This window comes from Tropicimonas sp. IMCC6043 (assembly GCF_004146235.1).
In the GTDB taxonomy this organism is placed as follows: Bacteria; Pseudomonadota; Alphaproteobacteria; order Rhodobacterales; family Rhodobacteraceae; genus Tropicimonas.
Genome location: NZ_SELO01000016.1, coordinates 53,685 through 101,329, shown reverse-complemented (window position 1 = coordinate 101,329; position 47,645 = coordinate 53,685). Strand labels below are relative to the sequence as shown.

54 protein-coding genes and 1 tRNA gene (1 of these 55 only partly in view) are annotated in these 47,645 nt (G+C 60.7%); 35 read left to right on the top strand and 20 right to left on the bottom strand.

Annotated elements, in window-relative coordinates:
- The 4 genes from EU800_RS27245 to EU800_RS15270 all read right to left on the bottom strand — a co-directional run.
- Positions 1 to 335, bottom strand: a 335-nt coding sequence (locus EU800_RS27245) for a hypothetical protein (protein ID WP_207209918.1), incomplete at its 3' end; no start/stop codon positions are given.
- 1,009 nt (positions 336 to 1,344) lie between these two features.
- Complete coding sequence (locus tag EU800_RS15280; RefSeq protein ID WP_129633898.1) at positions 1,345 to 1,581, bottom strand: thioredoxin family protein; 237 nt, start codon at positions 1,579 to 1,581, stop codon at positions 1,345 to 1,347.
- 11 nt (positions 1,582 to 1,592) lie between these two features.
- On the bottom strand, positions 1,593 to 2,657 hold the full coding sequence (locus EU800_RS15275; RefSeq protein WP_129633896.1) for a permease: 1,065 nt from the start codon (positions 2,655 to 2,657) through the stop codon (positions 1,593 to 1,595).
- Entirely contained in the window at positions 2,654 to 2,944 is a 291-nt protein-coding gene (locus tag EU800_RS15270) for a metalloregulator ArsR/SmtB family transcription factor (RefSeq protein WP_129633908.1), read from the bottom strand. Before EU800_RS15270 ends, EU800_RS15275 begins: the two co-directional genes overlap by 4 nt.
- A gap of 602 nt (positions 2,945 to 3,546) precedes the next feature.
- On the opposite strand from EU800_RS15270, the gene EU800_RS15265 reads away from it, so the two are divergent.
- The 21 genes from EU800_RS15265 (at position 3,547) to EU800_RS15170 (ending at position 20,523) form a co-directional block, all read left to right on the top strand.
- Complete coding sequence (locus EU800_RS15265; protein WP_207209917.1) at positions 3,547 to 6,126, top strand: molybdopterin-dependent oxidoreductase; 2,580 nt, start codon at positions 3,547 to 3,549, stop codon at positions 6,124 to 6,126.
- Positions 6,127 to 6,136: 10 nt separating this feature from the next.
- Positions 6,137 to 6,826, top strand: a complete 690-nt coding sequence (locus EU800_RS15260) for a 4Fe-4S dicluster domain-containing protein (RefSeq protein WP_129633894.1) — start codon at positions 6,137 to 6,139, stop codon at positions 6,824 to 6,826.
- A gap of 128 nt (positions 6,827 to 6,954) precedes the next feature.
- On the top strand, positions 6,955 to 7,221 hold the full coding sequence (locus EU800_RS15255; protein WP_207209916.1) for a hypothetical protein: 267 nt from the start codon (positions 6,955 to 6,957) through the stop codon (positions 7,219 to 7,221).
- Entirely contained in the window at positions 7,218 to 7,853 is a 636-nt protein-coding gene (locus EU800_RS15250) for a molecular chaperone (protein WP_129633891.1), read from the top strand. The genes EU800_RS15255 and EU800_RS15250 overlap by 4 nt, the downstream gene beginning before the upstream one ends.
- Positions 7,843 to 8,913 carry a cytochrome c3 family protein gene (locus EU800_RS15245; protein ID WP_165354686.1) on the top strand — a complete coding sequence of 357 codons (1,071 nt, stop codon included), beginning with the start codon at positions 7,843 to 7,845 and terminating at the stop codon, positions 8,911 to 8,913. Before EU800_RS15250 ends, EU800_RS15245 begins: the two co-directional genes overlap by 11 nt.
- Positions 8,910 to 9,527: a cytochrome b/b6 domain-containing protein gene (locus tag EU800_RS15240; protein WP_129633887.1), complete on the top strand. Its 618-nt coding sequence runs from the start codon at positions 8,910 to 8,912 to the stop codon at positions 9,525 to 9,527. Before EU800_RS15245 ends, EU800_RS15240 begins: the two co-directional genes overlap by 4 nt.
- A 740-nt stretch (positions 9,528 to 10,267) precedes the next feature.
- Positions 10,268 to 10,666 carry a cell wall hydrolase gene (locus tag EU800_RS15235; RefSeq protein ID WP_242500587.1) on the top strand — a complete coding sequence of 133 codons (399 nt, stop codon included), beginning with the start codon at positions 10,268 to 10,270 and terminating at the stop codon, positions 10,664 to 10,666.
- A 423-nt stretch (positions 10,667 to 11,089) separates the two neighbouring features.
- Positions 11,090 to 12,262 carry a site-specific integrase gene (locus EU800_RS15230; protein ID WP_129633885.1) on the top strand — a complete coding sequence of 391 codons (1,173 nt, stop codon included), beginning with the start codon at positions 11,090 to 11,092 and terminating at the stop codon, positions 12,260 to 12,262.
- An 866-nt stretch (positions 12,263 to 13,128) separates the two neighbouring features.
- Positions 13,129 to 13,323, top strand: a complete 195-nt coding sequence (locus EU800_RS15225; RefSeq protein WP_129633883.1) for a helix-turn-helix domain-containing protein — start codon at positions 13,129 to 13,131, stop codon at positions 13,321 to 13,323.
- A gap of 105 nt (positions 13,324 to 13,428) precedes the next feature.
- On the top strand, positions 13,429 to 13,785 hold the full coding sequence (locus EU800_RS15220; protein WP_129633881.1) for a hypothetical protein: 357 nt from the start codon (positions 13,429 to 13,431) through the stop codon (positions 13,783 to 13,785).
- The gene (locus EU800_RS28970; RefSeq protein WP_256369771.1) at positions 13,785 to 13,907 is read left to right on the top strand and encodes a hypothetical protein; all 123 of its coding nucleotides are present in this window, start codon (positions 13,785 to 13,787) and stop codon (positions 13,905 to 13,907) included. Before EU800_RS15220 ends, EU800_RS28970 begins: the two co-directional genes overlap by 1 nt.
- Positions 13,904 to 14,488: a hypothetical protein gene (locus tag EU800_RS15215; RefSeq protein WP_129633879.1), complete on the top strand. Its 585-nt coding sequence runs from the start codon at positions 13,904 to 13,906 to the stop codon at positions 14,486 to 14,488. The genes EU800_RS28970 and EU800_RS15215 overlap by 4 nt, the downstream gene beginning before the upstream one ends.
- The gene (locus tag EU800_RS15210) at positions 14,485 to 14,724 is read left to right on the top strand and encodes a hypothetical protein (protein ID WP_129633877.1); all 240 of its coding nucleotides are present in this window, start codon (positions 14,485 to 14,487) and stop codon (positions 14,722 to 14,724) included. Before EU800_RS15215 ends, EU800_RS15210 begins: the two co-directional genes overlap by 4 nt.
- Positions 14,725 to 14,810: 86 nt before the next feature.
- Entirely contained in the window at positions 14,811 to 15,908 is a 1,098-nt protein-coding gene (locus EU800_RS15205) for an AAA family ATPase (RefSeq protein ID WP_129633875.1), read from the top strand.
- Positions 15,909 to 16,188: 280 nt separating this feature from the next.
- Positions 16,189 to 16,620, top strand: a complete 432-nt coding sequence (locus EU800_RS15200) for a DUF5681 domain-containing protein (RefSeq protein WP_129633873.1) — start codon at positions 16,189 to 16,191, stop codon at positions 16,618 to 16,620.
- Entirely contained in the window at positions 16,617 to 16,910 is a 294-nt protein-coding gene (locus EU800_RS15195) for a hypothetical protein (RefSeq protein WP_129633871.1), read from the top strand. The genes EU800_RS15200 and EU800_RS15195 overlap by 4 nt, the downstream gene beginning before the upstream one ends.
- Entirely contained in the window at positions 16,907 to 17,071 is a 165-nt protein-coding gene (locus EU800_RS26895; protein WP_165354685.1) for a hypothetical protein, read from the top strand. The genes EU800_RS15195 and EU800_RS26895 overlap by 4 nt, the downstream gene beginning before the upstream one ends.
- 10 nt (positions 17,072 to 17,081) lie before the next feature.
- Positions 17,082 to 17,486 carry a hypothetical protein gene (locus EU800_RS15190; RefSeq protein WP_129633869.1) on the top strand — a complete coding sequence of 135 codons (405 nt, stop codon included), beginning with the start codon at positions 17,082 to 17,084 and terminating at the stop codon, positions 17,484 to 17,486.
- A 335-nt stretch (positions 17,487 to 17,821) separates the two neighbouring features.
- Positions 17,822 to 18,412, top strand: a complete 591-nt coding sequence (locus tag EU800_RS15185; protein ID WP_129633867.1) for a rhodanese-like domain-containing protein — start codon at positions 17,822 to 17,824, stop codon at positions 18,410 to 18,412.
- Positions 18,413 to 19,347: 935 nt separating this feature from the next.
- Positions 19,348 to 19,815 carry an EF-hand domain-containing protein gene (locus tag EU800_RS15175; protein ID WP_129633863.1) on the top strand — a complete coding sequence of 156 codons (468 nt, stop codon included), beginning with the start codon at positions 19,348 to 19,350 and terminating at the stop codon, positions 19,813 to 19,815.
- A gap of 96 nt (positions 19,816 to 19,911) precedes the next feature.
- Positions 19,912 to 20,523: a TIGR02466 family protein gene (locus EU800_RS15170; RefSeq protein ID WP_129633861.1), complete on the top strand. Its 612-nt coding sequence runs from the start codon at positions 19,912 to 19,914 to the stop codon at positions 20,521 to 20,523.
- 210 nt (positions 20,524 to 20,733) lie between these two features.
- On the opposite strand, the gene EU800_RS15165 is transcribed toward EU800_RS15170, so the two are convergent.
- The gene (locus EU800_RS15165; RefSeq protein ID WP_207209915.1) at positions 20,734 to 21,441 is read right to left on the bottom strand and encodes an isoprenylcysteine carboxylmethyltransferase family protein; all 708 of its coding nucleotides are present in this window, start codon (positions 21,439 to 21,441) and stop codon (positions 20,734 to 20,736) included.
- A 630-nt stretch (positions 21,442 to 22,071) separates the two neighbouring features.
- Here EU800_RS15165 and EU800_RS15160 point away from each other — a divergent pair.
- Together EU800_RS15160 and EU800_RS15155 are read left to right on the top strand one after the other, a co-directional pair.
- Positions 22,072 to 23,112, top strand: coding sequence for a GlxA family transcriptional regulator (locus EU800_RS15160; protein WP_129633859.1), 1,041 nt, complete (start codon positions 22,072 to 22,074; stop codon positions 23,110 to 23,112).
- A gap of 302 nt (positions 23,113 to 23,414) precedes the next feature.
- The gene (locus EU800_RS15155) at positions 23,415 to 24,104 is read left to right on the top strand and encodes a DUF6639 family protein (RefSeq protein WP_129633857.1); all 690 of its coding nucleotides are present in this window, start codon (positions 23,415 to 23,417) and stop codon (positions 24,102 to 24,104) included.
- Between the two features lie 124 nt (positions 24,105 to 24,228).
- On the opposite strand, the gene EU800_RS15150 is transcribed toward EU800_RS15155, so the two are convergent.
- On the bottom strand, positions 24,229 to 24,885 hold the full coding sequence (locus tag EU800_RS15150) for a thermonuclease family protein (RefSeq protein ID WP_129633856.1): 657 nt from the start codon (positions 24,883 to 24,885) through the stop codon (positions 24,229 to 24,231).
- Positions 24,886 to 25,040: 155 nt separating this feature from the next.
- Between EU800_RS15150 and EU800_RS15145 the strand changes: the two genes are divergently transcribed.
- Together EU800_RS15145 and EU800_RS15140 are read left to right on the top strand one after the other, a co-directional pair.
- Complete coding sequence (locus EU800_RS15145) at positions 25,041 to 25,667, top strand: YitT family protein (RefSeq protein ID WP_129633854.1); 627 nt, start codon at positions 25,041 to 25,043, stop codon at positions 25,665 to 25,667.
- A 132-nt stretch (positions 25,668 to 25,799) separates the two neighbouring features.
- On the top strand, positions 25,800 to 26,516 hold the full coding sequence (locus EU800_RS15140) for a hypothetical protein (RefSeq protein ID WP_129633852.1): 717 nt from the start codon (positions 25,800 to 25,802) through the stop codon (positions 26,514 to 26,516).
- A 327-nt stretch (positions 26,517 to 26,843) separates the two neighbouring features.
- Here EU800_RS15140 and EU800_RS15135 read toward each other — a convergent pair whose 3' ends face one another.
- Together EU800_RS15135 and EU800_RS15130 are read right to left on the bottom strand one after the other, a co-directional pair.
- A complete protein-coding gene (locus EU800_RS15135; RefSeq protein ID WP_129633850.1) occupies positions 26,844 to 27,056 on the bottom strand; it encodes a hypothetical protein in 213 nt (70 codons plus the stop codon).
- Positions 27,057 to 27,350: 294 nt separating this feature from the next.
- Complete coding sequence (locus EU800_RS15130) at positions 27,351 to 27,764, bottom strand: DUF805 domain-containing protein (RefSeq protein WP_129633848.1); 414 nt, start codon at positions 27,762 to 27,764, stop codon at positions 27,351 to 27,353.
- Positions 27,765 to 28,096: 332 nt separating this feature from the next.
- On the opposite strand from EU800_RS15130, the gene EU800_RS15125 reads away from it, so the two are divergent.
- The gene (locus EU800_RS15125) at positions 28,097 to 28,504 is read left to right on the top strand and encodes a VOC family protein (protein ID WP_129633845.1); all 408 of its coding nucleotides are present in this window, start codon (positions 28,097 to 28,099) and stop codon (positions 28,502 to 28,504) included.
- A gap of 279 nt (positions 28,505 to 28,783) precedes the next feature.
- On the opposite strand, the gene EU800_RS27240 is transcribed toward EU800_RS15125, so the two are convergent.
- The gene (locus tag EU800_RS27240) at positions 28,784 to 29,224 is read right to left on the bottom strand and encodes a hypothetical protein (protein ID WP_207209914.1); all 441 of its coding nucleotides are present in this window, start codon (positions 29,222 to 29,224) and stop codon (positions 28,784 to 28,786) included.
- 319 nt (positions 29,225 to 29,543) lie between these two features.
- Here EU800_RS27240 and EU800_RS15115 point away from each other — a divergent pair, with 319 nt between their 5' ends.
- Positions 29,544 to 30,452 carry a glycerophosphodiester phosphodiesterase family protein gene (locus EU800_RS15115; protein ID WP_129633841.1) on the top strand — a complete coding sequence of 303 codons (909 nt, stop codon included), beginning with the start codon at positions 29,544 to 29,546 and terminating at the stop codon, positions 30,450 to 30,452.
- A gap of 563 nt (positions 30,453 to 31,015) precedes the next feature.
- Complete coding sequence (locus tag EU800_RS15110) at positions 31,016 to 32,470, top strand: serine protease (RefSeq protein ID WP_165354683.1); 1,455 nt, start codon at positions 31,016 to 31,018, stop codon at positions 32,468 to 32,470.
- Positions 32,471 to 32,676: 206 nt separating this feature from the next.
- Here the strand turns inward: EU800_RS15110 and EU800_RS15105 are convergent.
- Positions 32,677 to 32,752, bottom strand: a tRNA-Ala gene (locus tag EU800_RS15105).
- Between the two features lie 69 nt (positions 32,753 to 32,821).
- A complete protein-coding gene (locus EU800_RS15100; protein WP_129633837.1) occupies positions 32,822 to 33,145 on the bottom strand; it encodes a TIGR02300 family protein in 324 nt (107 codons plus the stop codon).
- Positions 33,146 to 33,242: 97 nt separating this feature from the next.
- Here EU800_RS15100 and EU800_RS15095 point away from each other — a divergent pair, with 97 nt between their 5' ends.
- Together EU800_RS15095 and EU800_RS15090 are read left to right on the top strand one after the other, a co-directional pair.
- Positions 33,243 to 33,962: a M48 family metallopeptidase gene (locus EU800_RS15095; RefSeq protein WP_129633835.1), complete on the top strand. Its 720-nt coding sequence runs from the start codon at positions 33,243 to 33,245 to the stop codon at positions 33,960 to 33,962.
- Positions 33,963 to 33,974: 12 nt separating this feature from the next.
- A complete protein-coding gene (locus tag EU800_RS15090; RefSeq protein WP_129633833.1) occupies positions 33,975 to 34,643 on the top strand; it encodes a GntR family transcriptional regulator in 669 nt (222 codons plus the stop codon).
- On the opposite strand, the gene EU800_RS15085 is transcribed toward EU800_RS15090, so the two are convergent.
- From EU800_RS15085 to EU800_RS15070, 4 genes are all read right to left on the bottom strand, one after another.
- Entirely contained in the window at positions 34,612 to 35,226 is a 615-nt protein-coding gene (locus tag EU800_RS15085; protein ID WP_129633831.1) for a thymidine kinase, read from the bottom strand. The genes EU800_RS15090 and EU800_RS15085 overlap by 32 nt on opposite strands.
- Before the next feature lie 53 nt (positions 35,227 to 35,279).
- Entirely contained in the window at positions 35,280 to 35,984 is a 705-nt protein-coding gene (gene deoD, locus EU800_RS15080; RefSeq protein WP_129633829.1) for a purine-nucleoside phosphorylase, read from the bottom strand.
- Positions 35,985 to 36,057: 73 nt separating this feature from the next.
- On the bottom strand, positions 36,058 to 36,378 hold the full coding sequence (locus EU800_RS15075) for an H-NS family nucleoid-associated regulatory protein (protein ID WP_129633827.1): 321 nt from the start codon (positions 36,376 to 36,378) through the stop codon (positions 36,058 to 36,060).
- 116 nt (positions 36,379 to 36,494) lie between these two features.
- Entirely contained in the window at positions 36,495 to 38,462 is a 1,968-nt protein-coding gene (locus tag EU800_RS15070; RefSeq protein WP_129633825.1) for a protein meaA, read from the bottom strand.
- 293 nt (positions 38,463 to 38,755) lie between these two features.
- Between EU800_RS15070 and ccrA the strand changes: the two genes are divergently transcribed.
- The 5 genes from ccrA (at position 38,756) to EU800_RS15045 (ending at position 43,655) form a co-directional block, all read left to right on the top strand.
- Entirely contained in the window at positions 38,756 to 40,039 is a 1,284-nt protein-coding gene (ccrA, locus tag EU800_RS15065; RefSeq protein ID WP_129633823.1) for a crotonyl-CoA carboxylase/reductase, read from the top strand.
- 351 nt (positions 40,040 to 40,390) lie between these two features.
- The gene (locus tag EU800_RS15060; protein WP_129633821.1) at positions 40,391 to 40,600 is read left to right on the top strand and encodes a hypothetical protein; all 210 of its coding nucleotides are present in this window, start codon (positions 40,391 to 40,393) and stop codon (positions 40,598 to 40,600) included.
- Positions 40,572 to 41,285: a LuxR family transcriptional regulator gene (locus EU800_RS15055; RefSeq protein WP_129633819.1), complete on the top strand. Its 714-nt coding sequence runs from the start codon at positions 40,572 to 40,574 to the stop codon at positions 41,283 to 41,285. Before EU800_RS15060 ends, EU800_RS15055 begins: the two co-directional genes overlap by 29 nt.
- Positions 41,286 to 41,402: 117 nt before the next feature.
- Positions 41,403 to 42,041 carry an acyl-homoserine-lactone synthase gene (locus tag EU800_RS15050; RefSeq protein WP_129633817.1) on the top strand — a complete coding sequence of 213 codons (639 nt, stop codon included), beginning with the start codon at positions 41,403 to 41,405 and terminating at the stop codon, positions 42,039 to 42,041.
- 87 nt (positions 42,042 to 42,128) lie between these two features.
- On the top strand, positions 42,129 to 43,655 hold the full coding sequence (locus EU800_RS15045; protein ID WP_129633815.1) for an ATP-dependent RecD-like DNA helicase: 1,527 nt from the start codon (positions 42,129 to 42,131) through the stop codon (positions 43,653 to 43,655).
- Positions 43,656 to 43,670: 15 nt separating this feature from the next.
- Here EU800_RS15045 and EU800_RS15040 read toward each other — a convergent pair whose 3' ends face one another.
- The 5 genes from EU800_RS15040 to lgt form a co-directional block, all read right to left on the bottom strand.
- Positions 43,671 to 44,474 (bottom strand): Hint domain-containing protein, encoded by an 804-nt coding sequence (locus EU800_RS15040; RefSeq protein WP_165354682.1) that lies wholly within the window; start codon positions 44,472 to 44,474, stop codon positions 43,671 to 43,673.
- Between the two features lie 255 nt (positions 44,475 to 44,729).
- Positions 44,730 to 44,879, bottom strand: a complete 150-nt coding sequence (locus EU800_RS26890; RefSeq protein ID WP_165354681.1) for a hypothetical protein — start codon at positions 44,877 to 44,879, stop codon at positions 44,730 to 44,732.
- A gap of 117 nt (positions 44,880 to 44,996) precedes the next feature.
- A complete protein-coding gene (gene pgeF, locus EU800_RS15035) occupies positions 44,997 to 45,749 on the bottom strand; it encodes a peptidoglycan editing factor PgeF (protein WP_129633811.1) in 753 nt (250 codons plus the stop codon).
- Positions 45,746 to 46,819 (bottom strand): class I SAM-dependent methyltransferase, encoded by a 1,074-nt coding sequence (locus tag EU800_RS15030; RefSeq protein ID WP_129633809.1) that lies wholly within the window; start codon positions 46,817 to 46,819, stop codon positions 45,746 to 45,748. The genes pgeF and EU800_RS15030 overlap by 4 nt, the downstream gene beginning before the upstream one ends.
- On the bottom strand, positions 46,816 to 47,645 hold the 3' portion of the coding sequence (gene lgt, locus EU800_RS15025; RefSeq protein WP_129633807.1) for a prolipoprotein diacylglyceryl transferase. Its footprint extends 97 nt past the window's final position; 830 of the gene's 927 nt are visible here — the last part of the coding sequence; its start codon lies beyond the right edge, outside the window; it ends in the stop codon at positions 46,816 to 46,818. The genes EU800_RS15030 and lgt overlap by 4 nt, the downstream gene beginning before the upstream one ends.

Here is a 47,645-nt window from a genome sequence, read left to right as displayed (position 1 = left end):
TCGCTGTATTGCTGCTCGGATGGCGTGCGTGGTCGTGGCGCTGCCGTGACGTACCTGTCCCATAGGGCTTCCTTCCATTCCAGCGAATGGATCGCACCATCAAACCGTGGGATCAAACACCTAGGCTTCGGATTCTGAGCATATGAACCGAGTTTAATTCGAAAAACTTTGCAAACTCCGAGTGGACTTCGCATCTCTGGAAAGATCGCTGATTTTTTGAACTGGGCTTTGTTCGCTTGGTGGTTCTTGAAGCCGACATCGTCGTTGGTGCCGTGGATGTGGGGGCGCCAAAAAACATTGGTTGGGCAGTGCTCGACGGCGAGAATGTCGAGCATGGTTCGAATCTTGGTTGCTTCGCTGCATGCTTTGCGGAGCACTCGCAGGAGCGTCCCTCTGCGCTAGGTTTCGAGGCGCCCTTGTTCATCCCGCATGGGAGACCGGCCAACAAACTGACCGGTCAACGCAGTGGCGAAAACGGACGGCCGTGGTCGGCCGGAGCCGGGGCGACGGTTACTACTATTGGCCTCGCTGTAGTCAATTATGTGCTGGCAAAGTTAAGAGCGCTTCAGTCAGAACGGCGGGCGGTACTCGACTGGAAGCACTGGCCAAACGGTGCCGATGTTCTCCTGTTCGAGGCCTTCGTCAGTGGCGACAATCATGCCTGACCTGGTGAACATTGGAAGGATGCCATAAGCGCCGCCGCGGGTTTCAGGGCGGTGGTGCGTGATTTGAACGCGGCGAACGCAGTCGTTGAGACCAAAGTGTTCTCTTTAGTTGGGAGTTGCATGCTTCGAACCGGTTGGAGCGACGATCCCGGAGTGTTGCATCAACCCTGTGTGGTTATCCGCCCTTGATTGCGATTCGAAAGCCCGCGAGCGCACAAGCCTCGTCTCGGTTTCTTTCTGCCCACTCCAATTTGGCACGTCCGGCAACAGCAGGAGGCGAGAAACAGACCAAGTTGGCGGCAGCGTTGATGGCGCGTCTTCCGTGACGACGTCCGATGAAGAGCTTCGATTGAATGAGATACTACCGACATTGGAGCGCGTAGGGCGATATCCGGTGCAGGAACTTACCCGACCTTTGCCTCGGAACTCTCAACCGTCGTGAACGGCCCAAAGCGGCCACCTGCAATTTCGTCAGCACCTTTCCCCAATGCGCCGCAACCAGCCATTTATCCACTACGCAGCAATCACGCCAAGTCGATACCACGGATGCGGTCGATACTTGCAGTGTTACCTCCGCGGCGGGTTTGACCAGCGACCACGCGCACAGATTGTGAACGAGACACCGGGCTTTCGTAAAAATCCTGTGCTGAGATCTAGCGGAGACAAGCCTTGGCGGAAATCAAGCCAAGATCCAGCTTTCGAGCCTTAATCTATCCGGTAGCCCGCCGGCGTGCACCAACTTGCCGTCAACCGCGATGCCGGGTGTCGAAATGACGCCCGCGATGGCGATCGCCTTGGCATCCGTGACCTTTTCGACATCGACCTCGACGCCGAGCCGCGCTGCCGCATCCTTCACCATCTGCTCGGTTGCTTCGCACCGCTTGCAGCCCGGGCCGTAAACCTTGACGTGTTTCATCGCGTAGCCTTTCAGAAGATCGCGTTGAACAGGAACCCGACCGACAGGATGCCGCTGGCAACCACGCCGATGAAGACGGCGATCAGGCGAAGAGTTAGGACCTGCCGGAGGATAATCATTTCCGGCAGGCTCAGGGCGATGACGGACATCATGAACGCCAGGACCGTCCCGAGGGCCGCCCCCTTACCCAGCAGCGCCTCGACGATAGGAATGACGCCCGCGGCATTTGTGTACATCGGGATTCCGACAACGACCGCCGCCGGAACGCTCCACCAGGCATCCGCCCCCATGATCCTTGCCATCAGGTCCTCGGGCACGTAGCCGTGGATCAACGCGCCGACGCCTATCCCGAGGATGATCCAGATCCAGACCTTGGCCAGGATCTCGCGGACCGCGTCGATTCCGAGCCGGTACCTCGCGGCCATCGAAAGGCGCTCCCCCTCGATGACCAAGGGAGCATCCGTGCCACCGTGTATGTCCTGGACCCAGTCCTGCAACCAGCCCTCAAGGCGCAGCTTGCCGATGACGAAACCCGCGACGATTGCAATGGCGAGACCGAAGCCGAGGTAGGTGATCGCCACCTTCCAGCCCACGAGGCCGAAGAGCAGCACAAGGGCAACCTCGTTGACCATCGGCGCCGAGATCAGGAATGAAAATGTCACACCGAGCGGAATGCCGGCTGAGACGAAGCCGATGAAGAGCGGCACCGCCGAACAGGAACAGAACGGTGTCAGGACCCCGAGGCCAGCCGCCATCACGTTGCCGGCCCCTTCGCGCTTTCCCGAGAGGAAGGCGCGGGTCTTCTCGGGGCTAAAGAAACTGCGCACCACGCCCATCGCGAAGACGATCAACGCGAGCAGCATCATCACTTTGGGCACGTCGTAAAGGAAGAAGGCGATGGCGCTTGCGGCATGGCTGCCCGGCTGAACGGGAAACAGCGACGCCATCCACTCCGAGGCCGGCAACAACTGCCGATAAACCAGCCACCACGTGACCGCCGCCGCAACCACACCGACATGCCCCCCCCAGGCCGGGATTTCGTACCGGGAATTTGGCGTATGTGTCTCGGTCGTCATGCGGCCTCCCGTTCCATCTCGATTTCCACCGCGAGCACCGCATCGAGGACCGCGCGAACGTCGGATGGCAGGTCAGGATTTCTGCGGTATCGCACCCATTGCGCGTCCCGCCGGTCAATCACGAGTCTGGCCTGCTTCAGAATCTGCATGTGTCGCGACATCCGGCTCTGGGTCGCGCCAATAGCCCTCATAAGCTCGCACACGCAGTGCTCGTCTCCATCGCGAAGCAGGTGCATTGCACGCAAGCGTGTGGCATCGGAAAGGGCGGAAAGAACCGATAGAATCATGAGCCACTCCTTCATGCGCATCAGCGCATAAGCGGTTCGTTGATGCATTGATCCGGATCAGTTTGACCATAACCATAACCATAACCTGGACAGATCACCGCGACCTGCCGCAGGAAGGAAGGTTCCATCCGGCGGCAGACGTGCGTCGTTACAGGCACGGCCTCCGCCTCAAGCCGAGGCACCCTGACATGACCGGGCTGGATACTGTGGCTGGCTGGGTTTTGCCTCGGGAGACGATTTTCGACTCTGACTCGGCAGAGAAGAAACTGATTAAATTATAAAAATTAGTTTCTTGAATGAGAGCGCAATCAAGTTGTTTTACGGGTAAAAACCCGCGCGTACGAAAGATGTTTTCAAAATAAGGAATTTAATGCCGGCATTAAGATAGAGATAACAGCACCCCTTGGATCGCGTGCGTTATAACGATTTAGTGAATGGTTGCCCCGCTGCCCCCGACGCTCAAATATACACCAAAAATATTTCAAAAAATATTTTTAACTAACTGATTTAGATCATTTTTTTTACTTATGGGGGCGGTTAGCAATAATTTCAAGCCCCCGGTTCATGAGATCGGGGGTTTTTTGGGATCGAGGAGATAAACCATGCATGCCAGCCGGCGCCAGTTTCTGAGCGGAATGAGCGCACTTGCCAGCTCTGTCGCAGCGTTCGGGTTCTCGCCTGCCTTTGGGCAGGTGACGTCCTCCACAATTGGAGGAGCGAATTTGGAAGTCACCAAGTCGCTCTGCGTCCACTGTGTGAATTTCTGCGGGATCGAAGTGCACAAGCACGACGGCGTGATCCGCGAAATCCGGCCCGATCCCGGCCGCCGTGAAATTTATAATCACGGGATATGCCCTAAGGGCGTCTCCGGTGCATTTACCGCCTACAACCCTTATCGCATCAAGACACCCTTGAAGCGCACCAACCCCAAGAAGGGTCTGGATCAGGATCCGGGCTGGGTTGAAATCAGCTGGGAAGAGGCTTTCGACGAAATCATTCCGCGGCTCGAAAAGATCAAGGCCGAAAACCCGTCCAAGCTGATCTGGCAGCACGGGCACGGCAAGTACCTGATCGGCGACAAGTTCCCCAAGGCATTTGCCAAGGCTTTCGGGACGCCGAACGTTGTTCACCGCACGACCACGTGCGAGTCGTCCCGCCATGTAGGGGATGACATTACATGGGGCTATCACGGCTTCCTGCCCGATCTGGCCCATACCAACCTGTTCCTCGTTTTCGGTTCGAGCTACTTCGAAGCCGAACAATATGCACGCTGGATGGATCACGCCGTGACCGACGCCCGCGAGCGCGGGATGAAGGTGATCGTGATCGAGCCGCGCCTGTCGCATTCCGGCGCCAAGGCGGACCGGTGGATTCCGATACGTCCCGGTAAGGACGTTGCCATGATGTTGGCTATGACCAAGATCCTGATAGACGATGGCGTCTACGACGAAGAGTTCCTGGTCACCTATACCAACGCGCCGCAGCTTGTTGGCGAGGACGGTCGAATCCTACGCGACGGCGAAGGACAACCGCTGGTCTGGGATGCGGTCAGTCAGTCTGCGAAGACTTTTGTGGAAGGTGTCGAACCGACCCTGCGCGGAAGCTTCGAGGTGGACGGCACGCCTGTGCGGACGGCCTTCGACGTCTTCGCCGAGAGCCTTTCGGAGTCGACGCCGGAGGCCGCCTCCGAGATCTGCGACGTTCCCGCCGAGACCATCCGCGAGATCGCTGGGATGATCGCCAAGGAAGCTCGGATCGGCACCACGACCATCGTGGATGGTTTCGAGCATCGTTACCGTCCGGTGTCGATCCATTCCTGGAGGGGGATGAGCGCCAAGGAGCACGGCGTGCAGAACTGGCGTTCCGCGCTCGTCCTGCAAATGCTGCTGGGCATTCCCGACGCTATCGGCGGGCACAAGCTTGGCAAGGTGCTTGATCACCCGGAATACATGGAACCCGCGAAATGCGAATACCCGCCGAAGCGGGTCGATCTCGCCAAGAGTGTCTATTTCCCGAATGGCCATCACGACGTTTGCCAGCAGGTCGCGCTTACACTGCTGGAGCCAAAGGCATATGGGCTCGAATACGTGCCCGAGTTGCAGATCTTCTACGCAACGAACCGGCCTGCCTCGACTTCGGAGACGGACAAGCAATATGCCTCGATGGAGAAGACGTTCAATGTCACCATCGAAGTGCATATGAGCGAGACGGCATGGATGAGCGACATCGTCCTGCCTGACAAGTCCTACCTGGAAAGCTGGCATTTCGCGCCGACACGCAAGCACAACTATTCCAGCCACACTGCGATCCGCCAACCCGTTGCGAACGTGTACTCGCTCGAACATGACGGTTTCACCATCCTTTGGGAGATCGCCAAGCGGCTGGGAATTCGCGACGAATACATCGAGCAGATCAACGCGCAATGGAAAGCCAAGGAGCCGGCCTTCGAGCCTGGCAGGGATTATTCCGACAAGGAAGCGGTCGAGATCCTTTGGCTCAATGCGACAAAAGGCAAACCGTTCCAGGAAGCCATAGAGAAAGGGTTCGATGGCAGCCTCAAGACCGCAGACAAGGTCTATATCAAAGGTCTCGAAGACCACATGAAAGGTCCCGGGACGCCCAAGATGCAGTTCTATGCGGACAGCATGCTCGGAACGTTCGAAAAGGTCGAAAAGGTCGTCAAGGAGAATGGCATTTCCAATATCGATCTGGACAAGTACCGGATCGCCTATTCAGCCTTCCCGACATTCGAACACGCTATGCCGACGCCGCACCGTGAGGCGACTGACTTCCCGTTCTATCTGCTCACTTTCAAGCGGATGTACCGGAACCAGACGGCCTGCTCCAACACCAACCCGATCCTCAACTTCGGGATTGGCAAGGACACCCAGGATAACGGGATCCACATCAACCCGGCCGCCGCGAAAGAACTCGGCATCTCGGATGGTGACAGCATTACGCTGGAAACCCGTATCGGCCAGACCCACGGGACGGCCAAACTGACCGAGTCCATTCGACCGGACACCATCGGGGTAGCCTACTCCTATGGGCACATGATCGCCGGATGGCCGCAATACGCAAAGCTCGGAACCGACGTGAACAAGGTGCTTGAGCTTCATCCGGACGTTGTTTCGGGGATGAACTCTTTCAACGACACGAAATGCCGCGTCATCAAGGCTTGAGGGGACGGAAATGAAACTTGTCCGTGTAATCGACACAACCCGCTGCATGGGTTGCCGCGCCTGCGTCGCAGCCTGTGCCATTGAAAACCACTTCACCCCAGGCGCGCCCTGGAATGTTATGGTGGAGGCCGAAAGCGGCACCTACCCGAACGTATCCCGCAGCTTTGTCACCATGAACTGCATGCATTGCGAAAACGCGCCGTGCATGGAAACCTGCACAAAAGCCGGGTTCAACGCCATCTACCGGGACGATTTCGGATCCGTGATCATCGACTACGACAAGTGCACGGGTTGCGGATACTGCGCAGCGGTCTGCCCCTATGGTGTTCCGCAGCTGACCGGGGAAGAGATCAAGACCCTCTATCCGGGAACAACAACGCCGATTGAGGACATTGCTCCCGAAGATCGACACCCGACGCACCGCAAAGTGCCAAATGTCGCGCAAAAATGCACTTTCTGTGCACACAAGCTGGAAAAGGCGGTCGCCGACGGCAAGGTTGCCGAAATCGGTTCCAACCCGGACTACACGCCGGCATGTGACGTGGTTTGTCCGGTGGATGCGCGGTTCTTCGGAGACATGGAAGACCCCGACTCGGTCGTATCGCGCAAGATAGTTCAGGGAAAGGCAACCCAACTCAAGCGCGAGTTCGGGACCGAGTCCAAGGTCTACTACATTCTGGAAGGTGGAGAAGTGAAATGAGGCTGCTCAGACCCTTTGCCGTCGCAATCGTTCTCCTAGGTGCCGCCGCCGGCGCAACACTCGGCCAGGACACAGCTTCCGAATGGCCAAACGACGGTTTCCCGCCCGGCCCCGGAATCCTCGCGGAAATGATCCGCACTGGTGAGATCGACCTTGGGGGAAAGAAAAGCCTCGCCCTTGGCGATCATTTCCACCGGATTCACACGCGTTTCATGTCAATTGAGTGCACGGCGTGCCACAACAACGTCGAGTTCCCGGAAGACATCCAGTTCCTCCGCCGCGATGAGTTCCCGGTGGTCGCCTATCCGGGAGCAGCGGATCGCGCCATTTGCATGGGCTGCCATCGGGGCGAAGGATCCATGGCAACGACTTTCTATCAAGTGCCGAAGCCATGAAAGATCTCATCCTTGACTATGAAAAAGAAGCGCAGGGGGCCTGGCTTCTTGCCACTCTTCTGCGCCATCCACCGACTGTGGAACAGCTCCGCAGTCTTCGGGAAATCGAACCGGACGGCTCCGACGGAGGCTTTTCCGGCTGCATCGCACAGGAGGACGATCTGGAAGCCTGCGACATGCGGCTTCGGGTAGAACACATGCGGCTCTTTGGTGGTCTGAAAGAAGGTTACGGCCCTCGGCCACCCTACGAGTCGCTTTGGCGCGAAGGTCAGATGCTTGCGGATTGCACTGTGGCCCTGAGCGAGCTCTACTTTCAGGCTGGGTATTCGCGGCAAGCTTCTGGCGTTCCAGCGGATCATCTTTGCGAAGAGCTCTTTTTCCGGGCGGCGTTGCTGAACGGCGAGGCCGAACAGCGTGCGCAGGACAATGTCGAAGAGGCCGACAACCTTGCAGCCATCCGGGAGAAACTCGACGCCGAGCACTTGCGGCAATGGGTGCCGGATTATGCAAAAGAGATGGGCGCTCAAACCTCCGAGCCATTCTACAAGGCGTTGTCCGAAGCACTGTGGACTGCAGTCGCTCCAGAAGCGCCGGGTCTCCGCCGAGTTGATGGAGAGACAAATGAAATGTGATCTTCGTTCGACGGTAAAAACGATCACGTTCGGTGCCGGAATCCTGTTCCTGGCGGGAATTCTGGTGGCAACGGGACAAACGCCGCAGGCAATGGCGCAACAAACGGAACCCGCGGCGGAGGAGCCTCAGCAAGAGGATGCGAAACCTTCGCCAGAGGCAGTTGCCGCTGTAAACGCGAAAAACGCAGAATGCCTCAGTTGCCATACAGAGGCGGGAGCCGTTACGGCCGACCCGACCATTGTGGATCTGGAGGCGCTTTCAAAGGTACTCATCGACCCTGTTGCCATGCAGGCCTCAAACCACACTGGGATGACCTGCATCAGCTGCCATGTCGGAAGCTATGAGGGCTTCCCGCATTCGGGGCCGCTTCAGGAAGTCCCTGGTCGGCACGAAACGCTCGATTGCGTGGAGTGTCATTCATTGCAGACCTGGCGCATCGAACCGCAGGTAGCGCATGGTGCTCACGGGCAGAATCCGAAAGTCTTCGAACGGTTCGATTGTAACAGCTGCCATGACTCGCATGTGTTCCAATCTGCGTCGAAACTGAAGGATCCTGTCGAGATCATTGCGCAGGACAATGGCATGTGCCTTTCCTGCCATGATAGTGAACTGCGTTTTGCCGAGTTTACGGCAGGAATAATCCCTGTACCGGAACAGCCTGACATCAACGTTATTCACCAATTCCTGGCCGATCCTGAACGCCATTGGTCATCGGTGAGGTGCATCGAATGTCACACGCCTGCTTCTGAAACGCCCACGCTGAACATCTCGCACAAGATCCTCACCAAGGAGGAGGCGCGTCGGGATTGCGTGACATGTCACAGCGCGGACACGCATTTGAGCGCCTCGCTTTACCGCTACGCTGCAGAGCAGAGAGACGCGGAAGATGCGGGCTTCGAGAATGCGCAGCTGCTGAGCAAGGCCTATGTTGTCGGAGCAACGCGCAACACCAAGGTTGATCAACTGGGCATGGCGTTGCTGGCACTGATTCTGGCCGGTATCGCGCTTCACATCCTTGGACGAGTGATCGGAAGGCTGATGACAGGAGGCAAAGAATGACACAGCGTATCTTCATCTTGCCAATCTGGATCAGGCTCTGGCACTGGACGAACGCTGCCTTAATGATCCTCCTTGCGATCAGCGGCGCCAGCATGCATTTCTCCGGTACCGGATGGGGCATCCTGAGGTTCGAAACCGCGGTCAAAATCCACAACTTCTGCGGTGTGACCTTGCTCTGGCTGTATGGGCTGTTCATCCTGGCAAATCTGTTCTCGGGAAACCTCGGTCGGTACCTCCCCGAAATGAAAGGGTTCATCGGGAAGTCCTGGAAGCAGATAAAGTTTTACTGCTGGGGCATCTTCGTCGGGGCGCCAGACCCGTACGAGCCGACTCGGGAGGCCAGCCACAACACGTTGCAGCAGGTCATGTACTGGGCGGTGATGTACATCCTTGTGCCCATCGTGCTGATTTCGGGCGCAATGTTCCTCTGGCCGAATCTTGCTCCTAAAGAGGTGTTGGGCCTTGACGGGTTGGTTCCCGTGGCCCTTGTGCATTACGTCGCCGGTGTAGTCCTTTTCGGTTTCACATTGATGCACATCTATCTGGGGACAACTGGCCACAAGATCTCAAGCCAGTTCAAGACCATGGTAAACGGTTATCACGAAATGGAGTAATTGGCACAGCGGTCCCATAACGTGCCCAAGCTTCATTGGCGCACCCGTCGCAACAAGTATTGAATTGCGACGGGTGCGCCAAGTTCATTGGTCCGCGGCATTGTCCTTCCCCCTTTGAACTGGGCCATTACGCTTGCCGAAATAGGGGGGACTTCACCCTGTTTCTGGTCCGGTCGTCGTGCGACCTTTCGGGTTGGTTGAAGTTGGGCCGCAAAGGCGTTCGGCGGCGTCTGCGGATAACCCAACAATACTCACGGAGCGCACTGCAAGTGTGCGGTGAGGTAATGAGGAACTTGTTCTGTTCTGCATCCTAGTCGATTTGGTGTGAGAAGAACCCTATAGCCGACGACCGAGAGGAACGCAGCGAGAGTCCGGTGTCCGCCCTTCGTGAAGGATGCTGCGGTGGGTTTGGATTTCAGCTTTCAGCACAAGGCGGTCATCCGAGCCCTTTCGCCAGATGATCGCAACGCAAGAATCTCGGACGTACCCGTCACCCTGGCGGTGGTCCGGGTCTCGACCAAGCGGCCGTCTAAGCTTCAATGTGAAAGTTGAGTGCCACTGACCAAATCCGATAAACTATCGGCGATGAGTAATAATCTTGGCTGAAGCACGTGAGAACGCGCATGAACTCAAGTTACATTCTGCCGATGGTGGCTGCACTACTGGGGATCACGACACTTGTCTCATGCGCCAATCAGCCCGCAATCGATGTCGCCGTCAGCAAGCGCGCGGCAGAGTGTATGGCGCGCGCGATGTATTTCGAGTCCGTCCAGTCAAGCCGAGACGGCATGATTGCCGTCGGAAGCGTTGTTATGAACAGGGTCGAGTCGGACGCCTACCCCGATACTGTTTGCGGTGTCGTCTCCCAACCCGGCCAGTTTGCTCCCGGTATCATGACTGGCCGGATGAGCAGCCGGTCCCTACATATGGTTCGAGAAGCCGCGATTTCTGTTCTGTCGGGGGAGCGGCACCCCGATATTGCCGAAGCAGAATTCTTCCACGCTGCCAACTACCATGCGGGCTACAACAACATGCATTACGTACTCGTCGCTGGCGGCAACGCCTTCTACGAGAAACGGCCACCTGAATTGGTAACCCAGCCTTCAACGCCGCGGCCGACGGAAACACAGCTACGGTGATGATCAGCTATCGTTGATCAGATCGCTTTGCGGTCGAAGCCAGCGGACAAGGGCATTGCTGTCATCAGTTCGTCCGAACAACTTTCCAAGCGTATTCTCATGGAGTTTCGCGGTCGATTCTGGCGCTATCCGCTATAAAACTCGGTCACCAAATTCAGTGACCTAGTGGTGACCCGAGACTGCATGCAGGAAAGTGACCTAACGCAAGAGAGGTAAGCGGCTGCCGCGTAACCCCTTCAAAAGTCGTTCTAAAATCGGGAGTGAAGTGGTGGAGCCAAGGTCCGCGCAAGTGTCTGATATTAAGACATATAGGCGTTCCCAGAGCTTCCATTCTACCAACAAAACCACGCGTTTGGCACTTCCATTGTGTCGTGCGTTGTCCTATTCTTTCCGCGACGTTCTTGGTAGAAAAAATGGTAGACGATGCGAGCGGGAAAACTGACCGTTGCGAAGGTCCGACAACTGGACCAGCCGGGCCGATACTCTGACGGCGGATGCCTCTACGTCGTGGTCGCGCCGGGCGGCTCGAAACACTGGATCGCGAGACTCACGATCCACGGGCGACAGACCGACATGGGGCTGGGCGGCGTGTCCTACGTGACGTTGGCCGAGGCCAGAGAGGAAACGGCCCGCCTGCGGAAGATTGCGCGTAATGGTGGAGACCCTCGCGCCGAACGGCGGCGCGAGACAATCACGTTCGAGGAGGCCGCGAACCGTGTTCACGCCGGGCTGTTGCCGACATGGAAGAACAAGAAGCACGCCGAGACGTGGCTCTCCACGATCAGGATTTATGCGAATCCGCACTTCGGGTCGCGGCCGATAGAGACGGTGACGACTGCGGACTGTCTCAAGGTTCTTTCGCCCATCTGGACCGAAAAGCACGAGACGGCGAAGCGCCTTCGCCAACGGCTGAGAACTGTTTTCGATTGGGCAAAGGGCGCCGGGTTCTATCCAAATGAGAACCCGATCAACGGGCTCAAGAAGGCACTTCCTGCCGTGAAGCAGTCTCAAGAGCACCTGCCGTCAATGCCCTGGCAGAGTGTTCCAGCGTTCATGACTAAGCTGAAGCAGCGGCAAGGGGTGTCGGCTCGCGTTCTGGAGTTCATCATTCTCACGGCAGTTCGATCAGGTGAGGCGCGGGGCGCTGAGTGGTCAGAGATCAACGACAGCACGTGGACCGTGCCGGCAATTCGCATGAAACGAGGAATAGAACACCGAGTGCCGCTATCTGAACAGGCGCTTGATGTTCTGGAACGGGTTCGCGGATTGGGCGAGACGATGGTGTTCCCGTCACCAATTCTCAGGCACGAAGAACGGCAGATGTCCGACATCGCGGTCAACAATCTGCTGAAGCGGATGGGAAATGAAGATGTCACTGTTCACGGCTTCCGCTCCTCGTTCCGGGTCTGGGCCTCAGAGCGCGCGCACGCTGACCGAGAAGTGGCTGAAGCTGCCATGTCGCACGCAAGGGGCAACGAAGTCGAACGGGCTTACGACCGGTCGGACCTCTTCGAGCGCCGCCGCTCGCTGATGGATGCATGGGGACGCTACTGCGCTGGCGAGGCCGGCGACGTGGTGCAGATGGTGCGGGCGTGAGGAGAATTGAGCTTTTCGACGCATATGGGAAACTGCTCTTTGATGCGAACGGGCGATTGACAGCTACAGCATATTTTCCAGACGACGACGCGAGCGTAGAGCAATGTCTTCTCATTTACCAAAGCGAAGCCGCTCGTTTTTATTCTGCGTCAGATGGAGACTTCCATCACTCTGCTGTGGCAAATGCTGTCTTGCGCACCATGCAAGAGAGGATAGGCCAAGCGATTGCATGCGGAACCATAGCATTCTTCATGGTTTGGGACAAAGTGAGTGGAAGGGAGATGAGCGTCGGGCGCGCGATTGAATTGACGTCGGAAATGTGGGGATCTGTAAACAAGGTGCCTGCAATGGGTTTCGGATTAGACGGTCGGTGGGTCGAGAGAGAGGCGAAAGTTCCTTGGAATCCAAGGAATTTGTGGAGCGCTTGGGTCCGGTTTCGGAGCGCGGCCCCATTCTGGGCCGCAGTATTATCGTCGGAAGAATACTTGGACCCAATGAAGTCGATTTTCGACCGTTGGGATGACGCTGCAAATCTCAGTTTCCTGAGAACAGTCGCCTTCTATGAACAACGCCTTCTGGAGGCAGACAACAGCGATACGTGGGATACTTGGAGAGTCACGGCTGACACTCCGGGAATGGGTTGGCCGCCAGAAATCTGGGACTATGATCCATTGCTTCCGTCTGGAGAGCGCTTGGTGGCGTTCGCCAGCGCGGCGGGCGGGATATGCCTTCCCACCGGCGAATGGATCGGGCGAGAGGAAGGCTAATCCCGGAGGGGGTACTGACAAACGCTTTGTCAGTATTATGCCGGGCGGAACGACAATCTAGATAAGTGACACGTCCTGACAATTCGGAGTGTCGCAGCAATGATCGCAAATCACAATTTTCGCCCCGCAGAGGCCGCGGCCTATCTCGGGGTTTCTCAATCCCAACTCGCCAAGCTCCGCATGGAGTCCAATCGCCATAAGGGCCCGGCATTCGCGAAAGTCGCCGGCTGCGTCGTCTATCGCCGCGCGGATCTCGATGCATGGATCGCCGCCAATATGGTGGATGCCGCCTAAACGAAACCCCGCCGATCAATTTGACCGAGCGGGGCGCATTCGTTTCTAGCGGACACTGGAAGCGTAGCGCTTTTGCCTCGGTCATTCAAGCAAAGAGGCAAAGACATGAAAACTAATTCGAGCACTACACCACCGAAAAACGCTCAGAGAATCCTGAGTTGGGCTGACCTCCCCCCGGCCGCCGACTCCGCGACCTATGAATTGATCTCCACGACCGGCGAGACCCGCACGGTCACGCTGAAGGGCGGAAACCGCCGGGTGCTTGAGGGCCTCATGCGCGGCCCCCTCTATTGCGCCAGCCCGGTGCGCGTCAGCGACCGGGTGATGGTCCTGAAGCGGGATCACGGCGTCACCATCCGCACCGAGGTCTTCGAGAGCGACGGCACGACCGAGTGCGAGCGCTTTGGGATCTACTTCCTGGACGACGAGGTGCGCGGCGTCGGTTTCGAGGAGGCCGCGTGATGAGGATCTACTACCCCGCCCCGCGCGACCTTCAGATCCGCCACCTGCGCCGCCGCTTTGGGCTCACCCATCGGCAGGCGGAAGTGCTCGCTTCCTGGTGCTTCGGGGAGGGCAGCGCATGAAGGCAGAGGCAAAGAAAAACGCCGGCGCAGCCACTCCTGCAACCGGCGTTGAATTTGGTGCTCGAAATATCTCCGACGTTAACCTTTCGACATGTCTGGATTGTGACCCAGACGTGACATCCCTCACGACAAACCCCGGCGCAATGGGGGCTGCAGCCGGGGTTCGGGGGGACGTGAGTGGTAGCTTGAAGTCTGGATACAATAGCACAGATTTCTCCGTTTTGGTGTCTAAATGGAAACAATCGCCTGACAACAAGACGACAAACGCCGGCGCAGCTGCAACTGCGACCGGGGCTCGATACACTGAGGAAGAAACCGCTCTTAGAGCAAAAAATCGCACATCCTGGCGCGCCAAGGCACTGCGTCACTACGCCAAGCCGTCCCACAAGGCTGCGGCTCGGATGGTCGGCTATGCCCTCACGTTACGTAACGACTACGGCAACGCGGCGGCGGCCATCGTCTTCCGTCACCGGCTTGATCCCGAGGACCGGGCGATCATTGCGACGGCCGTCCTCGACAGCCTGACCGACCGGGAATTTGCCGGCGTGATGCGCCACTTCTGCGGGGAGGGAGCGGCATGACGAACGTGACCACTCTATTCCCATCGACGGTTCCGCTGGAGCCCGCCGAATTCACCTTCGCCGGCACCAGGCGGGTGGTCGAAGTCCTGATGCCAGACGAGTTCGGCGATTGGACACTCTCTGTGTGGGACCGCGACGACTACGACAGCGGCGAGCTTTGGCCAGCGATGCCGGCCGCCAAGGCGCATCGCCTGTTGCAAGAGACCCTCGCGAGGATCTCGGGAGGCGCCGCATGATGCCTGACGGATCAAACACCTTCGCGCAGGCTGCGGAGGAATTCCGCTCGGCGCGGGATCGGGCCAGCGGGTTCAACGACCCGCCAATGCAACGTCGCGGCGGATCGGAATTCCTCGATTCCGCAACCTCTCGCGACAGCCGGTTCTTTTCGGCCGCATCGCTCAAGGGAAAGCCCGTGCCACCGCGCGAATGGCTGGTGCACGGGCTGGTGCCTCAAATGACCGTCACTCTGTTCAGTGGCGACGGAGGCACCGGCAAGAGCCTGCTGGCGCTGCAACTGGCTGTCGCGGTTGCCACGGGCGGTGGCTGGATCGGCAAAGGGGTGTCGGCCGGTCGCGTCATCTACATGAGCGCGGAAGACGACGAGGACGAACTGCACCGGCGCCTGGAGGACATCCTGCGGGCCGAGCGTCGGGCCTATGACGACCTGTCCGGTCTCACCCTGCGGTCGCTGGCCGGTGAGGATGCGCTGCTCGCGGTCGATAGCCAGGTGACCCTGATGCAATCCGAACTCTTCAAGGAACTGGACGCACGGGCGGCTAACGACGCTCCCGTGCTGATCGTCATCGACACACTGGCGGATGTCTATCCGGCCAATGAGAACGACCGGGCCAAGGTCCGCCAGTTCATCGGCATCCTCCGGGGGTTGGCCCTCAAGCGGGGATGCGCCGTCCTGCTTCTGGGGCACCCGTCGCTCACCGGCCTCAGCAGCGGCACGGGCGCCTCAGGCTCGACCGCGTGGAACAACAGCGTGCGCTCGCGCCTCTACCTCGCGCGGATCACAGACTGCGGGTTCGAGGCAGATCCTGACCGCCGCGTCCTGACGACAATGAAGGCCAACTACGGGCGCGTAGGAGAAGAGACGCACATCAAATGGCAGGCAGGCGTGTTTGTCCCCGAGGTGGCCGAACAGGGCCTGGACAAGCTGGCGGCGGGGGCCAAGGCGCAGCGCGTGTTCATGCACTTGCTCGCGACCTACACAGCGCAAGGTCGGCGGGTCAACCACGCTGGCGGGCCGAACTACGCCCCCAAGCAGTTCGCCGAACACCCGGACAACGAGGGCATGACGAAGCGGGCGTTCAAGGCCGCGATGGACAGCCTCCTGACCGCCGGAAAGATCAGGATCGAGAGCGAAGGGCCGTCGTCCAGGCCGCGCAGTTTCATCGTGGAGGCGGGGCAATGAACACCATGCAGACCCCCTTCATCCCCCCTAGCAAAGTGGGTTGCAAAGTGCCTTCATCCCCCCCTTCATCCCCCTGGCGCCATATATCCCCATACCCCTAAGGGCTGTGCGCCCGCCCTGAAAGGCGGGGCGCGCCCTCAAGGCGGCTGCGTCGGCGGAGGTGCCCATGACCAACCCACACGCCTCCAAGCCATGCACGGAAGGGTTCTGCCGCGGATGGTTCCCTCCCTCGTCGGCTATGGCAGCATTCGGATCGGGGAGGGACAATAGGTCAGAGTCTATGACACGAAAAAACGCAGGAACAACGTACACCGATGAGACCGGCAAGTTCGCGCTGGGCAACCCCGGCCGTCCGAAGGGCGCCCGCCACAAGGTCACGAAGGCGGTGGAAGCGCTCCTCGGCAATGAGGCCGAAGCCCTGACCCAGAAGGCCATCGACAAGGCCCTTGAAGGCGACGCCACGGCCCTGCGCCTCTGCCTGGAGCGCATAGCGCCGGTCAGGAAGGATTCCCCGGTCTCCTTCGACCTTCCCCCCATGGAGACTGCTCAGGACGCCGCAGCCGCCGCCCAGGCGGTCCTGCGTGCCGTTTCCGAGGGGGAGATCACCCCGCTCGAAGGCGCCTCCGTCATGGCGCTGGTGGAGGGCTACCGGAAGACACTGGAAACAACCGAGCTTGAGGCTCGCATCACGGCGCTGGAGAGCAGCAAATGACACTGGAACACCGAGTCGCGAAACTCGAACAGGCAACCCCGAACACAGACAACGCACCGGACGTGATCTTCCTTATCGGCGCCGGCAACCCTCACGCATCCGCCGCCCTCCTCGTGGTCCCCCCTTTCGGCAGCATGAACCGGAGCGACGGGGAACCCGCCAATGACTTTTACCGCAGAGTCTACGCCGCCATCGCAGGCGGGAAGCATATTGAGGTCATGACCGACGAAGAGCGCGCCGCGGCCTATGCGATGGCCGACGAGAAACTGGCGAACGAGGCAGCACAATGAGCATTCGAAGCAGGATCGACAGGCTGGAAGAGCAGCGTGGCACCAACCTTGTCGTCGTGATCGCGGATCGTGTTGGTGAAGACGGCGAACTGATCGTGAATAAGCCGATTCCAGAGGCGCGCAAGGTGGTCATCCTTGAGCCCGATACGAAGCAACTGTGAGGACGCAGCGATGACACTGAAGAACCGAATCGGGCGCCTTGAGGCGGGCCGTCCCGACCCGCGCGACCTTCCCATTCAGGTGGTCGCGCGCGTTCCAACCGATGACGGCAGGGAGGAAGCATCGGCAGTTGTGGTTGCCGGAACGGATCTTGGCACCATCAGCCGGGAACACGGCGAGACTGAAGGCGCGTTCCTCCGCCGGGTCTGCGCCCTCAAGGCTGGCGAAGACATGTTCGCCAATGACATCGAGGCGGCACAGGCATCGACGGACGACGAGTTGGCGCGCCGCTACGTGGTCGAGGGAACGCTGGGCGATGCGTACTGGACGGAGTTGCTCGACCGGGTGGCGCGGGAGGGGAGGAGGATTGGCGCCGGCGATGCGCTGGTATCATGTGGCTGGGGAGGCGCTTCCTAGGGTTAGGACCTACAAACTCCACGCTGGAACGGCAGTTGGCTTTCTGCGCAATGCTGACGGACATCAACTCTAGCGGTCTCGCAGGCGCAGCGTGCCATCTGTTCACACGCTGGACCTAATAGCTGCCGTTCGAGACCAACGCTACAAAAAGCATCGAAGAGCCCTTTGCTGCCGTTGAACTTTTGGGGGCCGTGAAGCGAACTGCAAACCGGCGCTACGAAAATCCTCTGATCGCGGTTTTCTGGGCTGCATGATAGCGCAAACCCGTGCTATCTTGACGTGGCGTAACCAGTGATTGCGTTCATTCCCAAGAACAGATTTCCGGAGTTCACAGAATGTCACTGAGATCGACCATAATCGGCTGTCTTCTTGTGTCCATGTTTGCGATACCGTCGTTCGCCGAGGACGCTACAAGCATTCCCGCAAAGAAGCAGACCAAGGCAGGGCTCTACCTGACATCGGCCGATGCGGTTGACATGCTTCGCGATGAAGACGTCGTTCTGCTCGACGTACGCAGCCGCGCGGAGATTGCATTTGTCGGTCTCCCCACCCGAGTTGATGTTCACATCCCTTTCATGGTGATGCCGCAGACGATTAGCTATTACCCTGAGGACAAGGGCTACCACCTGGAGATGAACCCCGCGTTTGAAATGGATTTCATGGACTATGCCGATGCACGCGGGATAGACGACGACACCCCAATCGTCGTCATTTGTCGCTCCGGGTCGCGGAGCGCAAAAGCGGCGAATGTCCTCTACGACTTGGGCTACACCAACGTCTACTCGATCCTAGATGGGTTTGAAGGCGATAAAGCAAATACCGGTCCGGAGGCCGGTCATCGTACAGTGAATGGATGGAAGAATGCTGGTCTGGAGTGGAGCTATTCGATTGCGCCGCACCAAGCATATCCAGCCGACCGAAACTAGCACAAGAAGCTGCCGACCATCGTGCTGTCCGTGATGTCTTGGGCTTGATCACAATCTGCGTGCGCCACACCGCGAGTGGTTGGTGCCCGCAGCTCCCATTTCTCTTTTAGAGCGCCCTCAAGTGCGGCAGCAGGCTGCTCGCGGCCTTTCACTAAGTCTTGACATGACGTCATGTAAACACATTCATATGTGTATGAATGACCGTGACGTGTTCAAGGCAAGACTTGAAATCGGCGCAAGATTGAGGACGCGCCGTAAGGAGCTTGGCCTCACGCAGTGTGAAGTAGCCGCCTTTCTTGGGCACAAAGGCTCGTGCCGGATCAATCAGATCGAACTCGGGCGTCAGCGATTATATGCTGAAGAGTTGCCGAGACTGTGTCGAAAGCTGGAGTGCTGCTTTGCAGACATTGTTGGTCCAGGTTATTGTCCAGACGACCAGAGCACCAACTGAAGTCTGCGACGAACCACTCAACGGCGAGATCTTCTACAGCCTCACCGGCGCGAAAGTCGAGACCGAGAGCTGACGCCGCCACTACAACACTCCGCGCCCGCAGCGAAGGTCGGCATTGTCGGCAAACTCACCCTTCGGTGGCACGAAGCGTTGGCTCTTGGACCGGACACGCCAGCGCGGTCGCTCAATGCGCACTGCGCACCGCGGACGTTTGCGAGATTTCGAGCTGTGCCGGGTTCGCGGACAGACCGGACACGCAGTGTGGCGGCACCATTCTTGCCAGGGAGGCGGGTGCCATATTCCAAGGCATCTAACAGGCGACTGTCCGCCGATTCCGCGCTTCTGCTGGGCTCACGCTGATTGTCTTAATTAAGGTCCGACAGTAACGTCCTGTTCTGGAACAGAATGAAACGCACGAGCATTGTCGCTACAAAATGGGATCTGTCAGCGGCTAGGCTTTGGACACTGTGAGGAGGACAAGACCTTGACCATTTCGAAACTGCTTTTATCGACATCCGTACTTGCCGTCATGGCGCTCCCCGCGCTTGCTCAGGAGCGCACATTCCGATCGATCGACACTAATCGGAACGGGGTTCTGGAACGGGGGGAACTTGAGGAGGCTTTCGGGAGCGGCGGTGCCACAACGGTGCTGTCGCGCAGCGACTCCGACGGCGACGGAAAAGTTACCCGGAAGGAGTTGCGACAGTCGCGCGACGACGAGAGCGACGACGAGAAAGATGATCGCCGCGACGACGAAAACGATGACCGTGACGACGACGAAAACGATGACCGCAGCGACGACGAAAACGATGACCGCAGCGACGACGAAAACGATGACCGTGACGACGACGAAAACGATGACCGCAGCGACGACGAAAACGATGACCGTGACGACGACGAGGGCGACGACGACAGAGGAAGCGATGAGAGTGACGACGAGGACGACGACTAACACTCGCGAACTCTCGGCCCGCACCTTGCGGATGGCAGAACTATCAACAGTCGGCGGTCGGTGTCATGCCGCACTACGCTTCGGCAAGAGGTCGCAATGATCGAAAAGACCAGGTACGAGAAGCTTTTCTCGACGCCGCTGATTAGATTTTGCCTGCCGGATCATGTGACTCTCGACGCCGCGCTGCTTCAGGAAGGCGCGCGGCTACGTGCCGAGGGCGGTGGCGCGTCGAAATCGAACCGCGGCGGCTGGCATTCGGAGGGCAATCTCTTCGATGTCGCGGCACCCTGCGTCTCGCAGCTACGTGAGGCTGCGCGGGAGGCGGTCCTTGCCGCGACCCGGCAGATTTCGGCGAAAGCCGATCCCGAGGCTTTACGCCTCAAACTTTTCGGGTGGATGAACGTGAATCCCCCCGGCGGGTTCAATGCGCCGCACACTCATCCGGGGGCCCACTGGTCTGGAGTCTATTACGTCTCCCAACCGGAAGTCGAAACGGGATCGTCGGGGATGATCGAGTTTCTCGATCCCCGTTCGGACCTGCCGCACTGGCGCATTCTCGACGCCGGAGCTTTCCGTCCCAAGAAGAAGCTGAGGCCGGCGGCTGGGGAAATAATACTTTTCCCCGCCTACCTGGTGCACTGGGTATATCCAAATGATAGCAGAGAAGAGCGCGTGACAGTAGCGTTCAACGCGACTTTCCGGACGTAAGGCGGGTCTTACGCGGTGCCCGTGTTTGCCTCGCCGTGCTTCGGGAACAACCTGTGTTCGTACAAAGTGGTCCATCGGCCACTCCACTACGTTGAAGGCTCAGTAATTCTTATCAATCATTTCTTCGAAAGTCAGGTTTGTCCGCGGAGCGGTCGCTCAGTGGAGCCACGGCGAACGGCCGCCAAAATCAAATCGCGTCTGACATCACATTCAATAAGCACCTGGAATGAGGCGATAACGGACGCGACGGGCATAGTCTCGATAGCCAGGTAACTCGTCCTGCAAAGTTTGGTCTTCCAGCGCCGTTCTCAAGACTGTGATTCCAAAGGCAGCCGCCATTGGCAGCAATGTCCACAGCGAACCCAGGCCAAGCACAAGGCCGAACGGCGCAATGATATTTCCGGAATAGCCCGGATGTCGGACAAACTGGTACGGACCACTGTCACACACCGCATGTCCTCGATCCGACCGAACAACAACCACGCTGTAGAAAAAGCGGTTCTCTGCCACCGCCCAGGCAGCGAAAGCATATCCAAGCGCGATTAGGATTAAGCCAATGATACTCAGCCAAGGCGGAAAGTCTGGAGACCATCCATAGCGGTGGTCCAACCCGGCGACGATGACCAACGGATAGCTGATACTAACCGCCATGAGCGGAGCGAGGATCTTGTCCCACGTTTTGGCATCCTTGAGATTTTCGTGGCTCTGTCGATTAGCAGTCAGTCCGGGATGTCGTACCTCTGCCAAAATGCGACCGCCAAGTCCAAAGCCGAGGATCAAAACGGCGTAGAGCCAAGCTTGCGACCAGCTCGGGTCGCCGCCACACACCAACAGAAGGAAAGGGATCAGAAGGTACACCAGAACCAATCTGATCCACTGGCTTGCGGCTGCTTTTCTGGCAGGGCTCTTTTGGGCCACGTGACTATCCCAAGTACTACAACGCGAGTGTATCCGTGGGTGGCTTAGGCATCAATCGGACAGCCGAACAAGAGAGCGGCTGCTTGGTCCGCGACTCGGTCGCTCACACGTTCGGCCGCGGAAGTCTGCTTCTTCACTTTGGGAAGAAATGTTGAGTGAGCGCGTCATGTTTTGTCGCACTGCAGCTAATGGCGGCAAGAGTCGGCAAACCTGCCATTTGTGGCCTCGTTGGGCGAGACCTGGCGCTCCCTTGTCTTACAGGTCGGCTCCCTGCGCAGTCCTGCCATTCGTCGGTTTCCAGCAATGACCGGACTGAGCAAGGAAGCTGACATTTGGTTGCCCTCATCAAGATCTGATGTCACGCATCACAGGACCACCGGGGCCAAGATAGACGAACCGTTCCCATACTCGGCGAGTGATGTCGCAGTTTCTTTCCGGCGATGGTGGTTTTTCGGATTCGCAAGGAGGTGGCGTCTCGCCTGGCTCGACGGGCGCGCTGATACCCGGAGAATGCCACCTCCAGAATGATCCCGTCCGCATAATGGTCACCTCCTGAAATTTCGATCTCTCGAAGGCTATGCGGTCTTGCTCATTGGCCGTGAGCGGCAGAATCGCTAAAATGGTGGCAGATTGACCAAACCCGAGAAGTGCCTTTCAATGACGGTTTCGATACTCCTTGTGGCTACGCCCCAGGCCAGTGCCTCGAGCCTCTTTGGTCTGTACGACACGCTGATGGCGGCGGGCCGCGACTGGGAAACCCTGGTCACCGGAAATCCGGCTGATCCTGTGTTCGACGTCCGCCTCGTTGGTCCGAGTACTGAACCATTTCGCTGCGGCAGCGGACTGCGTATTGCGCCCGACATTGCGTTTGACGATGCGGAGGATTGCGACGTGGCGGTCGTTCCCGGCCTTAACCTTTCTCACCATGACCGGCCCGATCCCGCGGAACACCCTGGTCTCTCCTGGCTGGCCAGGCTCCCGCCCGGAAGAACACGCGTGGTCTCTGCCTGTACGGGCGCAGTCTACCTTGCTGAGGTCGGTTTACTGGATGGTGTCGAAGCAACAACCCACTGGGCGTGGGAGGACCTTTTTCGACGGTGCTATCCAAATGTCAGGCTGCGTACCGATCGCGGCCTGTGCTTCGCCGATGCAGCCTGCGGTGTCGTGACCTCCGGTGGCACAACGGGCTGGCAGGAACTTGCCCTGTTTCTGATTGCGCAATATGGCGGCGCTCAGAGGGCTGCCCGGGCCGCCAAGGTCTGGCTCATGGCAGACCGCGGCGAATTGCAGGCCCCCTATTCCTCGATGATCCGATCCACCCCACATGAGGACGCGTTGATAAGGGAAACGCAATCCTGGATTGCCAACCACTACGCCGTCGAAAATCCGGTTGGCGAGATGGCGAAGCGCTCAGGTCTACCATCGACAACCTTCGCGCGACGCTTTCGGAAGGCAACCGGCAAATCCCCTCAAGACTACGTTCTGGCCGTGCGGATCGAAGAAGCGCGGCAATTGCTCGAGACCACGTCATCACCAGTTTCTGAAATTGGCGAGGAGGTAGGTTATCTCGACGCCCCGTCCTTCCGGCGACTGTTCAAGCGCAAGACTGGCCTGACGCCGACTGAGCATCGCAAGATGTTCGGCCAAACCCGGTTTTCCCGCTATATCTGACCCGACATTCGAAAGCAGATTGTCGAAGAGCGTTAGTCGGTTCCGGTCTGAGATCCGTCATCCGAGCGTTTTCATCAGATGACCGCGATGTCGGCATACTCCCCCTTCGGTGGCACGAAGCGTTGGCTCTTGGACCGGACACGCCAGCGCGGTCGCTCACGGCGCTAAGCCCTCGTTCGGGACCGGGGTGGCAAGGTCGGCTCTGCTCGTGTAGCGGCCCAGGCTTGATCTACCTCAGCGACAGATCCAGTCCCCAATGCGACATTTCCCCTATGTGATCGCCCTTCGAGGAGGGAGCAACGATGCACAACGCCCGGCATTGCTGGATTAAGGCGGCGACGTTGGCAGTTACGGTTGGATCAGCCACGGTATCTGGCGCGGCCGATCCGGTGCCTTGCGACGATCCGGGATTTTGGGTCGATGCATCGGAAGGGGCTACGCAAAGCATGATCTGTGCAGCAGCCTTAGATGCCCGGAGGGCACTCGACAGATGCGGTCTTTCCCAGACGGAACCAATCACGATCGAAGTCGTTTACAGCCCTATTCACAACATCGGCGAATGCCTTGCATCCTTCGATTGCGAACTCGGTCGTATCCAGATCATCGACCGGGACCTGCTGCGCGATCACTTGCTTGCTGACGATGCCTATGCTGCCCTGCCGGACGACGTGGTCTTTTGCTCCCTTCTCACTCACGAGTTGGCCCACGCGCTCATCGAACAGAAGTTGGGTGGTCGGAAAATCGCACCAGTCGATCACGAGTACATCGCCAATGCCCTAGAATTGGCTGCCCTAGCGCCTGAGCATCGAAAAACGCTACTTGACGCCGCCGGCATTGAGCCGCCCATCTCTGCAGAGGTGATCGACATCTTCATTTACGGGCTCGCTCCGCGCAGGTTCGCCGCCGCCTCGTATCTCTACTTCGAGGCTCACGGCTGTGAGACGGTGACCGGAATTCTCGATGGAAGCACCTCTTTTCGGATTGTGCCGTAGAAGTTGCATCGGACCCGACCGCTAGATGTGCGCCAGATGACCTGGCACCTGCGCAACGATGGCTATCTGCTGAACGAGAAACGCATCCGTCGGTTGATGCGGCTGGCTTCGCGCGTCACCTGCGTCATCGGCTAACGCCCCAAATCGGCGCCCGCCACCCGGCCGCAACGGCCTCTGCCTCGTCGCAGAACCAGCGCTCACCCTTCGCCTCGTTGACCTTCGTTCGCGAATACCAGGGGCTCCATGGCGTGTGATAGATCCGGCCGTTGTCGGAGATGTTTCCCTTGATCGGGCAGCCCTCCGGCGCCTCTCCTGACGCTTCGTTCCACTTGGCCTCCCGATAGACCCACGGCGGTTCTGTGGCGTTGCTCCAGATGCCTAGGCGCTGCTCACGGGCCGCCGCCTCTTCGGCAACGTAGTCTTCGATGTAGCGGACAAAGGCCCATGCGTAGCCGGTGGAGACCATCCGCCCGTTGAGGTCGATGCCACCTGCGCTGCAAACGCCGATGGTTCGGCCATACTGGTCGCTGCCCCGGTCGTCGCATGTTACGTTCTGGTCGCCGATCAGGTCCGTCAGAACGGCAACTGCCTCTTTCCCGCAGGGCCATGTGCCGCCGCCGGCCGCGTTGCATTTCTGCGCGAACTCGGGGGCGTCGATGCCATGCAGGCGGTAGATGGTGGAGTCGATTTCGATGGTGTCGCCGTCCACGATGCGGAGGTCCTGGGCGGCGGCAGCGCTCGGAACGGTCATTGAAATCATCAATAGAACTACGGTGCGCATGGGATCTCCAATCGGCGATACGATCACGGACCGCGCGCTGCATTGCAACGGCGCAAATCGGCGCTCTGCCGGCGGACCAAAACGGAAATCTGGATCGGCTTGGAGCGCCAATGCGAGCACTGGATCTTCGTTGGCGGATTTGCCATCTGCGCTCCATGAGCACGCACATCGACACCGACCGCCCCGACTCGCTTCGCCACACACTACTGGAGGACTTGCAGGGCCTCTCCATCGGAGTCTTCTTCTGCGCGCTGGGTTTGCAGTTCCTGACCCACCTCGGCTTTCTCACAGGGCAGACGGCAGGGCTGGCGCTGATTGTCTCCTATCTCACCGAATGGCCCTTCGGGCTCGTGTTCTTCATCGTGAACTTGCCGTTCTATTGGCTCGCCTGGACCCGCATGGGGGCCAATTTCACCTTGCGCTCATTGGCGTGCGTCACGGCTCTTTCGGTGCTCTCGGAATGGCTGCCCAGTCATCTTGCGATAGAACTCGTGACCCCGGCCGTCGGCATGGTGATCTTCGGAACTCTCGTCGGCGCAGGATTGCTGATCTTGTTTCGCCACAAGGGAAGTCTTGGCGGGCTCGGCGTGACGGCATTGCTGATTCAGGATCACTTCGGGTTCCGCGCTGGCTACGTCCAGTTGCTCTTCGACGCAGCGCTCTTTGCCGTCGCGGCCTTCATCTTCCCACCTTCGGTAGTGCTCTATTCTCTGCTTGGCGCTTTCGTGCTCAATGTCGTCATCGCCTTCAATCACCGGCGTGACCGATACATTGCCACGTGAAGGGTCCGGCCGCGCCTTGGCGCTCTCTACCGTCAAAGTGCGCTACACTGTATCCTGGTCCAAGGTGTGGCCGTGGCTATCCACACGCTTGCCGCTTTGGCAACCGCCGGCCCTCGCAGAGACGAGATCCGCGTGTCGCTCCAGATCAGGGTGGATGAGCACGTCTTGGCGAAAGAGGGGCCATGCGGCGGAGCGCCGACGATTTTGACTCACAACCCTGGCCGCGGTATTTTCGAACAAATGGGTTCGGGGAGGGAACTCATGAATACCCGTCGCGACGCTTGGCCGTATAAGTCCGATTGGGAGTCATTGTCGCCTCTGCGTCAGTGGCTGATCGAACAGCTCGGGACGGACTTCCCGGAAAGCCGGAAATATTACGACCACGAGCGGGTCTTCTTCAAATGGACCAAGATGAACCATGCGAGCTGTGTCTCGCTATTCAACCGCAGTCCGCCGGGAACGACCTGCACGTCTTTCCTGACATGGGTCCATAAGAACATCCTGTCGGCCGGCACCTTGTCCGGACCGCCGTTCAGTTTCAATTCCTTTGCGCTGAACGTCTGTGGCGCCAATAATCGCGGTTGGCATACCTTGGCTGAAGGCCAGAAACCGCAGAGCGGTGATTTTTACCAACAGTCGAACCCGACGAAAGGCGGCCGGACGCAGCATGTGGGGGTTCTGCTCTATTCTTTCGGGCCGGTCTGCACCGTCGTGGGCGGCGGGGCGGATCAGGGCGGCTATGGCGCAATTCTCCGCAAGGACGGACCTTTTCCGCCGCAGGACGCGACGCACCAGTTCACGGGGTGGCTGAACATCGATGAGTTTTACCCCGGATGGACACCGAATTGACTATTCTCCCCGAATCGGCCCGCCACCCGGCGCGCTAGTGAACTGCTGAAGCAGATTGAGCCGGCGCAGGGTGATGATCATGGAGTCGGGCGCGGAAACCATCGGGACGCGTCGTCCCCTTGGTTTCCCGCAAAAAAGCGGCCCGCGACGCCGGTCTATCGGAGCGCCAAGGCGCGTCTTGCCGACGAATACGACGCCGCGCAGGAGCGGGGCGAGATTGCTGGCCGGGACAGGACATGCGTTGGGGCCAACAACGCACCTCCGACCGCAGACGACATTGTCCTTCGTCGCGACGAGCGCCGACGTCGCTGCCAATCGACGAGTTGTTCAGGCCACGGCCAAGTAGAAAACAGCGGCCGACAGCAATGCAGCAAAGAGATACCAACCAAGCTCGTGAAATGGATGAGCGCGAATAAGCTTCCACGCAATGGGGTCCTTGTGCCTGTCCCATGTGCGCCAAGTCTTCCGATACGCCGGAAAGAGCCAAACCTGTGCGACTTTTGATCCGGCTAACAGGCCCACCAACAGAATTGCGGCCATCCAGAGACTCATTCTTCGCCCCCCACTTCTCCCGGTTTGAGTCAGATAACTGCCTTTGAATCGAACAAGAGCGGCTGACGGCTCGGACGCCCTGCTTTCTCAACCTCACCCCCGGCGCGCAGGAAAGGGAGGAGGTGTCAAAGGGCGGAAATCCAACCGTTGTGGACGCCAACGGTTGCCAAGCCGAGGAAACCAGTTCGCCAAACTTGCCACCACCGCCGACCTGGGCCTTCGCCGCGACGAAATCCACGAGGCCCGCCGCTTGCGCGATGCAGAAACAGCGAAGTCGGGAACCTATGCCGTGTTCAGTGGGTCTTCGCCAAAACGATTGGGTCCTGCGGTTCCCTTCGTTGCGAACCAGACGATCAGAACAATGACACCGATCAACGGGATCAAACCTAGCCAGTACCACCAGCCGCTACGGTCCGTATCGTGCAGCCGCCTCACTGACACCGAGATGTAAGGCAGGACCACGGCCAATCCGAAAATCGAGGTGAACGGAGCGAAATCCGTTTCAGAGGACACGCTGGCGGTCCCGTCGGTCGCTATCGTTGTCGTCTCGCCGAAAAGAGACAGATCAACGATGGAGAACACGATCCCAAAGCCATAGGCGAAAAGCACGAACCACCAGAACTCTGAACGTTGCGCGCGACCGGAGAAGGTAACATATTTACTCAAACAGGTCTTTACGGCTTCAGCAAATCCCATTGACGTGTCCCCACAAGAACTGTTCCCCGGATCATACACTCAAAGGCGGTCGCAAGAAGAATTTTCCGGCGAAGGCGGGGCTGTTGCCGATTGGATTGCCTACGGCACCGCTCTGAAGGAAGGCCGCAGTTTGTTCCTGAGCGATGGGAGCTAGGGCAGTGGGAGGCGGTGGCTGGTCTGTCCCACCTGGGACACACGAGACCAAGCGCGATGACCGCGCCGCCGCATCGAGAGCGGATAGAAACTCGGGCCAGAATCTTCAGGCTTCTGGCGTGAATTTGGTGCTCTGAGCCGAATCCAGTAGTATCGCCTCACAAGGGAGGGCGACCCTCATGCCAGGACTGCTTCTGCATCACGTTTCCTATCCTGTCAGGAATGTTAAGATTTCGGCCGCATTCTACGAGGACCTCTTCGACCTGACGCGACTGCCGCGCCCTCCGTTCGGTATTCCTGGTGTCTGGCTCGGCTGTGGTGATCGCCAAATTCATCTAGTGTCCAACCCATCCGGCACATACCGGACTACCCCAACCATCGACATCGCAGATGTGCATTTCGCCTTCGCAACGGATGCCTTCGAAGAGATGGTCGATCGCCTCGAACGTGCCGGCTTCAGTGACACGATGCCAGAGGGAAACCCCAAGCGGATGCTGGTAAGCCGCGACAGCATTGCCGGATTCCCGCAACTCTACCTGCTTGATCCAGACTACAACACCATAGAGGTGAACGCGGCGCCGATTTGACGAAAATGATGTCTCTTCACCGTAGTCTCCCCCACTTCCTCAGCCTCACCCCAGGCCCGCCTCCGTTCATCGGTATGAACTTGTAATGGGAGCGGCGAGCGGTTTTGTGCGGCCTTTCATCGTTGCGGTACCCGACGAAGTAAGGTTCGCCACTGCCTCAGACATTGGCCTTAGCTGCCGCGACACCATCGTGCCAGTAAGTGTTTGTTATCGCCGATAGAAAGCCCCACATCGAAGTCGCAGGAAAATGAGACAAATGGCGCCCGCAGTGGACCTGAGCTATTGCGTTGGCTGGAGACGCCCGCGCGCCGTGTCGCCGCTGTCGCGGTCAGTGACGACCAGGATGTCACCCGAGACCGTGGCCGGCTGGCAATCGAGCCGGCGCTGCATTCCTATGCACAGCTCACCGTCCCGGACATCCCAGGCGCCGTCGAAGCCGAGCGGGAATCTGATCGTGACATCACCGTCGCTAACGACCGCGGTGCGCGAGCCGATGGGCTCAACAGTGAGCGCGCCGTTTGCACGGAAAGTCATGTTAAACGCTTCAGGTTCACCGGGCTTTGGCCCTCCGTCGGGCCGGAGCTGCACTTTCTGTCCGGTTAATCTCGTGCGAAGTTCGTCCGCTGAAACTTGGGGACCCATTTCCGTGCAGCCGGAAACAACAGCGGCGCAAGCGAAAAGGCTCAAAACTTTCGTCATATTTTTTGCCTCCGACTTCATGCAAACCCTGGTACGTTAGCAGGCGACTTGGCTTCGGGTCCACCGGCGACCAACTGGCTCAGAGAAAGATCCACCGCTGAAGTCGAAGTGGACATTCCAGAGGACGTCCGAGACAGGCGCTCGTACTTCGCAGCGTGTGTGGCTGTTTACCGCCGCGGGCCTTGGACCGTTCTCACTTGGAATTGCGTCCCCTCTTTGCGCCCTTTGCTCTTGACCAAGATCATGGCGAACCCACTAGCCGCGCGGCAACCTCGACAGGCACGCTTTGACGGATCGGTTCAAACTTGACCGACCGGAGTTCTCGCGTGGGGCGGGGAATATGTTCAAGCTATATGCTCTTCTGGTGATTACAGCCGCCGGATTTCTTGCGCCGCAACTCGTCTACGCTCAGGTAGCCATCGGGGAAAGGATGGAGCCCGGCCAGCCGCCGCTGGTGATTGCGCATCGCTATGCACGGCTCGACGGTGCGCCGGAGAATTCTCTGGCTTGGCTCGGGGCCGCGCTCGACCGTGGCATCGACATGGTGAAGCTCGACGCGCAGCTTACGGGCGATGGCCACTACGTTTTGATGCACGACCCCACGCTGAACCGCACCACCGACGTCGAGCGCGTCTTTCCTGACGGCGTGCCGGGAGGTCCGACCCGAGAGAGACGTGGCGGAAAAGACTATATCGGCGACTATACGCTTGGCGACCTCAGGCGCCTGCGGCTCACCGATGGCACGGACGGCGCGGATCACACTATCCCGACGCTGGAAGAAGCGCTCGAAATGGCCGAAGGGCGGATACTGGTCTTGCTGGACCTGAAGCGGTACGAGGCGAGGAGCGTCGTTCCGCTGCTACAAGGCCACGACACCGGCAATCTGTTGCTTTTCGGTATTTTCTATTACGACGCGTCCCTTCTGTCCGACGTTGCGTCGGTTACCGGGATCGGCACCTTTGTCTCGATGGAACGAACGACGGACTGCGTGGCTGACCTCGACAAGCTATCTGGCGGCCAGGGCGCTCTATTGGCGGTAGTCGTCGTTCCGGACAGGCGAATGACGCCTGATTGCCGGGCCAGAGCAGCAGAACTCGACATTCGTGTTGCCGTCAGCGGTGTTCATGATGGCAAGGATGCGGCACTAGACCATGGCGACGCGTCGGATTGGCTGGCAGCGATAAGCCTCGGTGCGCCGGCCTACATGACCGGCCAACCTGACTTGCTCATGAAATTGCTGGACCGTTAGCTGCCGGGAAGAGCAAATGCCATTTCCCGATCCGCTCCGGTGATCGGGCCAACCCGGACGGCACGTGGTTCAAGTGGTTCGATATCCGTTCGTTTCCAAAGCATCCGCCGATTGTCGTGGCGGGTTCGGAAGGCTGCTAGTCCGCTCGCCTGAAACCGTTAACACTTTCCCGTCGCACTTTCGTTCCAATTGACAGACACTATTGGTCGAGAACCGATAGGAGAAGTGTCTTGTCGAGGTTAGTATCAGCACTCGCGGTTACCATAGCGTTGTTCTCTTCAGGAGCGATGGCCGGTGAAGCTTCCGTTTCGACGGTATCAAGCGAGACGGCTTCGATCCTCGATGTCTGGAACAATGCACTCTCCGACAGAAGCGGGACAGTTCTCGATGCTACTTGCTGCAAGACTTGTCGTAAAGGCAAGGCCTGCGGCGACTCATGCATCTCCCGTGACAAGACGTGCCATAAGGGGGTGGGATGTGCTTGCAACGGGTAGACAACTTCGGCGGCGAAAAAGCGCGCCACTGGCGACGCTACGGCTCCGATGGTCCGGGAGACAGGAAGCATGCGGAACACCCTTGAAGCCGCGATTTGCCTAATCTTGGCCTTGCTCTTCGGCGTTTCCCCGGTCGAAGCTTACACCGAGGAAGAGCTATATTTGGAGTTCGACGCGAGGAATCTCAGCGCAGCCGAAAAACGCTTCCTTCAGGCGGGACTGGCTCTCAGCGGGACCTATAACGCCATGCTGGACGGTGCCTGGGGCGCGGGAAGTCAGCGAGCGCTGGAAAGGTATGCTGTCCAGAACGAGATATTTGGACCTGTCCCAAACTGGCTGGCTACGTTGCTTGCAGTGCAAACACTCGACCAATTCGAGAAGGATGGATGGGAGGAGCGTCATCTGGAGACGCTCGACATTTCTCTGCTGGTGCCAACCAAGAAGATCCGGGATGCCGGAACATCAGGGAGTTTTGCCAACCTCAACCACACTGAGACATCGTTGGCGTATTCACTCACGAGGGGTGATGCCTCGCAAGTCGGCCGCCTCCATGCCTATACCCTCGATCAGGCGGTAGCCGGCACGACCCCCTACGAAGTGCGCAGATCAGATGTCTGGATCACATCTGCTCGGACCGGACCAGGAAATTCACTTTACACTCGCTCGGATCTGCGCGGGCGCTTGTGGTCGACTGTCATGCTTTCCGCTAGTGATGCCGACGGGGGACAACTTGCTGCCGTCTCTGGAAGCATACGGCCCGGATCGGCTCCCCCGGTGTTCCTTCCACCCGGCAAGTTGACGAGCGGAGTTTCAGCGTTGGTTGCAGTTCTGGAGGATGAGCCAGAGCATAGCTCCAAAAGACCATCGGCAATGCTTCCGGATGGGCGGCCACCGGCGACTAATGGGTCCCAATCCAGCGGAGGCTCAGGTACCGGCTTTGTGGTCTCGCCCGATGGGCTGGTGCTGACAAACTACCACGTGGCCGGCGAATGCCAATTGATCGAGGTAGACGACCATCCGGCAAAGCTCATTGCAGCCGACGAAGGCTTTGATTTGGCCTTACTCGCCGTGGAAGGAGCTTCGGGCTGGGCAAGCGCTGTTTTTGCCGACAATCCTGCACGCCTGAATTCGGACGTCACCATCGCCGGGTATCCCTACGCCGGGCTCCTCGGCGGCCTCAATGTTACTCGCGGCACAGTTGCGAGCCTTAAGGGCTTGGGCGGCGACGTCAGCGAGATGCAGATTTCGGCACCGGTTCAGCCCGGCAATTCCGGGGGACCGGTCGTTGACGCGGCAGGAAATGTCGTGGGCGTCGTCGTTGCAAAGCTCAACGCCCAAGTCGTCGCGGATGCATTCGGCGACATTCCGCAGAATGTCAACTTCGCGATTCGGGGAGAGATTGCCAAGCTCTTCCTGTTCCAGAACGGTGTCGAACCGAGGGAAGCAGACGAAGCCCCGGGGATGAACCCGGTGGATCTCGCGGAGAAAGTCCAAGGGTTCACGCGGTTCATCACGTGCTACTAGTCTACGACTCCGTTCATCTTTTGACGTGAACGAGACCGTCAGCAAGACCTACGCGGCGGAGTAGTGCGATTCACCTGCGTCACCAGCGCGTGAAATCTCACCGCGTCCGCAGTGTCTGCTTCGAAACCAGCAAAGGTAGAAGGAAGGGTAGAATTTCCGATGCGATCCGAAATGTATTTATAAAACAATCGGTTATGGGAATGATTTGGTGGAGCCAAGGGGAGTCGAACCCCTGACCTCTTGCATGCCATGCAAGCGCTCTCCCAACTGAGCTATGGCCCCGGTAGAGCGGTGTCTAGTCACCGCCCTGCAGGAGTTCAAGGGAAAAATGATCCCCTGCCGAAAGCGACGTCACGAGTCGTCGTCGTCCGAACTGACATCGGCGATATCGTCGAGCGAGACGTTGTCCTCGTCCGCGTCGTCGTCGAGCACGTCGTCGCCGAGGTCGACGTCTGCATCGGCATCGAGATCATCATCATCGTCGATCAGGGTATCGTCGTCGGGCGCGGATTTCTTTTCTTTTTCTTCTTTGATCAGGACGCGAGATTTGGCGCCGGTGTCGAGCTGCACGGTCTCGCCGGTGTAGGGGCTGACGATCGGGTCCCGGCCGAGATCGTAGAACCGTTTCCCGGTGGTCGGGCAGACACGCTTGACTCCCCATTCTTCCTTGGGCATCGGATGGTCCTTCATCTGAGGGCGGTTGGCGAAAGCCGCCCGATGCCACAGCTAGGCTGGCCTGTCAAACGCAAAGCGACCGGGGCGGGAGGACGCGATGAGCGAACACATGTTGCCGGGCGATCCGCCGGTGCAGTTGGTGCTTCGGCGATCCGCTAGGGCGCGGCGATATTCGCTGCGTGTGTCGCGGCTCGACGGGCGGGTGACCCTGACGATGCCGAGAACTGCCTCGCCCGCGCGGGCGCTCAATTTCGCGCAGGAAAAGGCGGCCTGGATCCGCGCTCGGCTTGCCGAACGGCCGGACGAGATCCGTGCCGAGTTCGGCGCCGTCCTGCCGGTCGGGGGCGTCGAGATGCGGGTTGTGGAGGCGGCGCGAAGCCGACTGAATTTCTCGCAGGCACGTATCGAGGTTTCCGATCGGGTGAACGCCGCGCCGCCAGTGGTGGCGGGGCTCCTGAAGGCGCATGCGCGGGACCGGCTGGTGGCAGCGGCGGATCGCTACTCCGGCGCGCTCGGGCGCCCCTACAGCCGGATCACGATCCGCGATACGCGCTCGCGCTGGGGGTCCTGTTCGGCGCAGGGGGCTCTGATGTTCTCCTGGCGGCTCGTGCTCGCGCCACCGCAGGTGCTCGACTACGTGGCTGCCCACGAGGTGGCGCATCTGGCAGAGATGAATCACGGGCCGCGGTTCTGGGCGGCCGTGGCGCGGCTCCGGCCGGGATACGCACCCGAGCGGGACTGGCTCCGGGCCCATGGCGAGGCGCTGCACCGCTATCGCTTCACGGCCGCGGCCATTGACGGTGACGGCGCGACGTGACCAAGATCGGCCATGTATCTGACCCCGCGCACGCCTGACACCGCCTCGCCATCCGCTCCCGCGGTGGCCGCACATGACCGCGTCTTCCGCGCCATGCGGACTCGGATCATGCACGGAGAAATGATGCCGGGCCAGGCGCTCACCCTGCGTGGGATCGGCAAGGAATTCGGCGTCTCGATGACGCCGGTGCGCGAGGCGCTGCGGCGTCTGGTGGCGGAGGGTGCGCTGACCATGTCCGCCTCGGGCCGGGTGGCGACGCCGGAGCTCACCAACGAACGGATCGAGGAACTGGCGGCGCTCCGGGCTCTTCTCGAGCCGGAACTTGCCGCAAGGGCGCTGCCACGGGCGCATATGGCGCTGATCGAACGGATGCAGGTGATCAACCACACGATCGCCGAGACCAACGCGCGGCAGGACGCACCGGCCTATATCAAGGCCAATCTCGAGTTCCACCGCGCGCTCTACCTGCGCGCGCAGGCGCCGGCGATGCTGGCGATGGCGGAGACGGTCTGGCTGCAACTCGGGCCGACGATGGGCATGCTTTATGACCGGCTGAGACGCCAGGAGGCGCCCTATAACCACAAGCTGATCATCGCCGCGCTCAAGGCGGGCGACGAGCCCTCGCTCAAGCTTGCCGTGCGCAGCGACGTCACACGGGGTCTTCGTCTCCTGGCGCAGTAACCGGCCGGTCGCCGACCGCTTCGCGCCAGTGTCGCCGGCAGAGCGACACATAGGTCTCGTTGCCGCCGATCTGAACCTGCGCGCCCTCGCGCAGGGCCTGACCGTCGGGACCCATCCGCGCCACCATCGTCGCCTTCTTGCCGCAATGGCAGATCGTGCGCACCTCGCGCATTTCGTCTGCCAGTGCCAGCAGTGCGGCCGAGCCGGGGAACAGCCGCCCCATGAAATCGACGCGAAGCCCGTAGCACATGACCGGAAGCTTGAGGTCGTCCACGACGCGGGCAATTTGCCAGACCTGTTCCTCAATCAGGAACTGCGCCTCGTCGACGAAGACGCAGGCGCAAGGGCCCTCGGCGAGACGCTTGCGGATGAGCGCGAAAAGGTCGTCCGAGCGGCCGAACACATCCGCCTCGGCCGAAATGCCGATCCGTGATCCGATCCGTCCGTGGCCGGCACGGGTGTCCACGCCCGCCGTCAGCAGGTAGGTCTGCATGCCACGCTCGCGGTAGTTGTAGGACGCCTGAAGCAGGGTCGTCGACTTGCCCGCGTTCATGGTCGAGTAGTGGAAATAGAGCTTGGCCATTCTTCGCGATTAGCCTGCGCCGGCAAGGCAGGCAAGCCGAGCCGGCGCGGCAATCAGGCGAAAGCTGCCGTCAGCGCGATCTCCACCATCTCTCCGAAGCTTCGTTCCCTGTCCGCGGCGGGCAGGGCGTCTCCGGTCAGCAGGTGGTCGGAGATCGTGCAGATGGCAAGCGCCCGCCGCCCGTAGCGCGCGGCCACGGTATAGAGCTCAGCCGCCTCCATCTCGACCGCAAGCACGCCATGTCGGGTGAGCTGCTCGGTCAGGTCGGGGCGCTCGTCGTAGAAGACATCCGAGGAATAGATGCCGCCGACATGGGTGCGCACGTCGTGCGCCTCGGCCGCGCGGACAGCGGCCGCGAGCAGGCCGTATTCAGCGCAGGGCGCATAGCGAAGCTCGCGGAAGATGCCGTTCGACGGCGTCGAGAGCGACGAGGAGGTCATTGCGATGACGACATCGCGGACCTTCACATCCGTCTGCATTGCGCCGGCCGACCCGATCCGGATCAGCGTCTTCGCTCCGTAATCCCGGATCAGCTCATTTGCATAGATCGACAGGGAGGGCATTCCCATGCCGGACCCCTGGATGGTCACGCGATTTCCCTTCCAGTTGCCGGTGAAGCCGAGCATTCCGCGGGTTTCATTCACGCAGGTGGGGTCGTCGAGAAAGGTTTCCGCGGCCCATTTCGCGCGATAGGGATCGCCCGGCATGAGCACGGTTTCGGCGATTTCTCCGGGCTTGGCGCCGATATGAATCGTCATTTGTTCCTCCAAAGCAAACGGACCGCGACCGCGGTCCGCTCAGGAAAACTCGGGGCGGCAATGCATGCGCGCCTCAGATCTTGAAGGCGTCGATATCCTTTCCGGCGTCCTCGGCTTCCTTGATCCATTGCGGCTTGCGCCCGCGACCGGTCCAGGTGATCTCCGGATTCTCGGGATGGCGGTATTTCGGCGGGTTCTTGGCCTTCCCCTTGGACCGCGCCGGTGCAACGCCGGTCAGTTCCTTCAGGCTGAATCCGTATTCCTTTACGGCCTTTTCCGCCGCTGCAAGGGCCGCCATGCGCTCGCGATCGGCCAGCGTCGACAAGGCCTTGTCCACGTCCTTGCGCAGCTGCTCGAGTTCGGCGCGGGACATCTTTTTGAGGTCGTTTGGCATTCTAGACTCCGAATAGTGTGCCGTTTTCTGGGCACAAGATTCCCGGGAACGCAATCGGCAAATCGTTGAAATGCACCGAATTGACGGAAATTTCCGGTTGGACCTGTCTAAAAGGACTATTCCGCGGCCATGTTTCGCGGGTCGGCCAGTGCGACGATATCCATCATGATCCGGTTCAGTTCGAAATCCTTGGGGGTATAGACTTTCTGAACGCCCATCGCGCGCAGCCTTTCAGAATCGTCCTCGGGAATGATCCCGCCGACAATGACCGGAATATGCCCGAGGCCGGCCGCGCGCAGCTTTTCCATCAGATCGGAAACCAGCGGGATATGGCTGCCCGAAAGGATGGAGAGACCGACGATATGGGGGTCTTCCCGGCGGACGGCATCGACGATTTCCTCGGGCGTCAGGCGAATTCCCTCGTAGTCGATGTCCATACCGCAATCGCGGGCACGAAAAGCAATCTGTTCGGCGCCGTTGGAATGGCCGTCGAGTCCAGGTTTGCCAACCAGGAGTTTCAGCCGCCGGCCGAGCCGATCGGAGGCCGCATCGACAGCAGCGCGGATCTCTTCCAATCCCTCGGTCCTGTTCGAGGGCGCGCGCGAGACTCCGGTCGGCCCGCGGAACTGGCCGAAAACCTCGCGCATGATCCCGGCCCATTCGCCGGTGGTCACGCCGGCCTTCGCGGCGGCGATGGAGGGCTCCATGACATTCGCGCCGGACTTCGCCGCGTCGCGCAGCGCGGCAAGGGCCGCCGCGACCGCTGCACCGTCGCGATCGGCGCGCCAGGCATTCAGCCGGTCGATCTGGTCCTGCTCGACATCGGGATCGACGATCATGATGCCGCCATCCTCGTCCATCAGCGGCGAGGGTTCGGCCTCGGTCCAGCGGTTGACACCGACAACCACGGTGCCGCCGGTCTCGATCTCGTTCAGCCGGTCCGCATTGGAATTCACCAGCTGCGCCTTCATGTATTCGATCGCGCCGATCGCACCGCCCATGCTCTCCAGATTGGCCAGTTCGTGGCGCGCGCCCGCCTTGAGCGCCTCGACCTTCGCCTCGACCGCGGGATTATTGTCGAACAGATCCTCGTATTCCAGAAGGTCGGTTTCGTAGGCCAGGATCTGCTGCATCCGGAGCGACCATTGCTGATCCCAGGGGCGCGGCAGACCGAGCGCCTCGTTCCAGGCCGGAAGCTGGACGGCCCGGGCACGCGCCTTTTTGGAGAGCGTGACGGCCAGCATCTCGAGCAGGATACGGTAGACGTTGTTTTCGGGCTGTTGTTCGGTCAGCCCCAGCGAATTGACCTGCACGCCGTAGCGGAAGCGGCGGTATTTCGGATCTTCGACGCCGTAGCGTTCTCGGCAGATCTCGTCCCAAAGGTCGACGAAGGCGCGCATCTTGCACATCTCGGTGACGAAGCGGATGCCTGCGTTGACGAAAAAGGAGATGCGGCCGACGAGCTTCGGGAAGTCTTCCGCCGGCACCTTGTCCTTGAGGCCGTCCAGCACGGCCTGGCCGGTGGCCAGCGCGAAGGCGAGTTCCTGCTCCGGCGTCGCGCCCGCCTCCTGCAAGTGATAGGAACAGACATTCATCGGGTTCCATTTCGGCACGGCGCGGTAGCAGTATTCGGCCACGTCGGTGATGAGTTTCAGCGAAGGCTTCGGCGGGCAGATATAGGTGCCGCGCGAGAGGTATTCCTTGATGATGTCGTTCTGCACCGTGCCCTGGAGCTTGGCGACATCCGCGCCCTGTTCCTCGGCCACCGCGATGTAGAGCGCCAGCAGCCAGGGCGCGGTGGCGTTGATCGTCATCGAGGTGTTCATCTGCTCGAGCGGGATCTGGTCGAACAGAGCCCGCATGTCGCCCAGATGCGCCACCGGCACGCCCACCTTGCCGACCTCGCCGCGCGCAAGCGCGTGATCGCTGTCATAACCGGTTTGGGTTGGCAGGTCGAAGGCCACGGAAAGCCCGGTCTGGCCCTTCGAGAGGTTGGTCCGGTAGAGCGCGTTCGATTTGGCGGCGGTCGAATGGCCGGCATAGGTGCGGAACAGCCAGGGGCGGTCTTTCGTCGTATCCGTCATCGGAGGCCTCGTGACTCGTGGTGGGCAACAAGATTTCGTTCTTGGTGAGTTATTCGAAAGATTGTGGCGCTGTCAATTCGCTGCGTTGCGGCGGGCGCTGAAACCTGACCTTGCGAGCGCCGACAGAAGGAAATGGCCGCGAAACAACGGTTCCGGCGGATTTCAGGAATCCGCTGGGACATAAAGTTTCAAAAATACCGAATGTGATGTTGCAATGTTGCGTGACGAACCGTATCAAATCCCGAACCCCGCGATGATTCTGCATCGCGGCACGCGAAGACAGGGAGAGTGACATGGCTCTGGATGACATGACCCACGCGAGCTACCAGGCTCCGGAGAAGGAACTTTACGAGATCGGAGAGATGCCCCCGATGGGATACGTGCCGCCGAAGATGTATGCCTGGGCAATCCGCCGCGAGCGGCATGGCGAGCCGGACAAGTCCTTCCAGGTCGAGGTGGTGGACACGCCGTCGCTCGACAACCACGAGGTGCTGGTGCTGGTGATGGCCGCGGGCGTGAACTATAACGGCGTCTGGGCCGGGCTCGGCGTGCCGATCTCGCCGTTTGACGGCCACGGCGCGCCGTACCATATCGCGGGGTCCGATGCCTCGGGCATCGTCTGGGCCGTCGGCTCCAAGGTGAAGTCCTGGAAGGTCGGTGACGAGGTCGTGATCCACTGCAACCAGGACGATGGTGACGACGAGGAGTGCAACGGCGGCGACCCGATGTATTCGCCCTCGCAGCGGATCTGGGGGTACGAGACGCCGGACGGGTCCTTCGCTCAGTTTACCCGCGTGCAGGCGCAGCAACTCCTGCCGCGGCCGCAGCACCTGACCTGGGAGGAAAGCGCCTGCTACACGCTCACGCTGGCCACCGCTTACCGGATGCTCTTCGGCCACCACCCGCACGAGCTAAAGCCCGGACAGAACGTTCTGGTCTGGGGGGCGTCGGGAGGGCTGGGGTCCTTCGCGATCCAGCTCATCAACGCCGCCGGCGGCAACGCGATCGGTGTGATCTCGGACGAGAGCAAGCGCGACTTCGTTATGACGCTCGGCGCCAAGGGCGTCCTCAACCGCAAGGATTTCGACTGCTGGGGCCAGTTGCCGAAGGTCAACACGCCGGAATACGCCGCCTGGTTCAAGGAGGTGCGGAAGTTCGGCAAGGCGATCTGGGACATCACCGGCAAGGGCGTCAATGTCGACATGGTCTTCGAGCACCCGGGCGAGGCGACCTTCCCGGTCTCGACATTCGTCTGCAAGAAGGGCGGCATGGTCGTGATCTGCGCCGGCACGACCGGTTTCAACTGCACCTTCGATGTCCGCTACATGTGGATGCATCAGAAGCGCCTGCAGGGCTCGCATTTCGCGCACCTGAAACAGGCCGCCGCGGCGAACCGGCTGATGGTCGAACGCCGGATCGATCCCTGCATGTCCGAGGTCTTTCCTTGGGACGAGATCCCGAAGGCCCACATGAAGATGCTGCGCAACGAGCACAAGCCGGGCAACATGGCAGTGCTCGTGCAGGCGCCGACAACCGGGCTGCGCACGCTTGAGGACGCGCTCGAAGCGCGCCGCTGACGCTCACGCCTTACGCTGATTTTTGGGCCGCCGCCCGGGATGCCCGGGCGGCGGCCTTCTGTTGTGCGGGCCGGATCCTGCAGCGCATTTCCGCCTTCGGGTGCCCCTTTCCCGCATGAGGATATCGATCTCCGGACGCGCGCCGCGAGAGCCGCGTACCGGCCAATGGTACGAGTCGTGGGACATGACTGATGCGCAGCGCGCGTTCTGAACCGAAGTCCCCGAAATCAGGGGGTTGTGATCATTTGCCTCACCATTTTGGGGGAGGATAAAGCCGTGAATATGGGCCCAGGGGGGGCTCGTGTTAGAGTTGTATCAACCTTTGTTGATGAAGACGGATGAGCTTCTGCTATGAAACATGCATGGATACTGGATGTTCTGACGGACCTCGGCAGCTACGCGCGCGGCAACGGCCTGACCGCGCTGGCCGAGCAGCTCGACGACGCACGACACGTCGCGAGTGCAGAGATCGTCTGTCAGGCGGGTGGCAGCGATCCGGATGGCGCGGACAGGCGACGAGTGGCGGCGCGTCATGAAGGAGAGGCTCGAGGCGCTGTGTGAATTCGTGCAGAACGCGGAGGATGTCGGCGATCTGCAGTCCGCGACCGAGCAGCTTCGGGATTACTACGAGATCGCGCATATCGTCTATCACTGGGTGAACTCGAAAGGCGAACGCTTCGGAGCAGGTACCTACAGCCAGGACTGGGTCGACCGGTATGTCGAGAAAGACTACCTGCGCATGGATCCGGTGATCCTCGGCTGCCTGCAACGTTTCAATCCCGTCGACTGGAAGGACCTCGACTGGTCGAGCCGGGCGGCGCGCGCCTTCTTCAAGGAGGCCGTGGAATACGGGGTCGGAAACCAGGGCTTCTCGATCCCGATTCGCGGGCCGGCCGGGCAGTTCGCGCTGTTTACGGCATCGGACAATAAGGACGATTTCGGCTGGGCGAGTTTCATCGATGAAAACATGCGCGATCTCATGATCATCGCGCATGAATTCAACAAGAAAGCGCTCGAGTTCGAGCAGGGAGGCGATTCGGCACCGGCACCGGCGCTTTCGCCGCGGGAACTTGCGGCGATGACCTATCTGGCGAAGGGGATGAGCCGGGCCCAGGCAGCACAGGAGATGGACATATCCGAACACACGCTCCGCGTTTATATCGAGGCTGCGCGCCACAAGCTCGGAGCGATCAACACGACGCACGCAGTGGCCCGGGCGCTGTCGCGCGGGCTGATTGTTGTCTGAATCCAGTCAATCCACGGTTCTTGGTGTCTTTGGTGCATCATTTCCGGGGGTGGGTAGGTTTCTGTTAACTAAGTTTGGACAATCCTTTCTGCATCCGACGGAAAGGAGCCACTCGTCATGCTGCGTTATGTTTACGGAACCGACCTCGACCGCTTCGCCAAACTCCGGGACACCATGTTCCGGGACAGGGCCGAGCAATTCTCGCATCGCCTGGGCTGGGACGTCTCGGTGAATGCAAATGGTGAGGAACGCGATCAATACGACGTTCTGAACCCGCTCTACGTGATCTGGGAACTGGACGACGGGAGCCACGGAGGCTCGATGCGTTTCCTGCCCACCACCGGGCGCACGATGATCAACGAGCACTTCTCGCACCTGCTCGACGGCGTAAAAATCGAATCGCCCTTTATCTGGGAATGTACCCGCTTCTGCATCTCTCCGCGCGCCGACCGGCGTGCGGCGGCGGCGCTGGTGCTCGGCGGCGGGGAGTTGATGGACAACTTCAGGCTGTCGCATTTCTGCGGTGTCTTCGACCCGCGGATGGAGCGGATCTATCGCCTCTACCATGTCGATCCGGATGTCATCGGCAGCGCGGGTGAGGGCAAGGACCGCATCGGCGTCGGACTCTGGGAGATGAAACCCGCTGCCTGGGTTCCGACGATCAAGCGGCTCGGTATCGACCGCGAGACGTCGCTCTCCTGGTTCAACCGCTCGTTCAACCGCCAGCCGCGCCGGGACTTCGCCGAGAGCGCCTGACGGTTGCAGACGGGTCGTGAGGGCGTGTCCAAACGGGACGGGTCGCGCCATCTGGTGTCTGGACTCTGCAGCCAGTAGGGTCCGGGCATGCCTCAGGCGGCCCTGACATTTTCGGAAGACCAGGCGGAGGCCTGGGACCGGGCGGCAGATGTGCTCGCCTCGGCCGGTGTCGATCTGCACGAAGAGCTTTTGACGCCGCGCGCCGAGGCCGGCCCGGGCGTTCTGGCCGTGATCGGCAAGGCCGGCTCGGGAAAGACCGTGCTGCTGGCGCGGCTTGCCCAGGAACTCGAGGCGATCGGCGTCGATATCGTTTCTGGGGACTGGGAAGGAAGGCGGCGCCGGGATCGGCGCACGCTGGCAATACTGGCGCCGACGAACAAGGCAGCGAGCGTCCTGCGCGGACGCGGCGTGCCCGCGACGACGATCCACCGCATCCTCTACACCCCGGTCTACGACCCCGAATACGAACGCATCGCCGAATGGCTTGCCGGTCAGGGTGATCGGCCGGAGGTCGAGGGTCTGACCGATATCGCGCTCGATCGCGCCTACGCCTTCTATCAGTCCCACAAGTCGATCCCCGGCGCGCTGGCCGCCGCCGGGTTGCGCGGGTCGGACTTCATCACCGGCTGGAAGCGGCGCGAGGAGCCGCTCGACATCGGGTTTGTCGATGAGAGTTCGATGCTCGACGCAAAGCAGTTCGAGGATCTGAGGGAGATCTTTCCGACGCTACTCCTGTTCGGCGATCCGGCGCAGCTCGCCCCGGTCAATACACCCGGCGGCATGATCTTCGACAGCCTGCCGGAGGGCCGCAAGGTTGTGCTGCACCGCGTTCACCGGCAGGCTGGCGACAACCCGATCCTCGATCTCGCCCATGCGCTGGCTGACCCAGAGTTAAGCTTCGAGCAGTTCGAACGGATGGTCGAGGATGCCGCGCGGCAGGACGAACGGGTCATCATCGGTCAGCGTGTCGAATCCGAACTGATGGCACGCTCGCCGGTGCTCGTCTGGCGCAACGCCACGCGCATCCGGCTGATCCACGCCTTCCGTGCCGCCTATGGCGCGCCGGCCGACAGCCTGCTGCCCGGCGAACCGCTCATCTGCGACGGCATCGAACTGCCTGTAAAGCACCGCCGCAAGCGGCTCGACCTTGAGGCGCGCGGTCTCATAAAGGGTGCCCAGGTGGTCTATCTCGGCCCGGGCCGAAAACCCGGCTTCTCGCAGCTCCATGTGGTCGGCGCCGAAGATCCCCGGCTCTCGGCCGCGTCGATCATCAAGATCGAGATGCCCGACGAGGAGGAGCCGTTCATTCCCTTTGCCGCCGGCATGGGCGCGACTTTCCTGCATGGCGCGGCGGTAACGATCCACAAGGCGCAGGGGTCGCAATGGCCGGTGGTGCAGGTTTTCGCGCCCGATCTCTATGCAGCGGCGCGGGCAGGGCGGGTGGAATCGGGCCAGCCGCTGTGGAAACGGCTCGCCTATGTGGCGATCACCCGCGCGGAGGAGCAGCTCATCTGGGTCACCCGCTATCGGCTCGGGAAGCCGAAGGCGGCGCTGGACACCAGCGATCTCGCCGTGCCGGCGCCGGTCCTCACGCTCGAACAGGTCGAGGAGTAAGGCGCGGGTGCGGGATCAGCCGCCGCGCAACGTTTCCAGTTCGAATCCGGTAAGGCGCGGGATCGGCATCGGGCCGAAACCGTCGAGTCGTTCCACATGCGGGAAAAGCTCACGCAGCGCTTCGCAGGTGGCGCGGTCCGCGAGGCTCTCGACCTGCGGGCCGGGGTGGTAGCTCTCCACCTCGATCCCGTTGGCCAGTATCACCTGCTGGCCGTGCAGGGCGAGGTGATAGAGGCGGACCGGTGCGAAGGGCGTGATTTCGACGGCGCTGTCGCCGTCGATGAAGCCATGCGCCGGAGCGAAAGCCTGAGACGTGCCCAGCATTTCTTGGCAACGTGGGCTGCGATAGAGGATGCGAGCGCGCGGGCCGAGAAGCAGGTCGGGCGCGGGACGGCCGACGCCGAATGATTCGGCGGCGAACCGCGTCAGCCGCAACGGGGCCGGTCCGGATCGGCGCTCCGTGTCGACGTCGATCTGCGTGCTGCCGATCCAGAGCAGCGGCTGCGGCCCGTTGGCCACGGTGCGCAGCATCGCTCCGGGGTGCAGGTCCTCCACCGCGATCGGGCCGTCTTCGGTGGCAATCAGCGTGCCGCGGGTCAGCGCCGAGAAGGCTTCCTCGAAGACCGGCGTGGCCGGGGCGCTGCGGGAGACATGCGCGATCTCCCCGTAAGGCGTCAGATACGCGATGTCGAATTGCCGGACGACCGGGTTCGCGGCACGCGGTGACCAATCCGGATGGGGAATCCTGTCAGGAAAAGAAGCCGCGACGCGGAGTTTCTCCGCCGTCGAGGGGCCAAACGCTACGCGCGGGGTGGTCATGCAATCGATCCTCTCGGTCGGTCGCATCTGCCGTGGCCCCCACCAGGTCGCAGAAGGACATGTCTGTTCAGAGTATTGCCCGCCTGCCTGACGGGTTGTCAAAATCCCACTCCGATTTGCACCCGATCCGCGGCCAATCTCATCTCCGGCCGGGGTTTGTTTCCACGCGAGCGGTCGCATTTACCCGGCTCCGAATCACGACGCCCGCCGCAGCGATATCGGCGACAGGCGTTTGCGGTGTCCGAATGGCCGAGTTCACGCGCGGAGCCGCGGCGCCTTCCGGGATGCCTCGGCAGAGGCGCGGCGGGCGATCATTTCCTGGCGCCGCTGGCCGCGGGCCCAGGGCATCTCCACGATGTTCTCTTCGGCGGCCTCCAGCACCGATTCCATCCAGCGGTTGTTCATGGTCTTGCTCCACCTTGGCGGCCCGCCGCGACATGCGGCGCAGTTGTTTCCCGATCACGGACAATATCGCCAGGGATTCGGGCACGACTTTGTCGGAAGCGGGACGATCTCGCGGGTTCAGAGCCGGATGACCGAGATCAGCCTTCCGTAGTCGGGTTCCTTGCGGTGCAGCGAGCGGCGATAGGAGAAGAAGCGCTGCGGGTCCGAATAGGTGCAGTGGCGCGTCCAGACCGCATGGCCAATACCGGCACGGCGCATCCGGTGAAGCCCGTAGGCGGGGAGGTCGAAATGCGGTTTCTCGCCGCCGCCGGCAAAGAAGCGCTGGTTGTCGGGATCTTCGGCGATGAAATCCTCGAAGAACTCCCAACCGACCTCATAGCTGGCCTGGCTGATCGTCGGGCCGATCACGGCGGAAATATCGGAGCGGGTCGCGCCGAGCCGCTCCATCGCATCGAGCGTCGCCTCCAGCACGCCATCCAGGGTGCCACGCCAGCCGGCATGGGCGGCACCGATGATGCCCGCCTCGTGATCGGCGAAGAGCACGGGTTGGCAATCGGCCGTGAGCACCGAGAGCGCGAGCCCCGGCCGGTCCGTCACCATGGCGTCGACGCGCGGCGCGCGGTCGGGCAGGGTCTCGATGACCGCAACCTCGGTCGAATGGGTCTGGTGCATCGAGACCAGCGCCGAAGGGGCCACGCCCAAGGCCAGGGCGACGCGCTCGCGGTTGATCGCCACGATATCCGACTGGTCCATCGAGCCCGGACCGCAGTTCAGCCCCTCGAAGACGCCCGAGGAGGCGCCGCCGCGGCGGGTGAAGAACCCGTGGCGCAGAGGGGCGATCGCCTCAGATGTCAGCATTTCCAGCGTCATGTCTCGAATCCGGGTGGCGGGTTGGACCCTTTCGGGTAAATCGCGATTGCCTTGAAGAGCGAACCCATTTCCTGCGGATGGGTCAAGCGCCGATGCGCCGAAACATGCGCGTCGATTGCCGCCTCGTCGCGGAGCGACCTCGCAAGCGTCTGCGCTCGTTGGGTAATCCCGAGGCGCTCAAGAAGGAGGCCCTGCGGAACCATTGCCGTGACGGCTGCACCCGCGCTTTGAGCAGCGCGTGCGACTGCCTCGAAATCGACATGGGCGGTCAGGTCGGCTTCGCCCGGGGCCGCGAATGGGTCGGTAGGCGCATGGCCAAGGACGGCCTGGAAGGTGTCGCCACGCGAGCGCCAGTCACCGTAATCGACGAGAATCGCCGTGCCGCCGTGCCGCGCGATACGGCTGGCCATCACAGCAATCTGTGTCGGCAGGCTGGGGCAGAGCTCGACGATCTCTCCCTCCTCGGTGTCGCCGAGTCGGTGGTCGAGCGCCGGCACCGCGGCCGTGGCGGAGAAGACCGGCACCAGCCGGTTTCCGTCGCGGTGGACCAGGCGCTCGCGCCAGCCGTCTGCGTGGCGGAGAAACTGCCGGATCGGCAGCGCGTCGAGAAACTCGTTGGCGACGAGAAAGAGCGGCGCCTCGGGAAGCTCCGCGAGCCGGTCGCACCAGCGCGCGGAATGGCCGGAGAGCGCCGCGCGCTGGCGCTGCCGGAGGCGCGGGCTCGCCTCGACCAGATGCAGGTCGAACGCCTCCGGGAGGCCCGCGACCGTGGCCATTGCACGCAGCGCGTCCGCCATCAGCGTGCCGCGCCCCGGCCCGACCTCCGCCAGGACGGCGCCGGACGGGCGTTCCTGGTCAATCCAGCTCTGGGCGAGGGCGAGGCCGAGAAGCTCGCCGAACATCTGGCTGATCTCCGGTGCGGTGATGAAATCACCCGCCGCGCCAAAGGCATCGCCGCGCGTGTAGTAGCCGTGCTCGGGATGGAGCAGGCACTCGGCCATATACTCGGACAGCGGTATCGGGCCGGTCACGTCGATCCGGCTGAGCAGGATCTCTCCGAGGGGGGTCATGCCGGCTTCGGTGTCCGTCGACGGGATAGCGCGATCAGCGCGAGGCCGAGAGCGACCATTGGCAGCGAGAGCAGTTGCCCCATGGTCAGGCCGATGCTGCCGGAGCCGATCGCAAAGCCGAGCGGATTGTCCGGCGTGATGAACTGTGCGTCGGCCTGGCGAAAATACTCGACGACGAAACGTGCGAGCCCGTAGCCGGCGAAGAAGCTTCCGGCAATGAACCCGGGCTTCTTGAGCGCGTTGCGTCGCAGCGCCAGCCACAGAAGGAAAGCGCCGAGAAGCAGCCCTTCGAGGGCAGCCTCGTAAAGCTGGCTCGGGTGGCGTGCGAGTTCGGAGCCGTAATAGAACCATTCGCCGGCCGTAGGGCAGCCCTGCCAGGCCGGATCGTGACACATGGTGGGGAATTTCATCGCCCAGGGCACATCCGAGGGCCGGCCCCAAAGCTCGGCGTTGATGAAATTGGCGAGTCGGCCGAAGAACAGGCCCAAAGGCGCGGCGATGGCCAGCGCGTCGGCAGCGCCGAGACGCGGGATAGCGTTGCGGCCGGTATAGATCCAGGCGGCGAGAATGGTGCCGAGGAGCCCGCCGTGAAAGGACATGCCGCCCTCCCACACCGCGAGGATCTGGGCGGGGTGCTCGAAATAGTAGGCTGGCTTGTAGAACAGCACGAAACCGAGCCGTCCGCCGAGAACGACGCCGAGGATGACCCAGGTCAACAGGTCCTCGACCTGGCGCGGCCGCATCGGCGGGCCGGAGTCGGGCCAGAGCGCGGGGCGCTTGACCAGCGCCACGATCAGGCGCCAGCCGATCAGCAGCCCGGCGATAT

What these genes read in the sequence shown, in the direction of transcription:
- pgeF (WP_129633811.1), bottom strand. Translation starts at nt 45,749, where the DNA reads ATGACGCTGGAAATGCTGACATCTGAGGCGATCGCCCCTCTGCGCCAC.
- EU800_RS15230 (WP_129633885.1), top strand. Translation starts at nt 11,090, where the DNA reads ATGCGAGCGGGAAAACTGACCGTTGCGAAGGTCCGACAACTGGACCAG.
- EU800_RS15050 (WP_129633817.1), top strand. Translation starts at nt 41,403, where the DNA reads ATGCTGCGTTATGTTTACGGAACCGACCTCGACCGCTTCGCCAAACTC.
- EU800_RS15145 (WP_129633854.1), top strand. Translation starts at nt 25,041, where the DNA reads ATGAGCACGCACATCGACACCGACCGCCCCGACTCGCTTCGCCACACA.
- EU800_RS15255 (WP_207209916.1), top strand. Translation starts at nt 6,955, where the DNA reads ATGATCCGCACTGGTGAGATCGACCTTGGGGGAAAGAAAAGCCTCGCC.
- EU800_RS15185 (WP_129633867.1), top strand. Translation starts at nt 17,822, where the DNA reads ATGTCACTGAGATCGACCATAATCGGCTGTCTTCTTGTGTCCATGTTT.
- EU800_RS15190 (WP_129633869.1), top strand. Translation starts at nt 17,082, where the DNA reads ATGACACTGAAGAACCGAATCGGGCGCCTTGAGGCGGGCCGTCCCGAC.
- EU800_RS15135 (WP_129633850.1), bottom strand. Translation starts at nt 27,056, where the DNA reads ATGGCCGCAATTCTGTTGGTGGGCCTGTTAGCCGGATCAAAAGTCGCA.
- EU800_RS15200 (WP_129633873.1), top strand. Translation starts at nt 16,189, where the DNA reads ATGACACGAAAAAACGCAGGAACAACGTACACCGATGAGACCGGCAAG.
- EU800_RS15270 (WP_129633908.1), bottom strand. Translation starts at nt 2,944, where the DNA reads ATGATTCTATCGGTTCTTTCCGCCCTTTCCGATGCCACACGCTTGCGT.
- EU800_RS15240 (WP_129633887.1), top strand. Translation starts at nt 8,910, where the DNA reads ATGACACAGCGTATCTTCATCTTGCCAATCTGGATCAGGCTCTGGCAC.
- EU800_RS15235 (WP_242500587.1), top strand. Translation starts at nt 10,268, where the DNA reads ATGGCGCGCGCGATGTATTTCGAGTCCGTCCAGTCAAGCCGAGACGGC.
- EU800_RS15245 (WP_165354686.1), top strand. Translation starts at nt 7,843, where the DNA reads ATGAAATGTGATCTTCGTTCGACGGTAAAAACGATCACGTTCGGTGCC.
- EU800_RS26895 (WP_165354685.1), top strand. Translation starts at nt 16,907, where the DNA reads ATGAGCATTCGAAGCAGGATCGACAGGCTGGAAGAGCAGCGTGGCACC.
- EU800_RS27240 (WP_207209914.1), bottom strand. Translation starts at nt 29,224, where the DNA reads ATGAAGTCGGAGGCAAAAAATATGACGAAAGTTTTGAGCCTTTTCGCT.
- EU800_RS15060 (WP_129633821.1), top strand. Translation starts at nt 40,391, where the DNA reads ATGAAACATGCATGGATACTGGATGTTCTGACGGACCTCGGCAGCTAC.
- EU800_RS15195 (WP_129633871.1), top strand. Translation starts at nt 16,617, where the DNA reads ATGACACTGGAACACCGAGTCGCGAAACTCGAACAGGCAACCCCGAAC.
- EU800_RS15280 (WP_129633898.1), bottom strand. Translation starts at nt 1,581, where the DNA reads ATGAAACACGTCAAGGTTTACGGCCCGGGCTGCAAGCGGTGCGAAGCA.
- EU800_RS15070 (WP_129633825.1), bottom strand. Translation starts at nt 38,462, where the DNA reads ATGACGGATACGACGAAAGACCGCCCCTGGCTGTTCCGCACCTATGCC.
- EU800_RS15125 (WP_129633845.1), top strand. Translation starts at nt 28,097, where the DNA reads ATGCCAGGACTGCTTCTGCATCACGTTTCCTATCCTGTCAGGAATGTT.
- EU800_RS15265 (WP_207209917.1), top strand. Translation starts at nt 3,547, where the DNA reads ATGCATGCCAGCCGGCGCCAGTTTCTGAGCGGAATGAGCGCACTTGCC.
- EU800_RS26890 (WP_165354681.1), bottom strand. Translation starts at nt 44,879, where the DNA reads ATGAACAACCGCTGGATGGAATCGGTGCTGGAGGCCGCCGAAGAGAAC.
- EU800_RS28970 (WP_256369771.1), top strand. Translation starts at nt 13,785, where the DNA reads ATGAGGATCTACTACCCCGCCCCGCGCGACCTTCAGATCCGCCACCTG.
- deoD (WP_129633829.1), bottom strand. Translation starts at nt 35,984, where the DNA reads ATGACGATTCATATCGGCGCCAAGCCCGGAGAAATCGCCGAAACCGTG.
- ccrA (WP_129633823.1), top strand. Translation starts at nt 38,756, where the DNA reads ATGGCTCTGGATGACATGACCCACGCGAGCTACCAGGCTCCGGAGAAG.
- EU800_RS15205 (WP_129633875.1), top strand. Translation starts at nt 14,811, where the DNA reads ATGCAACGTCGCGGCGGATCGGAATTCCTCGATTCCGCAACCTCTCGC.
- EU800_RS15045 (WP_129633815.1), top strand. Translation starts at nt 42,129, where the DNA reads ATGCCTCAGGCGGCCCTGACATTTTCGGAAGACCAGGCGGAGGCCTGG.
- EU800_RS15090 (WP_129633833.1), top strand. Translation starts at nt 33,975, where the DNA reads ATGTATCTGACCCCGCGCACGCCTGACACCGCCTCGCCATCCGCTCCC.
- EU800_RS15170 (WP_129633861.1), top strand. Translation starts at nt 19,912, where the DNA reads ATGATCGAAAAGACCAGGTACGAGAAGCTTTTCTCGACGCCGCTGATT.
- EU800_RS15040 (WP_165354682.1), bottom strand. Translation starts at nt 44,474, where the DNA reads ATGACCACCCCGCGCGTAGCGTTTGGCCCCTCGACGGCGGAGAAACTC.
- EU800_RS15095 (WP_129633835.1), top strand. Translation starts at nt 33,243, where the DNA reads ATGAGCGAACACATGTTGCCGGGCGATCCGCCGGTGCAGTTGGTGCTT.
- EU800_RS15115 (WP_129633841.1), top strand. Translation starts at nt 29,544, where the DNA reads ATGTTCAAGCTATATGCTCTTCTGGTGATTACAGCCGCCGGATTTCTT.
- EU800_RS15225 (WP_129633883.1), top strand. Translation starts at nt 13,129, where the DNA reads ATGATCGCAAATCACAATTTTCGCCCCGCAGAGGCCGCGGCCTATCTC.
- EU800_RS15155 (WP_129633857.1), top strand. Translation starts at nt 23,415, where the DNA reads ATGCACAACGCCCGGCATTGCTGGATTAAGGCGGCGACGTTGGCAGTT.
- EU800_RS15130 (WP_129633848.1), bottom strand. Translation starts at nt 27,764, where the DNA reads ATGGGATTTGCTGAAGCCGTAAAGACCTGTTTGAGTAAATATGTTACC.
- EU800_RS15260 (WP_129633894.1), top strand. Translation starts at nt 6,137, where the DNA reads ATGAAACTTGTCCGTGTAATCGACACAACCCGCTGCATGGGTTGCCGC.
- EU800_RS15210 (WP_129633877.1), top strand. Translation starts at nt 14,485, where the DNA reads ATGACGAACGTGACCACTCTATTCCCATCGACGGTTCCGCTGGAGCCC.
- EU800_RS15055 (WP_129633819.1), top strand. Translation starts at nt 40,572, where the DNA reads ATGAAGGAGAGGCTCGAGGCGCTGTGTGAATTCGTGCAGAACGCGGAG.
- EU800_RS15215 (WP_129633879.1), top strand. Translation starts at nt 13,904, where the DNA reads ATGAAGGCAGAGGCAAAGAAAAACGCCGGCGCAGCCACTCCTGCAACC.
- EU800_RS15110 (WP_165354683.1), top strand. Translation starts at nt 31,016, where the DNA reads ATGCGGAACACCCTTGAAGCCGCGATTTGCCTAATCTTGGCCTTGCTC.
- EU800_RS15250 (WP_129633891.1), top strand. Translation starts at nt 7,218, where the DNA reads ATGAAAGATCTCATCCTTGACTATGAAAAAGAAGCGCAGGGGGCCTGG.
- EU800_RS15030 (WP_129633809.1), bottom strand. Translation starts at nt 46,819, where the DNA reads ATGACCCCCCTCGGAGAGATCCTGCTCAGCCGGATCGACGTGACCGGC.
- EU800_RS15220 (WP_129633881.1), top strand. Translation starts at nt 13,429, where the DNA reads ATGAAAACTAATTCGAGCACTACACCACCGAAAAACGCTCAGAGAATC.
- EU800_RS15075 (WP_129633827.1), bottom strand. Translation starts at nt 36,378, where the DNA reads ATGCCAAACGACCTCAAAAAGATGTCCCGCGCCGAACTCGAGCAGCTG.
- EU800_RS15100 (WP_129633837.1), bottom strand. Translation starts at nt 33,145, where the DNA reads ATGCCCAAGGAAGAATGGGGAGTCAAGCGTGTCTGCCCGACCACCGGG.
- EU800_RS15150 (WP_129633856.1), bottom strand. Translation starts at nt 24,885, where the DNA reads ATGCGCACCGTAGTTCTATTGATGATTTCAATGACCGTTCCGAGCGCT.
- EU800_RS15275 (WP_129633896.1), bottom strand. Translation starts at nt 2,657, where the DNA reads ATGACGACCGAGACACATACGCCAAATTCCCGGTACGAAATCCCGGCC.
- EU800_RS15085 (WP_129633831.1), bottom strand. Translation starts at nt 35,226, where the DNA reads ATGGCCAAGCTCTATTTCCACTACTCGACCATGAACGCGGGCAAGTCG.